Here is a 57,671-nt window from a genome sequence, read left to right on the forward strand (position 1 = left end):
TAATCTTTATAAACCGAATATAGAAAGGTTGATATACCTTTTTTATTTGCTATCTTTGATAGCTTTGGAGAAGTTAATCGAATAACTTCTCTCTTCTCTGAAAGGAGGTGATCCAACCGCAGGTTCTCCTACGGTTACCTTGTTACGACTTCACCCCAGTCGCTGAATCCACTGTGGAGGGTAGCTACCTTAGCATCCCCGCTTCGAATGAGTTCAACTCCCATGGTGTGACGGGCGGTGAGTACAAGACCCGGGAACGTATTCACCGTAGCATTGCTGATCTACGATTACTAGCGATTCCAACTTCATGTAGTCGAGTTGCAGACTACAATCCGAACTGGGAGATATTTTTGAGATTTGCTCCACCTCACGGTATCGCGGCTCTTTGTATACCCCATTGTAGCACGTGTGTAGCCCTGGACGTAAGGGCCATGATGACTTGACGTCGTCCTCACCTTCCTCCTACTTGCGTAGGCAGTCTCGTTAGAGTTCTCAGCCGAACTGTTAGCAACTAACGACGAGGGTTGCGCTCGTTGCGGGACTTAACCCAACATCTCACGACACGAGCTGACGACAGCCGTGCAGCACCTGTATATAAGTTTCTGCAAGCAGACACCAATCTATCTCTAGAAAGTTCTTACTATGTCAAGTCCAGGTAAGGTTCTTCGCGTATCGTCGAATTAAACCACATGCTCCACCGCTTGTGCGGGTCCCCGTCTATTCCTTTGAGTTTTAATCTTGCGACCGTACTCCCCAGGCGGTACACTTAATGTGTTTACTGCATTACTGCAAGGTCTAGCCTCACAACAACTAGTGTACATCGTTTAGGGCGTGGACTACCAGGGTATCTAATCCTGTTTGCTCCCCACGCTTTCGCGTCTCAGCGTCAATAATGTTCCAGTAGATCGCCTTCGCAATCGGTATTCCTTCTGATCTCTACGGATTTTACCCCTACACCAGAAATTCCATCTACCTCTCCCATATTCTAGGTAATCAGTTTCAAGAGCAGTTCTATGGTTGAGCCATAGGATTTCACTCCTGACTTAATTACCCGCCTACACGCTCTTTACGCCCAGTGATTCCGAGTAACGCTTGCGCCCTCCGTATTACCGCGGCTGCTGGCACGGAGTTAGCCGGCGCTTATTCATATAGTACCGTCATTATCTTCCTATATAAAAGGAGTTTACGCACCGAAATGTGTCATCCTCCACGCGGCGTTGCTGCATCAGGGTTTCCCCCATTGTGCAATATTCCCCACTGCTGCCTCCCGTAGGAGTCTGGACCGTGTCTCAGTTCCAGTGTGACTGATCATCCTCTCAAACCAGTTAGGCGTCATAGCCTTGGTGAGCCATTACCTCACCAACAAGCTGATACCGTACAGGCCGATCCTAGAGCTATAAATATTTCCCTTGCAAACTTATGTTTTAAAGGCATATGGGGTGTTAGCAGTCGTTTCCAACTGTTATCCCCCTCTCTAGGGCACATTACCTATATATTACTCACCCGTGCGCCACTTAGCTGACAGTTATAGCAAGCTATAACCCGTTCTCGTTCGACTTGCATGTGTTAAGCACGCCGCCAGCGTTCACTCTGAGCCAGGATCAAACTCTCCATAATAAAGTGTTTGAAACTGACAATTTTTGTTTCCATTAAACAAAATTATCACTCAAGTGTTTTTACATAAATGTAAAAAGCTTAAATAGACAAGAATTATTTTTCTTGTTTTTTTATCGTTTTTTCTATATTCGGTTTATAAAAATTACTTCTTATTAACCTTCGTTTTTAAAGATCATATCTCTTTAGAACTTTGTGTCGTTCCTCTGAAATTGGACGGGAATTATAGACAAATTATCCCCCTTTGTCAAGAGAAAACTCTTAATAAAAGCTTAAATTTTAAAAGTTTCTTATTTCTTGTCTACTTTCTCTATATTTTATTACTTTTTTCTAATATTCTTTTGATGTTATCTTATTTCGTCCATTCTTTTTCTAAACTATATATGAAATATACATTTAATAAATTGATTAATGTTATATTTCACTTATATTATTTAAATAAATAAAAAGTTTTTCTTTTAGTATCAATATGATTTTGTTTACTATTTACATAATGGGTTTAAATCTTAAAATTTGTATTGATAAATAGTATAGAGAATTTTTAGGCAAAAAAAAAGCTTTCAGCTAAAAGAACCTAAGTTCATATAGCTAAAAGCTTATTTAAGTGGTACCCCCTAGACGATTCGAACGTCTGACCTACGCCTTAGAAGGGCGTTGCTCTATCCAGCTGAGCTAAGGAGGCATTTGATATAAAGATAAAAAGCCTTAAATAAAAAGTTAAAAACAATTTATTTAAGGCTTTTAATGGAGCGGGAGACGAGACTCGAACTCGCGACAATCTGCTTGGAAGGCAGAGGCTCTAGCCAACTGAGCTACTCCCGCAATTAAATTAAAAAGTGGTGCGGATGAGAGGACTCGAACCTCCACACCGTGAGGCACCAGATCCTAAGTCTGGCGTGTCTACCAATTTCACCACATCCGCAGTGTTTTTTCACAAAAAAACTAAAAATGATTTACCTTTGTAAATCAGTGGTACCCCCTAGACGATTCGAACGTCTGACCTACGCCTTAGAAGGGCGTTGCTCTATCCAGCTGAGCTAAGGAGGCAATAATATAAAAATGGGGTAAGTAATGGGATTCGAACCCACGACCCTCTGAACCACAACCAGATGCTCTAACCAACTGAGCTATACCTACCACATGAATTTTAAAATGGTCGGGGCGAGAGGATTCGAACCTCCGGCCCCCTGGTCCCAAACCAGGTGCGCTAACCAGACTGCGCTACGCCCCGACATCTTCCTTTTTAAGTTGTTTCTCTCAAAAAGTGGACGGAATTATAATATATTTTTTTTACTTTGTCAAGGGTTTTTAGAAGAAAAATCAAAAAATTTTGATATTTCTTCTGGAAAGCCCTAAAATTGGATTAATCCATCTACTGGAGAACTTGCTGTCGCATAAGGTTTTTTAGGAATTCTACCTGCTTTATAAGACAATCTTCCTGCTATTGTTGCATATTTAAATGCTTCTGCCATAGCCATTGGATCTTGTGCTTGTGCAATTGCTGTATTTGCAAGAATTCCATCTGCACCTAATTCCATTGCATAAGATGCATCACTTGCACATCCTAATCCTGCATCAACAAGTACAGGAACTTTTACTGCATCTTTAATAAATGCAATATTATATGGATTTTGAATTCCAAGTCCTGAACCAATTGGAGCTGCTAATGGCATAATTGCATCTGCACCTGCATTTTCTAATTGTTTTGCAATAATTGGATCATCAGATGTATAGGCCATAATTGTAAAACCATCTTTTTTTAATACTTCACAAGCTTTAATAGTTTCAATAACATCTGGATATAAAGTTTTTTGTGCATCACCAATAACTTCTAATTTGATTATATCAATACCTGTAGCTTCTCTCATAAGTCTAAAAGTAGTAATCGCTTCTTCTGCTGTAAAACATCCAGCTGAATTAGGAAGTAGTTTTACATTTGTATCTTTGAAATAGTCTAATAGATTTTCTTCATTTGGATTTGTAATATTTACTCTTCTAATTGCCACAGTAATTAATTCACTTCCTGAAGCTAATGTAGCATCTTTTGTTGTTTGAAAAGAATCATACTTTCCAGAACCAACTATTAGTCTACTATTGAATTCATAATTACCAACTTTTAAAATATCATCGTTCATTTTTTAATTTCCCCCAATAATGCTTTGTATATATTTGTGAATATTATTAACAACATTCACTTATAAATTTTGTATATTTCTTACTTGAATTTGTTATATCGATTTGGATAATTTCCGGCACATCATAGCTATGTAATTCTTTAATTTTGCTTTTAACTTTTTCAAAGTTTTCTTTTCTTGTTTTTATATTTAGTATTGTTTCAAAATCACAACATAGCTCATCTTCCCATGAGTATATTGATTCTACTTCGTGCAATTGAACACAAGCAGCTAATTTTTCTTCTATTAAAACTTTTGCGATAGCTTTTGCTTCAACTTGTGAAGCACATGTTGTTTGAATTATTACAGCATTCATAATTTTTTCACCTCTTCAACTAAATCTGATGGGATTAAAGAGTAATCATTCTTTTTATATGCTTTTGCAGCTAATGTATGAGCTATACTAGCACTTATTGCCGCATCTATACTCTTATATCCTTGAGCTAGTAATGACGCAATTAATCCACTTAATACATCACCACTTCCACCTTTACTTAAAACTGAACTTCCAAAAGAGTTTACATAAATTTGATTACCCTTTGATATTATTACATTTGCACCTTTTAATAGTAGTGTAACATTTGGATATTTATTTGTAAATAAAGAGGCATAATAAAATCTATTATCTTGAAGCTGTGATATTGTAATATCTTCTATATCACATAATTTCAATAAAGAACAAAACTCTTTTGGATGAGGAGTTAATACAACATCTTTATGTAATACATCTAAAATTAGCTCTTCATGAAATAAATCTGCATCAATTATCATGGGAATATCTTTTGCCAAAATATCTTCTATCTCTTTTTTGTCATATTTACCTAATCCCATACCTATTGCTATTGCTGTACAGTTTTCACTTAAAAAATGAGTTTGCATTATATGATAAGGTAGATCAAGCTCCTCATGGCAAACTACACTTACTAATCCAGTGCCAAACCCAAAAGCAGCTTTTGCAGCAATAATTCCAGCACCTTTTTTACATCCAGCTATTACATTTAGATGTCCAAAAGTTCCTTTATGAGAGTTTTTCTTTTTTGCTCGAATAGGTAAAATCATATCTTCTTTTTCTAAGAGGTATTTATTAGTTTCAATTTCATAAACTTCTCTTTGTACCCCTAAGTTAGCAACAAAGATTTCACCTACATACTCTTTTGCTATATCTGTATAAAGTGATGTTTTTAATGCTCCCATTGTAATAGTAACATCTGCCTCAAAGGCTGTATCTAAAACTTGGCCTTTATTATTTATACCACTTGGTATATCACAAGCAATTTTAATAGACTCAAAACTATTTAATTCATCTATTAGTTTTATGGCGTCATCTTTTAAAGGTTTATTTAAACCACTACCAAAAATACAATCAACAATAATATCAGCTTGATGTAAATTTTCTATGATATTAATTCCTAATGAATTAACTCTTTTAATTTGAAGTTTAGCCATGTTTGATTTAGGCTGCGAGTAAAAGTATAAAGAAACATTATAAGCTTTATAAAGAAGTCTAGCAAGAGCTATTCCATCTGCTCCATTATTTCCTGAACCACAAATAATTAAGATAGATTTTTTTTCTTTGTAGTTTTCTTGAATATAAGAAGCCATTGATGAGGCTGCATGTTCCATTAAAATATCTTCTGTTAAAAAAAACTTTTCATAACACCTTTTATCTAAAGAGTTTACCTCATCAAATAGTTTCTTCATAACTTAATCCTTATTTTCTAAATTTCCAATCATTTGCCTCTAAAACAGTTTTTATTTTCTCTTTAACATCACCTTGCAATTCAATCCATTCATCTTTGATAGCTCCACCACAAGCAAGTTTTTTCTTAAGAAGTTTTAATACTTCCTTTTTATCTTTTTCATCTAAATAAAATCTTCCAACTAAAGTTACAGGTTTTCCTTTTCTTTTTTCATAAGTAAACACTAACTGATGTTGATTTTTTGGAATAATTTCATTATTTGATTTGTTTTTATTTTTTTTATCATTTTTAGAAGTATCAAAACTATCACCCTCTAATTTTGCACCCATTTCAAAAATCATTTACATACCTTTTAGTCTTGTTTGGACATCAATTTCATTTACATTTACAAGATCATTTTGTTTATATTGTTCAACAGCAACTCTTCCAATCATAGCTGCATTATCAGAACAATATTTTAGTTCACTTAAATGTAAATTTGTTTTATGTTTTTTACATAACTCTTCTATTTGAGTTCTTAAATGTATATTTGCACTAGCTCCACCTACTATGGCAAAATCTTTTGGAACTATCTTTTTAAACTGTTTCTTTAGTTTTTGCATGATATGTGCAACTGCTGTTTTTTGGAAAGAAGCGCATACATCATATTTGTCTTGTTCAGTTATTCCACCTTCTTGGTTTTCTAGTTTTTCTATTTGCATTCTTACAGCATTTTTTAAACCACTATAACTAAACTCTATATTTGGACTTTGTCTTAATGGAACAGGAAAATCAAATCTATTTTCATCACCTTTTAATCCATACTCTTGAACTACTGGACCACCTGGATAACCTAAGCCCATCATTTTTGCTACTTTATCAAAGCTCTCACCAAAGCTATCATCAATTGTTGAAGCGATGATATTCATCTCATTTAAAGATTTTGCTTCTATTATTTGAGTATGTCCACCTGATACTAAAAGTATAGTCATAGGTAAAACTTCTTTTTTTTCTATAAATAGTGAATAAATATGACCTTTTAAGTGGTTTACAGCTATTAATGGAAGATTTAAACTAATACTTAAAGCTTTAGCCATAGTAACTCCCTCCATTAGTGTTACAGATAAACCAGGAGCATTTGTAACTGCAATTGCTTTTAATAAAGGAAAAAACTCTTTACACTCTTCAAGTATTTTAGGTAATGCTTCCACATGAAGCCTAGCAGCAAGTTCTGGAACCACTCCACCATACATGCTATGTTGTAGTTCCTGAGATATTTTTTTATGATATACTAGTTCTAAACTATCTATATCTGTAATTGCTATTGAACTGTCATCACAACTTGATTCAATACTTAAAATTAATTGTTTTGACATACTAGAAGTAACCCTTATCATTTTTATCTTTTGTTAACCAGTCCAATGCAAAGTCATGACTTCCAAATCCAGAATCAGCGTTTATATGACCTGCATCTTTCATTACATTTACTTCTACTTGTAAATCTTCTTTTAATTGCATTGCTTCATCTTCTGTCATATATGGGTCATTTGTTGAAGCTAACATAATTACTTTTTTAGCTTTCAAGTTTTTAGGTGGATTATATGGATAGAATGTTTTAGCAGCTTCCACAACTCTTGTTCTTGATACAGGAGCTACTAACATTAGTTTCTCTAAACTTATATCTAGTTCATCACAAGTTTGAAACCATAATACATTTGCTAAAGAGTGACATATTACTGTATCTGGTTTAAAATGTTCAATCTCTTTTTTTAAAAACTCTTGCCACTCTTCTAGTTGGGGATTATCTCTTTTTGGAAAAGCAGGAAAAGAAACAATATAATTTTGTTTAATTAAATCTGCTGCTAAAACAGCTTGCCAATGAGGATAATCACTTCCACCTAATCCATGTAATATTAAAATTCTTTGCATATTTTCTCCTATTTACATGCTTCTAACACATCTAATATATTTTGTTTTATGTCTACTGTCATAATATGGTGTACCACTTACAAAATGCATATAATCTGCATAAAACCATAAAGTTCGCCAGTGAGCTTTTAAAGCCCAATATCCATCTGGCACATTATATTTAAATCTATAATTAATATAGTTTTTATAATTCTTTTTATTTACTATTGTTTTAAACTCATCTATTGTAGGTATTCTCCAATTAGAATATCCAGCAAAAACAAGATTTTCACAATATTCAATTGAATCTTCATGATTTTTTTTGATTTTTATTACATCAAGATTATCAATCCACATAAGTTTAGTATTTGTATCAATTACCACTTCTAAATTGTTTTTTCTTACCATTTGCGCTTGCAATAAAGAACAAAATAAAACTAAAAAAACTATATATTTCATAACTTATCCTTTTAAGTTATCTACTTTAAACTTCCCTTTTTCAAGATTATCTTTTACACTTTCATCAAGAAGTTCTATTTTAAGTTTATAACCTTGCTTATAAACTAAACCAACTAAATGTTTTGGCAACTCTTCTTTTTGATTAATTTCTTTATTTGAAGTTGAACTATTTTTCCACTCTTCAAACTTCTTCTCATATAATTGTACTATATCTTTTTCAAACTTACTTCTTGTGTAGATTAGATAAATAACTAAAATAAGTAAGATTGAAAAAGGAATTAACATATCAAGACTCACAGTATTTTCTCACTTCTTTATCAATTTCAAATATATCTTCAATAGTTTTTGGTTTTACATAATTAAATTTATTAAGTGCATCTAAACTAATTTTTGATACATCTAAAAAGCCTATTTCATTATTTAAGAATTTTGAAACAGCTACTTCATTTGCTGCATTTAAAACTACACCTAAATCTTTATTGTTTAAAATCTCATCTTTAATTTCCCAAATAGGATAACGATCTGTTTCAATTTTTCTAAACTCCAGATTTGCAACTTCTACTAAATCAACTGGTTTTAGAACTTCTTCATCACACTTTCCTAAAATTGCATAGGCAATTGGAAGTTGCATTGAAGCATTTGCTATATGTGCTGTTGTACTACCATCTTTAAAGTTTATTAAGGCATGAATTAATGATTTTGTTTCAATAATTGCATCTAATTTATTTATATCAAATAACCATGCAGCTTCTAATAATTCAAACATTTTATTTGTCATAGTTGCACTATCAATAGTGATTTTATTTCCCATCGACCAGTTTGGATGATTTAATGCTTCTTTTATAGATACATTTGCAAGCGAGTCAAGGGGATAATCCCTAAAAGAACCTCCACTTGCTGTAACAAGCATTGAATCGATTTTTTTATCTTGAAGTAAATACCAAAGTCCAAAATGCTCACTATCGATAGGACTTAAAGCACTTTTATCAATAAACTTTCCAGCAACAACTAATGACTCTTTATTTGCTAGTGCAACTTTTTTACCACACGCTATAGCTTTTAATGTTGGTTTTAAACCTAAAAATCCAACCAAGGCATTTACTACTGTTTTTGAACTACTATTTTCAATAGCATCTAAAATAGCCTCTTCTCCAAAAGAAACATTCTCATGGTTTACTTTATGAATATCTTCCTTTGAACCAATAACAACTCTTTTAGGTTTAAACTCTTCAATTTGTTTATTTAATACCTCAATATTTCTTCCTGCAACTAAAGCCTCAACATTTAAATCAAACTTTCTTGCAATATTTAAAGTATTAACACCAATAGAACCTGTACTACCTAATACAATCACATTACTACCCTAAGAAGAACTAACATTACAATTGCACCAAATAAGTATCCATCTGTTCTATCTAATATTCCACCATGTCCAGGAAGAATATTTCCACTATCTTTAACACCAGCTTCTCTTTTTAAGTATGACTCAAATAAATCTCCAAATACAGATGCAAAAGCTACAATTACAGAAATTGCTATAGCCATTACCATACTTAAATTTTCATGAGCAAAAATAGTCCCTAAGATACCAGCAGTAATAACTCCACCTAAAACACCTTCTATAGTCTTATTTGGACTTGTTTCACTAAATGGAGTTTTTCCTATGCTTTTACCAACAAAGTATGCACCAGTATCAGCCCCTGCTACAATAACAAGTAACCATAAAAGTGTCATTACTCCATATTCTGCATATAACGATAACAAAAATAAAAATGATGCTGTTGGATAAAGAAGAGGTAAGAACATTTTTTTGTCAATTGATTTTTTATATGCTAATTGTGAAGCATAACCAATTGCAACAATAAAAATTAAATCCTCTGGATTTGGATGGAAGTATGCAGCAAACCATAATAGTGCTGTGTAAACATAAATACTATCACTTTTTAATTCAAAAAGCTTCTTAGCTTCACTAATTGATATCATTAGCATAGTACCAAATAGAAGCCACATTATAAAAAATGAGTCAATATATCCAACTATTACCATTGCAATAATTAGAACTAAACCTGTTTTAATTCTAGTAGAACTTTCTTTGATTATGTTAGCCATAAAGTAAACCTTGTGTTAATAAAATTAACTAGATTATACTAAAGTTTGGCTTTTGATTAAATTTTTAAAAGTTATTTATAGTTAATCAAATTAACTACAAATAACTAATATATTATAAAACTCCAGATAAAGATTTAGTTAAACCTTTAGTTAAAACAGGTTTTGCTTCATCAAATTCTAAATTTACTTTATTTGCTGTACTCACAATTCTAGTTCTATAAATTTTCCATTGTGCATTTGCATATTTTATAGTTTGGTTTAAAGAAGCACTCATCCCTTGCTTAGAAGAACCATTAGAACTTTGTTCAATTACTTCTCCTTTAGCTGCTCTTTGTCTAATTTCAACATCAGTAATCATAGTAAAATATACATCTTTAATTAAAGAGTTTGCAACTGTTCCTACTAATGCTCCTACAAGCCCTGCTGTACCATATGATCTTGCACTAGATGCACCAGATGCCGCTGCAACACCAGCTCCAAGTACTGCACCTCCAAATCCTGACTGAAGTGCACTTCTTGCATTATTAGCATTAGATTTACCTACTTGTAATAAGTTAGCCTGAATCATAAACTCTGCTTTTTTAGGATTCTTAGTAACTACAAATCCATTTGAAACAAATGCTTTTTTAATTTCATTTTCGATATCAATATCTTTATCTGTAGTATTTCTTACTCTTACATAAACAACTTGTTTTGATGGTTCAACTGGTTCTAAAAATATAGAATCACTCATCTTTGTTTGTACTTCTAAGTTTCTCTTTTCTATTGCAGTAGATACTGCACAACCACTAAATAATGACACAACTAAAATAGTACTTAATGAAAGTAATATTAGCTTTACATAATTCTTCATGTTTTCTCCTGTGTTAGTAATAACGAAATTTTATATTATTTTTTCTTAAACTAAAATTATTTTTTAATGATAAAAACATATAATACAACACTAAATACACTAGAAAGACAACATATTTATAAACTATTAACTACATATATAAATTATAACTACTTTTAGTTTATTATATTTTAATTACTTTTGTAATGTATGGATTATATAATACATTTGAACCTGATTGAATTTTCACATTTCGTCTTTGTGTAAAATCAACTTCGAATACTCCTGATGTATCCATTGAAAATTTTGCACATAGTATTGCAGCTTGTTCTATTACTGAGTCTGGAATTGTTTTTTTAGAGTTTTGAACTATCACATGAGCAGATGTTCTATCTTTTAAATGAAACCAAAAATCACTTGCTTTGGAATTTTTTAGTAAATAAATATTTTCTCGTTCACTAGTTCCAAGCATTATTTTATAGCCTTCAAAAAAGAAACTTTCATAAGGTTGTGCCTTTTTAACCTTTGCTTGGTTTCTCTCTTTTTTTGGATATAAAAATTCACACTCTTGAATTGATGTTGCATTTAATAAATTTTGTTTCATTCTTTGTAAGAAAGCTAACTTTTCATCTAAATTATCTTTTTCAAGAGAAATATTTTCTGCTTTTTGCTTAGCTCTTTTAGCTTTTTTAAATAAATCATTTGAGTATTTTGAAGCAGAAGCATTCTCTTCTAAATCAATTTCAACTTCCTCGCCATTATAATTATATGTTTTAAGAGTTTTTTGATATGGCTTTATTGTATGTAAATTACCTAAAATCAAATTTGCTTTCTCATATAAACTATTTGATTCATTTTCAAGTTCTTTTTTTTTAGGAAGAGAGTTAATTGTTTTTTGAAGTTTTTTAATTTTTTTATCAATTTGTGTAATCTTTTGTGATTTTAAATTCTCTAGGCTTTTTTCTTCTTTTTTTATAAAAACATCATAAAGATACTCTTCGATATTATCAACACTATCTACTTTTGGTATAAAATCTTGTTTTGGGATTTCATCTAATTTATGCCCTACTTTTACAATTCTACTTGATGAAAATTCATCAATATGCCTTAAAGCTTCTAAAACAACTCTATTTTCATCTAAAAGAATTATATTTGTATGTTTTCCTGTAAACTCTAATTGTAAAATAGTTGTTAGTTTTTTATATGATGAGGAAGAGTTAACTTTTATATTTATTACTTTATCATCTTGGTATAAACAAACATCTTCAACTTTTGAATTATTTAATCTTTTTTGTAAAACAACATCAAAAGGAGCATTAAAATCTTTTTTAGATTTCAATATCTCTTTTGCTTTAAAAATTGAGCTATTTCCTTTAGTTAAATCAAAATATATTATATTCATATTATTAAATTCAATTATAATTGTATTATTGTCAATTCTCTTACAAAGTCTTATTTTATGGATATTCTCTTTTAAATATTCAACAACTTGTTTCAATAAAAAATGTTTCATATAGTATTCGCTTTTATAATATTTTCTAAGATAGTATTTATCTGTATTAGATATAATTATATCTAAATAATTATTAGGAGAATTAAATGAAGTTATTAAAGTTACTATTAGCTGCTACTTTAGTATTAGGTGTATCTGCTACAACATTAAGTGCAAGTTCTGTAAAAGGTCAAAAGCTATTTATTAAAAAGTTTAAAAAACCTTGTGGAATGAATGGTGCAAAGTTTGCTGCTAAGCACTCTCAAGACGAATGGCAAAATATTATGGATAATGGAAACTTCAAAAAAGAGTTTGTAAAAATCTGTCCTAATGTAAAAGAAGAAGATATTAAAGATAGTTGGGTTGAGCATATCTTTGAATTTTCTTATGAATATGCAAATGATTCAGGAAATGTTCCTTCTTGTTAATTAAAATAAAAGCTTAGCTTCAAGCTAGGCTTTTTCATACAAATATCTACCCTATTTTTAAGATAAGGAAATTTTATCAAATTTATAGATAATTTTTTCTGCAAGCTCTAACATATCAATATTTAACTTTTTAAATTCTTGATTTTTTATATTCACAATAAAATCATCATATACATTACCATAAGGATATAATATAAAAAATATATATTCTTTAGATTTTGATTCTTTATTTAATTCTTTAAACCAAAGTGCAAGCATTGCAAAATACAACATTGAAGGATTAAATGATTGATTTTCAGTTAAAAGTTTAGACAATTCTTCATTTATAAAATTATAAGCATTTAATATGGCTTTTATTCTATAATGCTTTCTATTTTGTAAATAGTAGTTTGATGATAAAGTCACACTATTAATTTGATCTAACATTTGTTCACCTATTTTATTGAACTTAATAACTACTTCTTTATCTAGTCCATAGGCATTTATATCTTCCTTATCTTTATAAGAAAGAATCAAATCTTTACAAAATAATAATAGGCTTTCCGTTTTTATCTTTGATAGGTTTAAAATCATACTTAATTGTAACAAAACTTTGTTAAATTACGAAATATCTAATTAACTTTAAGAAGCTTTGCGATAAAATAAGCTAAATTTAATAAAAAAACATAAAAAAAAGGAATTTATTGGAACCTATTGGTGTATTAAAAGATGGTCAAATATATGACCTTCAAACTGCTGATGCTTTAAACATTCAGGGAGAGGATATTAAAGCTGATAACTCTGAAGAATCATTAGAGATTCTTAGACACTCATGTGCTCATATGATGGCACAAGCTATTAAAGAATTATATCCTGAAGCTAAGTTTTTCGTAGGTCCTGTTGTAAAAGAAGGATTTTACTACGATTTTAAAATCGACTCAAAAATCTCAGATGAAGATCTTCCAAAGATAGAGAAGAAAATGAAAGAGATTGCAAATAGAAAACTTCCTATTGAAAGATACGAAACAACAAGAGAAGAAATATTAACAAAATTTGCAAATGACGAGTTAAAACAAGCTGTACTGCAAAATATCACTGATGATACATTAACCCTATATAAGCAAGGTGATTTCGAAGACTTATGTAGAGGTCCACATTTACCTAACACTAGAATGATCAGAGCATTTAAACTAACAAGAGTTGCTGGAGCATACCTTGGTGGTGATGAAGAAAATGAAATGATTACTAGAATCTATGGAATTGCATTCTTTGATAAGAAAGAATTAAATGATTACGTAAGAATGCTTGAAGAAGCTAAAAAAAGAGATCATAGAAAACTTGGAACAGAATTAGGACTATTCACATTCAATGAGGATGTAGGAGCTGGGTTACCATTATGGTTACCAAATGGTGCAAGATTAAGATCTAAACTAGAGCACTTATTATACAAAGCTCACAGAGTTAGAGGATATGAACCAGTTAGAGGTCCAGAGATGTTAAAATCTGATATGTGGAAGATTTCTGGTCACTACCAAAACTATAAAGAGAACATGTACTTTACTACAATTGATGAGCAAGAGTACGGTATTAAACCAATGAACTGTGTTGGTCATATTCAAATTTTTAAAAATGATTTGGTTTCATATAAAGATTTACCTCTTAAACTTTTTGAATATGGTGTTGTTCACAGACATGAAATGTCAGGTGCAATGCATGGATTATTTAGAGTTAGAGAATTTACACAAGATGATGCACACATTTTCTGTATGCAAAATCAAGTAAAAGATGTAATTATTGATGTATTAGAGTTTGTTGACTCACTAATGAAATTATTTGATTTCAAATATGAGATTGAAGTATCAACTAAACCTAAAAAAGCAATTGGATCAGATGAATTCTGGGAAAAAACTACAAAAGGTATTATGGATGCCTTAGATGAGAATAAAATTGCATACGGTATAGATGAAGGTGGTGGAGCATTCTACGGACCTAAAATTGATATAAAAATCTTAGATGCTATTGGAAGAAAATGGCAATGTGGTACAGTTCAAGTTGATATGAACTTACCTGATAGATTTAATGTTGAGTTTATCGATAACGAAGGACAAAAAGATCAACCTGTAATGATTCACAGAGCTATTCTTGGTTCTTTTGAAAGATTTATTGGTATCTTAACTGAGCACTGCGCTGGGGAATTCCCATTTGTAATTGCTCCAACTCAAGTAATTTTTGTACCAATTGCAGATACTCATGTAGAGTATGCAAAAGAGTTACAAAAAGAGCTATTATACAATGAAATGGATTCTAAGATTTTCGACATGAATGAATCTTTAAATAAAAGAATTAGAATGGCAGAAAAACAAAGAGTACCAATGATTGTTGTAATTGGTGATGAGGAAGTAGAGAACAAAACTGTTGCATTAAGAGATAGAAGAAAAAGGGAGCAGTCGAATATGACTAAAGATGAATTTATCTCTATGTTAAATGAAATTAAAAATGGGAGTAGAATTTGAGTAGTATGAGAAAAGGTAAAAAAAACGAAGCAATAATGAATGAGGAAATTACTGCTAAAGAAGTAAGATGTATGGGAGATGATGGTACTAATTATGGTATCATCTCTACTAGAGATGCACAATCAACAGCAGATGATTTAGGATTAGATTTAGTTCTTATTGCTCCAGATGCAAAGCCACCTGTTGCAAAAATCATGGATTATGGTAAATTTAAATACCAACAAGAAAAAAAGAAAAAAGAAGCTAAGAAAAAACAAAAAGTTATTGTTGTTAAAGAAGTTAAATTTTCTGTTAAAATTGCAGAAAATGACATTAACTACAAAGTTAAACATGCGGTTGAATTTTTAGAAAAAGGTTACCATGTTAAATGTAGAGTATTCTTAAAAGGTAGAGAAATGGCTCACCCTGAAGCAGGAGCTGATGTACTTGAAAGAGTATGGCCAATGTTAGAAGAATATGGAACAAGAGACGGTGTTCCTAAACAAGAAGGAAGATTTGTAAATATGATGGTTCTTCCTAAAAAAGACGATAAGCACTAACAAAATAAATAGAAGAGATACTACTCTCTTCTACTTCCAAAATCTTTCTTTAAACATTTTTTAAGTAATTTTTAAGTAAAATCACGAACTTTTTCAGTTATTTGAAAATGCAAATTTAAAAGGAGGATTCTTCCATGCCAAAGATGAAAACTAACAGTGGCGCTTTAAAAAGATTTAAAGTGAAAAAAAATGGTTCTATCAAAAGAGGATCAGCTTATAGAAGCCACATCTTAACTAAAATGACTCAAAAGAGAAAAAGAAATCTTAGAGGTCCTAAAACAGTTGCAGCAGTTGACGCAACTAGAATTAAAAGAATGTTAAACAAAGCGTAATTATTTATTTAATAAATAATTATTAGTCCCTCCACATATGTGGACAAGTTCAACTTTAAAGTTGACACCTAATATTAACAATATAATATACGGTAAAGGAAAAAAATGCCTAGAGTAAAAACTGGTGTAGTTAGAAGAAGAAGACACAAAAAAGTATTAAAGCAAGCTAGAGGTTTCTTTAGTGGTAGAAGAAAACACTTTAGAAAAGCGAAAGAGCAATTAGAGCACTCTTTAGTATATGCTTACAGAGATAGAAAACAAAAGAAAAGAGATATCAAAAGACTTTGGATTATCAGAATCAATGCAGCTTGTAGATTAAATGATATCAACTACTCAAGATTCATGAACGGTTTAAAATTAGCTGGAATTGAATTAGATAGAAAAATCTTAGCTGATATGGCTATGAATGATTCTGCTGCATTTGCTTCATTAGTAGTAAAAGCTAAAGAAGCACTTAACTAATAAATTTGCAAATCATAATTTAAAGGGATTAAGACTTTGCCTTAGTCCCTTTTTTTATTTATACACCTAAAGGTTCATTAACCTCAATTTTACAATTATCACCTTTACAATCTATATTTGCATCAAAATAGTAGATTTCACTCATATCAATTTTTGCATCTTTTAGTTTTACCCAAGCATCCATTGATCTTCCACCTGCTGTACAATTAAATACTATTGTTTTACCTTTAGGAAGTTTTGAGAAGAACTCATTTGCTTTTAGTTTTTCAGCCTCTATATTTATTGCACCTTTTAGATGACCTTTTTTATACTCATCTGGTGAAGTTACATCAACTATTTGTATATATGAAGGAACTTTGTTATTCTTAATTAAATTATAGAACCACTCTCCATCTACACTACCTTCATCTAAACCTTTTTTTAAGCCATTTTTACTGAATTGTGTTTTTGATGAACTTTCAACTTTTTTTACTACACTAGCACTTTTAGTTGTAGCTAAGCCTGCTTTTTTCCACTCAGGTACACCACCTGCAAAAACAGAAACATCTTTATATCCTAAATCTAAAAGTCTATTAGCAACAATATGTGATTTTGCACAAACGTAACCACCACAGAATGTGATAATCTTTTCATTCTTATTTGTAGGGAATCTTCCTTCTAAAGTTTTTAACTTTGTATCTGGAATAGAAATAGCTCCAGGAATTGTTTCTTGTAAATATTTAGTATATGGTCTAGCATCAACTAATAAAGCACTATTCTTTTCTTGAGCAGCTTTTGCAACTACTAAATCAACATCTAAATAACTCTTTTTTGACCATTGTGGTTCACCTGCTTGATATAGTTTTACATTTGTAAAGCCTTTTTTCTTAAGCATTGAAGCTACCTTTGGACTCTTACCACATTTCCATCCTCCACAGTAAACAATTAACTCTTTATCTTTTTTAACATCTTTTAACTGCGAATAAAACTCTTCAAACTTTGTATCTGGAATATTTATACTTGATGGAATAGCACCTTTTTTAAATTTTGCTTCTGGTCTTGCATCTATTAAAATTGCTTTTGCACTTTTTCTTGAACCTTTTGCTACTTTTTCTTTAACATAATCAAAATCAACAACTTCTAAATTGTTTTTTTCAATTAACATTTTAACTGTTGGACTTGCATTATCCAATGATGTTTGACTTGTTGCACAGCCTGTAAATAAAAGTGTTGCTGTTAAAACTGAACCTAAAAATAAATTTGTTTTCATAAAATCCCCCTATTTTAATAAATTATGCTTTTCCAGAAAGCATTCCATATTGTGTCATTGGTTTTAAAATATATGCTTTTAGTAACCACCAAATATATCTCTCTTGTGTTGGATCAAGAGGAAATGATGGTTTTGGTTTCATAGACCAATCAAATTCTGCAAGCATTACTTTTCCTATATCTGTAATAATTGGACATACTGTATATCCATCATACTTAGCTTTTAACTCTTTTCCTTCCATAAGTGAGATTATATTATCTACTACAACTTTATATTGTTTTCTTACACTTCCTCCAGTTTTTCCCAATGGAACAGCTGCAATATCTCCTAAAGAAAAAATATTATCAAATTTCACATGCTGTAATGTTTCTTTATTTACAGGAACCCAACCTTTTGCTGAACCTATTTCTGAATTAGCTATTTCAGGAGCAGCTTTCATTGGAGGAGCGATATGTAAAAAGTCATAAGGAATTTCTACATTCATATGTTTTGTAAGTACTTCATACTCTTCTAAATCTTCATCCCATTTTCCTTTTTCTTGCCAAAACTTATCAAATGTAGCAAGTTTATTTTTTAAATCAACTTTTGTTAGATTATGATTTAAATTATAATTCATATCTCTTACTTTATATTGTTCTTTAATAGCATCTTCATACTCTTTTACGCTAAACATCTTGCTACTATTTTTATAAAGTGTCATATCAACATTTGCTCTTGTTTGTGCACTATGTTCATTTAATCTAGCGTTCATTAAATACATCATTTTCATTGGAGCTCCACCACATTTAATTGCAGTGTTAGGATGAGTAAAAATAGCTTTTTGTTTTTTACCCTTTTTTGCTTCTTCTATAAGTGATTGCATATTCTTCCATGTTTGCACTGCCCCATCAACATTATAGATTGTGCTAGCATTTGAATTTTTAAATAAATCATTCATTTTTTTAGAATCTTGTACAGTATAGATTTCACCAAGCTCTTCTAATCCTTCAATTTTTTCAAAATCTAAAACTAACCCTGCAGCTATAACTAAAAAGTCATATTCAATTGTTTCACCTTTTGAAACTCTTAATTTATTATTTTTAGGGTCAAATTCTACAGCTTTATCTTTTATAAGCTTTACATCACTTGGAAGGAAATCTTTTGTTTGATATATGACATCATTCTTTTCATATAATCCTGCACCTATAAAAGTATTTCCTGGTTGATATGAAACTGATCTTTCATTTGGTTCAATAATAGTAATATCTGGTGAGTTTAAACTATTTGCAAGTCTAGCAGCAGTTGAAATACCTGCAAGACCTCCTCCTACAATAACAATTCTAGCTTTTACATCACTAGCACTTGCTGTATTAGCATTAGCTTCTTCATTCATAAGTAAAAGAGCCCCTGAAGCACCTAATAACTTCAAGGCTTCTCTTCTTGAAATACCACTTTTATCTAATTGTTTTTCAAACTCATTTATTAAATCTCTATTCATATCATATCTCCTCTAATACAAGTTATCTATAATAATTATACTACTTTATTTGTGAATTACTATTCATTTATCTAATATAATTTAATATTTTATATGATTGTATATAATTTTAACTTAGAATTATTACAAAGGATTTACAATGTATTATTTTTTCTAATAATAGAAATTAATTATATTTATAACTATCCATAAAATTGTTATTTTGAAAACTTATTATCAAAAATATGTTTTATAAATTTTTATAATTATGCTCTACCTGATAACATTCCATACATTGTCATTGGTTTTAACATATAAACTTTCATTAACCACCAAATATATCTTTCTTGTGTAGGATCAAGTGGAAATGATGGAGTTGGTTTTTTAGACCAATCAAACTCTGCTAACATTACTTTTCCTATATCAGTAATTAAAGGACATACTGTATAACCTTGATATTTTGATTTTAACTCTTTTCCTTCCATTGCTGAAATTAAATTATCAACTAAAACTTTATACTGCTTTCTTACACTTCCACCAGTTTTTCCCATTGGAACAGCAGCAATATCACCAATTGCAAAAATATTGTCATATTTAACATGCTGAAGTGTCTCTTTATTTACAGGAATCCATCCTTTTGCTGAACCTATTGCAGATTTTCCTATTTCATCTGGTGCTTTCATAGGTGGAGTTATATGTAAAAAATCAAAAGGAACTTCAACATTTTGATGTTTTGTAATCATCTCATACTCTTCTAAATCTTCATCCCATTTTCCTTTTTCATTCCACCTTTTATCAAACGTTGCAATTTTTTTATCTAAATCAACAGCTGTTAGATTATGATTATAGTGCCATTTGAAATCTCTTTTTTTAAATTGCTCAATAATTGCATCATGGTACTCTTTTACTCCAAACATAGTGCTTCCATTTGGATAAAAAGTTAATTCTACATTATTTTTTACTCCTGTTTCTTCAAGTCTAGAGTTTGTAAGATACATTATCTTTTTTGGAGCACCACCACATTTTATTGATGTATTTGGATGAGTAAAAACTGCTTTTACTTTCTTGCCACTTTTGGCTTCTTCTATAAGTTTTTGCATTTGACTCCAAGTAGCAACTGCTGAATCAGTATTATAAATAGAACAAACACCACTATTTGAAAATTTATCTGTTAAAACTTTTCCATTATCTAAAGAGAGTATATTTCCAATCTCTTCAAGTCCTTTAATAGAAGCAAAATCTAAAGTTAAACCAGCAGCTATAACTAAAAAATCATAATCTAATTTTTCACCTGATTGTAAAACTACACTATTATTTTGAGGGTTGAATTCTACAGCTTTATCTTTTAATAAAGTACATCCATCAGGAAGGTAATCTTTTGTATCATACATAACATCAGACTTTTCATATATTCCTGCTGCTATTAAGGTATTACCTGGCTGATATGAAACTGATTTAGGATTTGGCTCAACTATTGTAATATCAGGATTACTTAGTGTATTAGATAGTCTTGCTGCAGTTGAAATACCAGCTAGTCCTCCACCTATAATTAATATTTTACCTTTAACATCACTTGCATTAGCATTAGTTGTGGCTTCTACTTCTGAAGGATTTAATAAAAAAGTTGCAGTACCTAAACCTGCTAGTTTAAATGCATCTCTCCTACTTAGTCCAGATTTTTTTATCTCATCATCAATTATCTCTAAAGCATTATCAAATTCTTTTTTTGACATAAGTTTTCCTTTTAATATAATTATTAGTATATCTTATTATTCTAACTTAAGAATATCAAAAAAGAAATAAATAAAGACTTATAGTATAAGAAAAAGTTTAATATTAATTATAAGTTATTTTTATAATGAAAGTGATTTAAGGTAATCTTCTCTATGATTAAGATTAATAAATTCATCATCATTTGGAAGAGTGATTATATTTGTTTTATTTTCATTAAGAAGAAAACCTACTTTATGAAAATCTTCTGATAGCATTTTATTAGTTGTAGATAAGATATTTGAAGAAAAAACTCCACATAAATTATGAGTTTTAATAGTTTTTGCTACAGTAATATCAAAATCACTTGAAGCTTCAATAATCTTATTTATTGAATCAATTGAAACCAATGGAGTATCAACTGTTATTATAAATACCTTATTATCTTCAAGTTTATTAAATATTGAATCTATAGCAGCAATTGGAGAGTAAACACTACTTTCATCTAAAAGAAGTGATTTATTTTCTAAAAAATCAAACTTATCCTCTTTTGAAGAAATATAAATAGATTTAAAAAAAGGCTTTAATCTGTCATACTGATATTGAGCTAAGGTTGGTGAGTTTTTGAAAGGAAGAAGAGATTTATCTTCTCCCATTCGTGAGCTTTTACCTCCACATAAAATTACGCATGGTATTTCAAATGAAGGTTTCATTATTATAAGCTTCTTGGGTCTGTAATGTATCCAGAAATAGCACTTGCTGCTGCAACTGCTGAGTTTGCTAAATAAATTTTAGAAGATCTAGAACCCATTCTTCCTACAAAGTTTCTATTTGTAGTAGAGATACATACTTCATTGTCTCCTAAGATTCCCATATATCCACCTAAACATGCTCCACATGTTGGGTTTGATACAACAGCACCTGCATCAACTAAATCATCAATGTATCCAGCTTTAGTTGCATCTCTTAAGATTTTTTGAGTACCAGGAGTTAAGATAAGTCTTACATGTCTTGCTACTTTTTTACCTTTTAAGATTTCAGCAGCAACTTTAAAGTCAGATAATCTACCATTAGTACATGAACCAATAAATACTTGGTCAACTCTAATTTCATCAGCAACAGCTTGAGAAACTGAGTGTCCATTATCTGGCAAGAAAGGATAAGCAATAACTGGCTCTAATTTTTCTACATCAATTTCAATTACTTTTGTGTAGTTCGCATCTTCATCAGAGTAATGAATCTTTGGTTCAGCTCTTAAACCACCGTTTAATTCTGCTGTTTTCTTTAAAAACTCTTCTGTAATTTCATCATAAGCAAAGATACCATTTTTAGCACCTGCTTCAATAGCCATATTACAAATAGAGAATCTATCATCCATTGATAAGTGTTGTACAGTATCACCTGTAAACTCTAATGCTTGATATAAAGCACCATCAACACCTAAGATTCTAATTACTTCAAGAATAATATCTTTTCCAGATACAAATTCAGAAGGCTTTCCAGTCATTACAACTTTAATAGTTTCTGGAACTTTAAACCAGTTACCACCTGTAATCATACCAAATGAAATATCAGTTGATCCCATACCAGTTGAGAATGCACCTAATCCACCATGAGTACATGTATGTGAATCAGCTCCAATAATAACATCACCAGGTAATACTAAACCTTTCTCTGGTAATAAAGCATGTTCAATACCCATATCTTTTTCATCAAAGAAATGTTTTAAATCATGTTTCATTGCAAAATCTCTAGAGATTTTTGCTTGATTTGCTGATGCAATATCTTTTGCAGGAATAAAGTGGTCTAATACAATTGCAAATCCATCTGGATTAGCTAATTTTTCTCTTCCACTTTCTTCAAATGCTCTAATAGAAATAGGAGTTGTAATATCATTACCAATTACCATATCAATTGGACTTCTTACAATCTCTCCAGCTCTTACTTCTCTTCCTACGTGTTCACTAAAAATTTTTTCTGTAATCGTTTGACCCATCTTCTACTCTTCCTATACTTTATTTATATAATTTTTTGCGATTATATCTAAATTTATTTTAAGCTCCCAAATGACTAAGAACTTAACTCTTTTTGTTTTTTCTCTTCTCTTGCTTTTTTAATTTGTATCCAAATTACAATTGCTACACCTAGATTTATGATAACATCTGCAAAATTGAAAATTGCAAATTCAAATCCATAATGCCAATAAAAATAGTCTACAACAGCACCATAAGTAAATCTATCTAAGATATTTGATAATCCACCTGCATAAATTAAAGCAACTGCAATATAATAGTCACTAAATACATCTTTATTTTTGAAAAGATACACAGTTGCTGCTGCTAAAATTAGTAGTTGAATATATTTTAAATATTCATCTAAAAAAGCAAACATCGAAAATGCAACTCCATAATTATAAGCAAGTTGCAAAGACATCACAGGACCTTTTACATCCCATTCATAGTTTGCAAAACCATACTTTACAACTTGGTCAATTATAAAAATTAATACAAAAATCAATAAAGCTATATTAAACTTTTTTCTCATAATGCCTTTTTGAAGAATGCAACTAATTCTTCCATTTCCTCTTCAACTACTTTTCTATCTTTTCCTTCTAAAAGTAATCTAATCTTATTTTCTGTACCAGAATATCTAACAACTTCTCTTAAACCTTTAGCTCTGATTTTAGTTATTAGTTCTTCATAACCTTCAAGTTCTTCTAAAGGTATTTTTTCATCAACTTTCATATTGTGTTGTGCTTGTGGATATAAATCAAATGGATTTAAAGCTTCACTTGCTTTTTTACCAGATTTTAAAATAAGAGCTAGTACTTGTAGTGCTGAAGCTAGACCATCACCTGTTTTTGCAGCATCTGCAAAAATAATATGGCCACTTTGTTCTCCACCAAAATTACTCTTCTGTTCATTCATAGTTTCAAGAACATATTTGTCCCCTACTTTTGATCTATGAAGTTCAATATTATCTTCTAAAAGGTAATCTTCTAAAGCCTTGTTTGACATAATTGTTGCAACACAAGCTTGACCTTTTAATAATTTCTCATCATTTAGATACCTACATAAAGCACCAATTAACTTATCACCATCAACAACATCACCATTTTCATCAATTACAACAAGTCTGTCTGCATCACCATCAAGTGCTAATCCAATATCAGCTCTATATTCTCTAACTAATTTTCCTACATGTTCAGGATGCATTGCTCCACAATTTTCATTGATGTTATAACCATTTGGTTTATCGTTTATAGTAATTACATCTGCACCTAACTCTTCTAAAATTGTTGGACCAACTTTATAAGCAGCTCCATTAGCACAATCTAAAATAATTCTAAGTCCACTTAATGTTAAATTATTTGGAAATGAACTTTTAATAGAAACAATATATCTTCCAATAACATCATCAATTCTTTTTGAAGAACCAATTTGTCTTCCTGTAACTTGTTCACTAATCATTAGTTCATTATCATTGAAAATCTCTTCAATTTTCTTTTCACAAGATACACTTAATTTATTACCATGATTATCAAAAAACTTGATTCCATTATCTTCATATGGATTGTGTGAAGCTGAAATCATAATACCAGCATCACATCTCATTGATTCAGTTAAATATGCTATTGCAGGAGTTGGCATTGGTCCGATTTGAATAACATCGTAACCAACAGCAGTTAACCCTGATACTAAAGCATTTTCAATCATATATCCACTTCTTCTTGTATCTTTACCAACAAGAATTTTTTTAGTTGTTGAATGCTTTCTAAAATAGATACCTGCAGCTTTTGCTAATTTAAGTACAGTAATCGCATCTAAAAACTCACCAGCCTTACCTCTAACACCATCAGTTCCAAATAGCTTCATTAAATCTTCCTAAAATTAAACTAAGTTTAAGTTATTTTAGATAACATTCTACCCTTAAATTTTTTACAAAGAGGTTAAATAAAATGGCAAATCATAAATCTGCTGAGAAAAGAGCTAGACAAACTAAGGTTAGAACTGAAAGAAACAGATTCTACAAAACAAGAATTAAAAACGTAACTAAAGCTGTATTATCTGCTGTAGAAGCTGCTGACAAAGAAGCTGCAACAACTGCAATGACTGCTGCAAACAAATACATCCACCACTGTGTATCTAAAGGTATCCTTAAAAAAGGTAATGCTTCTAGAAAAGTTTCAAGATTACAAACTAAAGTTAACGCTATATAATTCTATTTATTATAGTTTATAGTTAAGAATATAGGTAAATATGACTCAAGAAAAATTACAACCCTTTATTAATAGGTATAATGAGATTAATGAACTTTTAATCTCTCCTGATATTACTAGTGATATTAAAAAAATGACTGAACTTTCAAAAGAACAGTCTAACATCGAACCAATAGTTAAAAAAGCTCAAGAATATATTCAAGTTTTAGAAGATATTGATGAGAATAAAATGCTTTTAGATGATGATGAATTAGGTGAACTTGCAAAAGAAGAACTTAAAGAACTTGAATCAAAAAAACCTGTACTTGAGGAAGAAATTAAATTCTTAATGATTCCAAAAGACCCTAATGATGATAAAAATATCTATTTAGAGTTAAGAGCTGGTACTGGTGGTGATGAAGCTGCTATTTTTGTTGGTGATTTATTTAGAGCTTACTTAAGATATGCAGAAGGTAACAATTGGAAAGTCGAGATCATGAACTCTTCTGAGAGTGAATCAGGTGGTTATAAAGAGATTGTAATTTTAGTTAAGGGTGACCACGTATATTCAAAACTTAAATTTGAGGGTGGTACACACAGAGTTCAAAGAGTACCTGCAACAGAATCTCAAGGCCGTGTCCATACATCTGCTATTACAGTAGCTGTAATGCCTGAAGTTGATGATGTTGATATTCAAATTGATCCAAATGATTTGAAAATTGATGTAATGAGAGCAAGTGGAAATGGTGGTCAATCTGTAAATACTACAGACTCGGCTGTAAGAATCACACATATTCCAACTGGTATCGTTGTAACAAACCAAGATCAAAAGTCTCAGCATAAAAATAAAGATAAAGCTATGAAAGTTTTAAAAGCTAGACTTTACGAAATGCAAATGCAAGAGAAAATGGAAGCTGAAGGTGCTAACAGAAAAGAACAAGTTGGTACTGGAGATAGAAGTGGAAGAATTAGAACTTATAATTATCCACAAGGAAGAATTAGCGACCATAGAATTAATCTTACATTATATAGACTGGATGCAATAATGAATGATGGATTGTTTGATGAAGTAATTGATCCTCTTATTGCTGATCATCAGGCAAAACTTATAGAAGCAAATGGATTATAATCCATTTGCTTTTTTCTTTTAAATAAATGACTATTTCAAAAAACAAAATTTATAAACACTACAAAAATAATCACACATATGAAGTTTTGAACTTCTGTAAAATTCAAGAGAATGACCTTTGGGTTGAAGCAGTAATCTACAAGCCAACTGATTGTGATGAACTATTTGTTAGAACTTTAGCTGAATTCAAAGATAAATTCACTTTAGTAAAATAACTCTATATTTAAACCATCCATATTTTTATTAGTATAATCACTATTTTTAAATAGTAACCAAAATGTAACCTACAAATATTATACTTTCACCATAAATTTTTTAACGGAGAATTAAAATATGAAAAAAACACTTTTAGCTTTAGGGGCAAGTGCATTATTAGTTACTAGTTTAAGTGCTAGAGATCAAATCAAAATCGTAGGTTCATCAACAGTATATCCATTCGCTTCATCTGTTGCTGAAGAATTAGGTGCTACAACAAAATACCCAACTCCAGTAGTAGAGTCAACTGGTTCAGGTGGTGGTATGAAACTATTTTGTGCTGGTAATGGATTAAACACTCCAGATATTACAAATGCTTCAAGAAGAATGAAAGCAAAAGAGTTTACTATGTGTCAAGAAAATGGTGTAACTGATATTACTGAGGCAGTTATCGGTTATGATGGTATTGCATTCGCACAATCAAAAGCAAATGCTCCATTTAACATTTCTAAAGAGCACTTAGCATTAGCAGTTGCTAAAGAAGTACCTTCAAAAGATGGTAAATCTTTAATTGCAAACCCATACAAAAAATGGTCTGATATTGACGCTTCTTTACCAAACAGAGAAATTATTGTTTATGGACCACCAAAATCATCTGGAACAAGAGATGCATTTGAAGAGTTAGTAATGCAATCAATATTCAAAAAAATGTCTGTATATACTGACCTTTACAAAGCTGATAAAAAAGCAAACAAAAAATACAAAAAATACTCTGTTGTAAGAACTGATGGTGCTTACGTTGAGTCTGGTGAAAATGATAACTTAATCGTTCAAAAATTAAACAAGAATAAAAATGCATTTGGTGTATTTGGATTCTCTTTCTTAGTTGAAAATGATGATATGATTCAAGGTGCTACAATCAACAATGTTGCTCCAACTCCAGATACAATCTCTTCAGGAGATTACCCAGTATCTAGATCATTATTCTTCTATGTGAAAAACTCTCACTCTAAAGAAGTTCCTGCAATGAACAAATATGTTGATTTATTCATGAGTGAAAAAATGATTGGTAAAGATGGAATCTTAGGTGAAATCGGATTAATCGCTTTACCAGATGCAACTAGAAATGCAATTAGAGCATCTGTTGCAAAAAGAGCTAAATTAACTTTAGACGACTTAAAGAAAAAACACTAATTAATTAGACAAACTTTCCCACCTTTCTATAAAGAGGAGATAGCTTCCCCTCCTCTTTATAACCTTACTCATAGGCTTTTATCTGTTTCACGCGAACGAAGAGATAAAAGCCTATAAGTAAGGTTATAGCTCTCTTTGGATTAATAAATGACAAAAAAATGGAATACTATTTTAAGAAGGCTTGACTATGCCTTCCAGCCAATTGTACATGCTCATACAGGTAAACTTTTTGCAGTTGAAGCACTACTTAGAAATGTAAATGACACAGAATATATAAACTCTATTCAAGAACTATTTGATTTAGCTTTTCAAGAAGACATTATCTATGAAATAGATTTAATGTTAAGAGAAAAAGCAATAAAAAAGTTTTCAACAATTGAAGTAGAAAATATAAGACTGTTTTACAACTTAGATAACAGAATCATATATAATAAATCATATAGATCGGGTAATACTTCAAAAATACTTGAAAAATACAATCTAACAAAAAGCACAATCTGTTTTGAACTAAGTGAAAAAGGTACCACTATTGAACAAGGTGCTTTATCAAGCATGCTTCAAACATATAAACAAAGTGGTTATCAACTAGCCATTGATGATTTTGGTATTGGAGTATCAGGTCTTAAACTTTTATATTTTTCAGAAGCTGATATCATAAAATTAGATAGATTTTTTGTAACAAATATAGATACAGATTCAAAAAAGAAACTATTTTGTAGTTCTATTGTAGAAATGGCTCATGTCATGGGTATGAAAGTTATAGCAGAGGGTGTTGAAACTAAAAATGAGTTTCTTACATGTAAAGATATGGGTGTTGATTTTATTCAAGGCTATTTGATACAAAAACCAACTGTCAATACAAAAGAGATTAAACCTGTCTATCAAAAAATACTAGATTTAATTCATAATGATAAAAGAAGTGATGATTTACATATTATTGATAAAAAGTATATTCAAAAAATCGAACCTTTAAATATAAATAGTTCATTACATGATTTATTTGTTTATTTTAAAGATAGAACTCATGATGTATTTGTACCTATTATTGATGACCACAAGAACTTACTTGGTGTAATTTATGAAGTTGATATAAAAAAGATTTCATATTCACAATATGGTTTATCTCTAGCAAAAAATAAAAATATTTCTTCTACATTAAAAAAATATATTAAAAAAGTAATATCAGTTGAATCATCTTGGGGTATTGATAAAACTCTTGATAGATTTAACCATAATGCAAAAAATTCAATGGGAATATTTATCACTAGTGCAAATAAATATAAAGGATTTATTGGGCTAAATTCCTTATTAGAATTATCCCATCAAAGAAATATTGAAATTGCATCAAACCAAAATCCTTTGACAAAACTTCCTGGAAATCAACAAATAGAAAACTTTATATATGATGCTTCACAAAATAAAGATTCAGCAATATGGCATATGCTATATTTTGACTTTAATGACTTTAAACCTTTTAATGACTACTACGGTTTTAGACAAGGTGATAGGGCTATACTGATTTTTTCAGAACTTCTTCAAAAGAAGTATACAAATGACTTTTTTATTGCTCATATTGGTGGAGATGATTTCTTTGTTGGTGCTAAAAATAAAAACTTTGAAGAACTATTTGAGCTTACAAACAATGTACTAACTGAATTTAAAGATAGTGTCAAAAATCTATATAATAACACTGACAAAAAAAATGGCTATATTATTACAAAAGATAGGTTTGAACAAAAAAGAAAATTTAACCTTCTATCAACTTCATGCGCAATAATTGAAGTCTCAAATAAAGCTAAAATTGAAAACTTTGACCACACAATTAGTATCCTAAAAAAACACTCTAAAAAGTACCAATTCCCCCTTTGCGCCTCTATTTAAACCTTGTAACCATTGTGTAACCATATTTAAATATAATCTGATTAAATTTTATACAAAAAGGCAGTTGTTTGAGCACTTTTGAATCTAAGAACAAGAAGAGAGAACTGATAGAACGGTTAATTAAATTAGCTTTAGTTACTGCTTCAGTTATCGCAATTTTAACAACATTTGGTATTCTATTTTCAATTCTTTTTGAAGCAATAGAGTTTTTCCAAATGAGAAGTTTCTGGTACTTTATTACAGGTAGTGAATGGTCTCCAGGTGTAGTAGGAAGTAAATTTGGTGCAGTACCAATTTTCGCAGGAACATTTGTAATTACAATTATTGCTTTATTAGTAGCAATTCCTATTGGATTAGGTAGTGCTGTTTATATGAGTGAATATGCAAGTCCTAGATTAAGAGATTATTTAAAACCAATTTTAGAAGTTTTAGCTGGTATTCCTACAGTTGTTTATGGTTTCTTTGCTGCAATTACTGTTGCTCCTTTTATTGTAAAAGCTGCAAATAGTGTTGGATTAGAAGCTACATTTAACTCAGCATTAGCTTCAGGAATTGTAATGGGTATTATGATTATTCCTGTTATCTCATCACTATCTGATGATGTAATTAGATCAGTTCCTGATTCTCAAAGAAAAGCTGCTTATGGTTTAGGGATGACTCATGGAGAAGTTATTAAAAATATTGTTCTTCCATCTGCAATGCCAGGTATTATCTCAGCTTCACTTCTTGGTTTATCTAAAGCCTTAGGTGAAACAATGATTGTTGTTATGGCTGCTGGTTTAAGACCAAACTTATCATGGAATCCATTAGAAGATATGACAACTGTAACAGTTACTATTGTAAATTCATTAGTTGGTGACTTTGAGTTTAATTCACCAGAAACACTATCAGCATTTGCTTTAGGTTTAATGTTATTTGTTGTTACATTAATTTTAAACATGATTTCATTGTCATTAATTAGAAAATTCAAAGAAAAGTATAAAGTGAACACATTATGATTAGAAAAAAAGATAAGAAAAAACAAGAAAACAATCCTTTTTACGACCCAACATTAAAAAGTAGACATGCAAGTGCAGGAAGATTTAAAAAGTTTACATTAACTTCATTAATCTTCTCAATAGCATTTTTAGCATTCTTCTTATTTGATATTATAGGAAAAGGTGTACCAGCTTTTAATGTTACTTACTTAAAAGTTGAAGTTAACTATAGTGAAGCAGCTGTAAAAGATTATAGAAAAGCTGTTGATAGAAAATATAGAAATGTAATTTCTAGAGCTTGGATTAGAGAACTTCCATTAATGATAAAAGAAGACCCAAGCTTATTAAATACAAAAAAGACTCAATGGGTTTTAGCAGACGATCAAGTTGACCAATATATTAAAGGTCACCATTATAGATTAAAGAAAAAAGATAGAGCTTTAATTGATGATATGAAAGCTGAAGGATTAATTGAACTTAAATTTAACTCGATTTTCTTCACAAGAGGAGATTCAAAAACTCCTGAGTATGCAGGTTTATACTCAGCTATGGTTGGTTCTGTTTTAACACTATTAATTACAATGCTTGTTGCTTTCCCTATTGGTGTAATGACAGCAATCTATTTAGAAGAGTTTGCAGAAGATAATAAGTTTACTAGATTTATTGAAGTAAATATCAATAACCTAGCAGCAATTCCATCAATCTTATTTGGTTTACTTGGACTTGCGATTTTTATTAACCTTTTTGGAATGCCAAGAAGTTCACCTTTAGTTGGTGGTTTAACACTTGCACTTATGACATTACCAATTATTATCGTAAGTTCAAGAGCAGCATTAAGAGCAGTTCCAGATAGTATTAGACAAGCTGGTTATGGATTAGGATTAACAAAAATTGAAGTAACAAGAGACCACGTTTTACCACTTGCATTCCCAGGTGTTTTAACAGGTTCAATTATTGGTTTAGCTCAAGCAATGGGTGAAACTGCTCCTTTAATTATTATTGGTATGATTGCATTTATTCCAGATGCACCAGGTATGGTTACAGAAGCAGCAACAGTTATGCCAGCACAGTTATTTACATGGGCAGGTATGCCAGAGAAAATGTATATAGAAAAAACAGCAGCAGGTATTATGGTACTACTATCAGTACTTATTTCATTAAATGCATTAGCAATTTATTTAAGAAAAAAATTCGAAGTTAAATGGTAAAAGAGGAAAAAATGTCAAAAGATAACAAAGTAAAAATTAAAGTAGATGAGTTAAACCTTTGGTATGGAGATAACCATGCCTTACATAATATTACTGCTGATTTATATGAAAATAAAATCACGGCATTAATTGGACCTTCTGGATGTGGTAAATCTACATTCTTAAGATGTTTAAATAGAATGAATGACCTAATTAACATCGTAAAAATTGATGGTGAAGTTGTTATTGATAAAAAGAATATCTATGACAAAGACGTTGATGAAGTAAGTGTAAGAAAAAAAATTGGTATGGTATTTCAACAACCAAATCCATTCCCTAAATCTATTTATGACAATGTTGCTTATGCACCATTAAAACATGGTATCGTAAGAAAAGGTAAAGAGTGTGATGAATTAGTTGAAACATCACTTAGAAAATCTGGACTTTGGGATGAAGTAAAAGATAAATTAAATGACCCAGGAACTTCTTTATCTGGTGGACAACAACAAAGATTATGTATTGCAAGAACTATTGCTGTTAAACCTGAAGTTATTTTAATGGATGAACCAACATCAGCTCTTGACCCTATTTCAACTGAAAAAATTGAAGCATTAATGTTAGAGCTTAAAAAAGATTATACAATTATTACTGTTACACATAATATGCAACAAGCAGCAAGAGTTGCTGATTATACTGCATTCTTCCACTTAGGGAAACTTATTGAGTATGATGAAACAGAAACTATTTTTGTTAATCCTAACAATAAAAAAACAGAAGATTATATTACAGGAAGGTTTGGATAATGTTAAAAACTTATGAAGAGAAAAAATCTAAAATCCAAGATGAAATTTTAGATATTGGTAATGGTGTTATAGAAGCTTTAGAATTAACACTTGTTGCGTTAAAAAATGATGATTTATCAAAACTAAAAGACATTGATTTATCAGTTAAAAAGATTTCAAATAAATCAAATGAGATTGATAACTTAATCGTTACAACTTTAGCATTATACTCACCAGAGGCAAAAGACTTAAGAGAGTTAGTTTCGTATTTAAAAATAACTAATGAATTAGTAAGAGCTGGTGCTAATGCAAAAGCTTTTGCTAAAATTTTTAGAAAATCTTTTACAGAAGATTTAAATACTAAAACAATTTTAGAGTATGCTATTCCTTTACAAAAAGCTACGATTCTTGCACTTCAAACATCTATGAGTATGTTAAAAGAATCAACTTCTAATCATGTTGAAGAGAAGTATCAAAGAGTTATTGTAGAAGAGAGTAAAACAGATGATTTATATGCAATGATTGAAAAAAACATCTTAAAACTTATTTCTAAAAACTTAGAATTATCAAAAGAGTATTTTGAAGTTTTAAGTGCTTTAAGAAAACTAGAAAAAACTGCTGATAGAGCTGCGTCTATTGGTAATTTACTTCTTTTTGCTGAAAAGGGAGGAGATATAGAGCAATCTTAAAGATTGTTCTTATTTCATGAAAAAAGCAATTTTGAAAATTAAAGCGTACTTTCGTTCAAACTTTGAAGTACTTGCTGCGATAATTATTTTTGTAGCTATATTTGCTACTGGCTTAGAGTTTTACAAAGCTATAATCTTAATGCTTGAATTCATTGTTGTAATGGAAGTAGTTAAGATGATTTCTGACTTTGTAAAAAAACAGAAACTGCGACTTAGATTTGTTATTGATATTTTTATCATTTTTTTAATTCGTGATGTTATAATACTATCTACAAATGTCAACAAAGACTATTTTGACATAAGCTTTTTACTTGCTGTAATTTTTGTATTCTTCATATTTAGAATTTTAGCAATAAAATTCTCTCCTGGAATAAATAAAAACGATAAGTAAAGCCTATCTAATTTAAAAAGAGATACCCACAATGGAAGATAAAGTAATTTTAATAGTAGAAGATGAAGAAGATATACTAGAACTTTTAGAGTATACACTGCAAAAAGAAGGTTTTGAAACAATTGGTTTTTTAAATGTTGATAAAAATCTTGAGAAAATCTTTGAAGAAGAAAAAATAGATTTAATTTTAATGGATAGAAACCTTCCTGGTTGTGAAGGAACTACATTTATTGATGATATAAGAAAAAAAGGTTACAACAATCCTGTAATTTATGTAACAGCAAAAGATAAAGATGAAGATATTCTTGAAGGTTTTGAATCACATGCTGATGATTATATTACTAAACCTTTTAATGTAAAAGAATTGGTTGCTAGAATCAAAGCTGTAATAAAAAGATCTACTAAAGATGTAGATGTTTTAAAAATCAGAGATATTGTATATAAAGCTTCTAATAAAAAGTTTTTTATTGATGAACAAGAGTTAGAACTTACTCATTTAGAGCATGATTTACTTTTAGAGTTTATGAAAAATAAAGACATACTAATGACAAGAGAACATCTTTTAAATTCAGTATGGGAAGATTCATTAGATAAAAAAATGAAAACAGTTAATGTTGCTGTAAAAAGACTAAAAGCTAAGATTGATCCAGATGGAGAAAAAAACTACATCAAATCAATTAGAGGGGAAGGTTACATTTTTTGCTAAAGATACATCAACTTTTTCTTCGAACTTTTATTTTAATATTTGTTGCCATACTAATTAGTTTAAGTATTGTTACTTACTTTTGGTCAAAAAATATATATTTAGACCAAATTGAAAAAAACCTAATCCAAAATATTGATACTTTATCAATTGTATTAAATGATTTAAGTGATGTTGATAATATTATCAAAGACCTACACTCTCAAATTGAACTTAGAATTACAATAGTTGATGAAAGAGGTAATGTAATAGCAGAGAGTGATAAAAACAAAATTCTTCTTGAAAATCATGCAAATAGAGAAGAGATTCTTGAGGCAAAAGATTTTGGTATAGGTAAAAGTATAAGATACTCCACAACTATGCATAAAGAATTACTTTATATTGCAAAAAAAATTACAATAGACAAAAAAATATATTTTATTAGAATGTCTGATTATACAGATAATATTACAGACAACTTTATGAAATTAGCAATTCAAATTTTTGCTTTCATTACGTTTTTTATAGTAGTAGCTTTTTTAGCTTCTTATTTTATTAGTTTAAAAATAAAAGATGAAACAGAATCAATTCTGAATTTCTTAACCCAATTAACTTCAAAGAAGGCAACACCAGAACTTGAATCAAACTTTACACTAGAATTTCATAAGATTACAAAAATACTAAATAAAGTTGCAATAAAATTAAGAAAAAAAGAGAAACAAAAAGCTAAACAAAATGCAAAGTTAAAACTTGCAAATAGACAAAAAGATGAGATTATCTCTGCTCTTTCACATGAGTTTAAAAATCCTATTGCAATTATTTCTGGATATACCGAAACTATTTTAAATGATAAAGAAATGCCAGAAAGCATAAAAGAGAAGTTTTTAAAAAAAATACATTCAAACTCTCTTAAAATGTCAAATATTATTGATAAGTTAAGACTTACTTTAAAACTTGAAGAAGGTAAACAAGAGATTATTTTGATACCCACATCAATGAAATCTCTAATAGAAGAGATTATTTCTGATTTAAAAGATAATTATAAAAACAGAGAAATTGAACTAATAGGTGAAGATGTAGAGTTAAAAGTTGATTCAACTCTTATTAGTATGGCAATCTCAAATTTAATTGAAAATGCTTTAAAGTACTCAGAAGATGTTGTTACTGTTGAAATTACACAACATAGTATAAAAATCATTGATAGAGGTATAGGTATTGAAGAAATTGATTTAGAAAGGATTAAACAAAAGTTTTACAGAGTATCAAAAAATGGTTGGAATAACTCATTAGGACTTGGTTTATTTATTGTTCAATCTATCTTAAATCTGCACTCTTTTGAGCTAGAAATAGACTCAATTCACAATAAAGGTTCTGAATTTTCAATAAAATTTTAAATTTTACTTAATTTAAGTTATAATTAAGTATAACTACACTACTATTCCACCTCATTAATAAAAGCGGAGAAAATAAATGAAATTTACTCAAATGGCAAAAGCTAACGAAATCGAAAGAGATTGGATAGTAGTAGACGCAGAAGGTAAGGTTTTCGGTAGAATCATTACTGAAGTTGCAACTATCTTAAGAGGTAAAAACAAACCTTTATTTACACCACACGTTGACTGTGGAGATTACGTTGTAATCATTAATGCATCTAAAGCAAAATTTACAGGTGCTAAATTAGAAGATAAAAACTACTTTACTCACTCAGGATACTTTGGTTCGACTAAAACTCACAAAATGTCTGACATGTTAAATAACAACCCAGAGAAGCTATACAAATTAGCTACAAGAGGTATGTTACCAAAAACAAAACTTGGTAAAGAAATGTTAAAAAAATTAAAAGTATACGCAGGTTCAGAACACCCTCACACTGCGCAAATTAAAGGATAAGACTAATGGCAAAAGTTTACGCAACAGGAAGAAGAAAAACAGCTGTAGCTAAAGTATGGCTAGAGAACGGTAACGGTCAACTTACTATCAACGGTCAATCTTTAGACGCATGGTTAGGTGGACACGAAGCAACTAAAAAAAGAGTTATGCAACCATTAGAAGTATCTAAACAAGAAACTTCTGTAAACATCGTTGTTAAAACTTTAGGTGGTGGTTACTCTGCACAAGCTGATGCTATTAGACACGGAATCTCAAGAGCTTTAGTTGCTTATGATGAGCAATTCAGAACTATCTTAAAGCCTTACGGATTATTAACAAGAGATGCAAGAGCAGTAGAAAGAAAGAAATACGGAAGAAGAAAAGCAAGAAAAAGCGGTCAATTCTCAAAAAGATAATCGATATTTTATCTTTATATACTTTGTTTTTACAAAATACAAAAGGAAGCAAGAAATTGCTTCCTTTTTTTTTATCACAATTTAAATACAATATCGTATGAAAAAATTTAACTTACTATTCAAAACCATTATTACAAGTTTTATATTCATAAGCTTCGTATATTCTAGTACACTAAATATGTCAATTAGTTCAAGTCCAAGTAGACTTAACCCTATTTTATCAAATGATAGTGCTAGTTCTCAAGTATCAGGATGGCTTTTTAATGGATTATTTAAATATGACAAAGATGGTAATCCTACTGTTGATTTAGCTAAATCATATAAATTTGAAACACCAACAAAACTAATTATAAAACTAAGAGAAAATGTTCTTTGGCATGATAAAGAAAAATTCACTTCAAAAGATGTAATCTTTACTTATGAGCAGATTATCTCTCCAAAAGTTTTCACTTCAATTAAATCAAATTTTAAACTTGTTGATAGTGTAAAAGCTTTAGATAAATACACAATAGAAGTTATTTATAAAAAACCATATTTTAAAGCATTAGAAACATGGATGGTTGGAGTTCTACCATATCATTTACTAAAAGATGAAAAAGATTTAATGACTAGCAATTTTAATAAAAAGCCAATTGGTACTGGTCCATATAAAATAGATAGCTTTAAAACAGGTTCTGATATAAAACTATATGCAAATGATGATTATTTTGAAGGAAGACCAAAAATTGATGAAATCTCTTTTAAATTTTTACCTGATACAAATACTTCATTTCTGTTCTTAAAACAAAAAAAATTAGATATCGCAGGACTTACTCCTATTCAAGTTGATAGACAAATAAATGATGACTTTAAAAACAATTTCAAAATTATTGAGAGTCAAAGTTTTTCATACTCATATTTAGGGTTTAATTTAAATCATGAAAAGTTTAAAAACAAAAAAATAAGAGAAGCTATATCTTTAGCTATTGATAAACAAGAGTTAGTAGATATTCTTTTCTTTGGACACGGACAAGTTTGTAATGGACCTTTTCTACCAGGTAGTTTTGCATATAATAATGAAGTTAAAAGTACTACAAATATAAATAAATCAATTGAGATTTTAAAGTCACTTGGTTTTAATAAAAAAAATCCCTTTACTTTTGAAGTAATTACAAATACTGGAAATGATATTAGGATAAATGCAGCTCAAATTCTTCAATACCAACTTGCAAAAGCTGGTATAAAAATGAAGATTAGAGTTATGGAGTGGCAAGCTTTTTTAAATACAGTTGTACATCCAAGAAATTTTGAAGCAGTTTTACTTGGTTGGAGTTTAGCTTTAATGCCTGATGCTTACCCTCTTTGGCATAGTGATTCTACAAAGATAGGAAGATTTAATCTTGTAGGATATAAAAATAAAGAAGTAGACAGTTTAATAGAGCAAGGCTCAATAACTGTAAATAGGGAAGAGTTAGGTAAAATCTATAGAAAAATATTTAAAATTATTGCCAATGATTTGCCTTATATTTTCTTATATATACCAAACTCGATTACTGTTGTAAATAAAGATATTAAAAATGTAGAACCAGCTTTTATTGGTATTACACATAACCAAAAAGATTGGATAAAGGAATAAATATAAATGAATAAAGATACTATCATACTATTTGATTTAGATGGGACATTAATAGATTCAACAGATGCAATTATTGGATGTTTTTATCACTCATTTGAAGAATTAGAATTTGATTTTAAAGGAACAACACAAGATATTAAAGATCTTATTGGTTATCCATTAGATGTAATGTATGTGAACCTTGGTGTACAAGATGATAAAAAATGGGATTTTGTTGATTCTTATAAAAATAAATATAGAGAAATTTCAAAAGAACAAACTTATCTTTTAGAAAATGCTATTGAAGCGGTACAATATGCTGCTTCTTATGCAAGGGTTTCAGTTGTAACAACAAAGACAAGAATGTACACTATTCCATTATTAGAGAACTTAAATATCAATCATCATTTTGAAATAGTAACAGGAAGAGAAAATGTTGAGAATCCAAAACCACATCCTGAGCCTATTAATATTACATTGGAACAGATGAACTATGATAAAAATAGCCATGATGTTTGGATGATTGGAGATACAAAACTTGATTTAATAGCAGCAAATGAAGCAAATATTAAAAGTGTTGGTGTTTTATGTGGATATGGAAAGAAAGAAGAACTCTCTTTATATACAAACTATATACAATCTAATGCTTTTGAAGCTGTAAAATTTATAAAAGAGCAAAAAAATTAATTTTTTTTGCTCAAAAACTACTAATTCTTAAAGAAACCAAACTTATTTTTAACTTAATTTTTTAAACTAATACACTATTTCTACATAAATTTAAGATATAATTCCTATAATTTAGATACGAAATAATAATATTTGCCAACTTATTGTAAAAGACCATAAAATAAGACCTTTAATATTTTATAACTTTTAAAATAACATTTAATTTATTATTTTTAAGTTCTAATTATTAGTAAAATACTAGTGTTTAAAAAATTTAAAAGTGTTTAGATAAGTTACATATTAGCCTTATTCAAACTTAATGAAAGTACATTCTAAGTTAAAAGTATGTATAATACAAAAGACTAATTAAATTTTTTAAGTCAAATTTAATATTTAAGGAGCCACTATGTTAGAAATTAGATGGCATAGCCGAGCAGGTCAAGGTGCTGTTACTGGAGCAAAAGGACTTGGTTCGATTGTTGCACAATCTGGAAAAGAAGTACAAGCTTTTGCCTTTTATGGTTCAGCAAAAAGAGGTGCGTCTATGACTGCCTACAATAGAATTGATGATAAAGTTATTTTAAATCACGAAAAATTTATGAGTCCTGACTATGTATTTATTTTAGATCCAGGATTAGCATTTACTGATGACATTACTGCTAATGGTAAAGATACAACAAAATATATTATTACTACACACCTTAGCAAACAAGAGTTAATTGATTCAGTTCCTGAATTACAAGGAATTGAAGATAGAGTATACATTTTAGACTGTCTACAAATTGCAAGAGATACAATTGGTAGAGCTATTCCAAATACACCAATGTTAGGTGCATTTATGAAAGTTAGCGGAATGTATGAATTAGAGTTCTTTAAAGAAGCAATGAAAGGGGTATTAAAAAAATTACCTCAAAATATTATTGATGCTAATATGATTGCAATCCAAAGAGCTTACGACGAAGTTCACTAAAGGATAAGATATGAGTAAACCAATTAATGAAATGGGATGGGATGAGCTAGTACCAGGTGCTGCTTTATATACATTCGAAGGTGATGTTGATTACAACATTGCTGATATTCAACCAGAAGAAAGAAACTATTCTGAAACAAGTTCAAAAAGCATGTCAGTAGGTGACTGGAGAGTTATTAAGCCAGTATGGAATTCTGAAACATGTATTGACTGTCAAAACTGTTGGGTATTCTGTCCGGATACTTCAATCATCGCTAGAAATAAAGAGATGAAAGGTGTTGATTACGAACACTGTAAGGGATGTGGTTTATGTGTAAGTGTATGTCCTACAAATCCAAAATCTTTATTAATGTTCAACGAATATGAAACAGTTGAAGATGCACTTGCTAAATGGCCAGAGAAGAAAAAAAGAGGTGAAAAGTAATGAATAGTAGAATTATGGAATTAAACGAGGTAGAAGTTTGGGATGGAAACATGGCAAACTCTCAAGCTTTAAGACAAGCTGACGTTGATGTAGTTGCTGCTTATCCTATTACTCCTTCAACTGCAACAGTAGAAAACTATGCAATGTTCCACGCGAACGGATACATTGATGGTGAAGTTATTATGACTGAGTCTGAGCATGCTGCAATGTCAGGATGTATCGGTGCTGGTGCTGCTGGTGGTAGAGTTGCGACTGCAACATCTTCTCAAGGTTTAGCACTTATGATTGAAACTTTATACCAAGCATCAGGTATGAGAATTCCAGTTGTATTATGTCTTGTAAATAGAGCTTTAGCTGCACCTCTTAACGTAAATGGAGACCACTCTGATTTATATTTAACAAGAGATTGTGGATGGGTATCAATTGACGCATTTAACCCACAACAAGCTTACGATATGACTTTAATGTCATTTAAAATTTCTGAGCATCCAGCTGTTAGGTTACCAGTAATTTCTAACCAAGATGGATTCATGACTTCACATACGGCACAAAATGTGACTCCTTTAAAAGATGAAGTAGCTGCGAAATTCGTAGGTGAGTATACTAAAGTTAATGCATTATTAGACTTTGATAAACCTGTAACACATGGTGTACAAACTGAGCAAGATTGGCACTTTGAGCACAAAGCTAAACAACATGCTGCATTAATGGCATCAAAAGATGTTGTTGAAGAAATTTTTGCAGAATTCAAAGAATTAACTGGAAGAGAATACAAATTAGTTGAATCTTATGGTATGGAAGATGCAGAAGTAGCAATCGTATGTTTAGGTTCAACATATGAAACTGCAATGATTGCAATTGATCAATTAAGAGAAGAAGGTATTAAAGCTGGTGTTGTTGCACCTAGATTATTTAGACCTTTCCCACTAGAAGAAGTAGCTGCAAAATTACAAAATGTAAAAGCAGTAGCTTGTATGGATAGATCAGCTCCTGGTGGAACTGTTGGTGCATTATACAATGAAATATCTGGTGCATTATTCAACACACCTGCAAGACCATTATTATCTAACTTAATCTACGGATTAGGTGGTAGAGATATGACTGTTGCAGGATTAAAAGATATCTTTAGAACATTAGATAAAGAAGCAAAAGACGGTAAATTATCAGGTAACATCCAAAGATTAATTGGTGTTAGAGGTCCTGAATTAAGCTTCTACAATGTGGAAGGAAAATAAATATGAGTACACAAAAAGTAATTAAAAACTTAAAAACGTTTTCAACAGCAGCAGAGAGATTTGAAGGTTCACACCTTCTATGTCCTGGTTGTGCTCACTCTATTATCGTAAGAGAAGTTTTAAATGCAACTAATGACAACTTAGTTGTATCTGCTTCAACTGGATGTTTAGAAGTTTGTACAGCAATTTACCCTCATACTTCATGGGACTGTTCATGGATTCATATCGGTTTTGAAAACTCTTCAACTGCAATGGCAGGTGTTGAGACTATGAACAAAGCATTAAGAAACAAAGGTAGAATTTCTGCTGATGAGCCACAACCAAAGTTTGTAACATTTGGTGGAGATGGTTCTACTTATGATATTGGTTTCCAATGGATTTCAGGATGTTTTGAAAGAGGACATGACTTCATGTACGTTTGTTTAGATAACGAAGTATATGCTAATACAGGTGGGCAAAGATCTTCTTCAACTCCTATTGGTTCTTCTACTACAACAGCTCCTGCTGGTTCTCACTCTTATGGTGAGAAAAGACAGAAGAAAGATATCGTATCTATTATGGCAGCTCACGGTGCTCCTTATGTTGCACAAGTTGCTCCAAATAAATGGAAAGATATGGTTAAGAAAATCCAAAGAGGATTTGATACAGAAGGTCCTGTATTTATCAATGCAATGTCTGCTTGTACAACTGAGTGGAAATTCGCACCAAACCAAACTATTGAAGTTTCTGATTTAGCAGTTGATTCATTAGTTTTCCCATTATATGAAATCATTGATGGAAGAGAATTAAACATCACTTATAGACCTAAAAATGTAATTCCAGTAAGAGATTATTTAGGTGCACAACCAAGATTTAAACACTTATTCAAACCTGAAAATGAATACTTAATTGAAGAGTGGCAAAAAAGAATTGATGAGAGATGGGCATTCTTACAAAAAAGAGAAGAAATTAGAATGTAATTTCTCGCTTGCTCTAGAAAGGCTCCTTTTTTCTAGGGCAGCATAATATAAATATTATTACAATATTGACTTAATACTAACATAAACGATATAAACCTACAAATCCATTTTTCGCTTCCTTCTTTGGATTTGAGGTTTATATAATAAATCTTTAAAATTCCCTATTTTTTTATTACAATTTTATTTTTCTTACATTTTTTTCACCTAAACTTAAAATATATAAAACGAAAAGGATAGAAAATGAAAAATATAGCTACGAAATTTTGTAAAAGTTTAACTATCGCAGGAATGCTTGTTGCAGGAAGTGCTACAGCTACACTTGCTTCTACAGTTGACAAGGTTCACTTTTTAATTCCAGGTGGTGCTGGTGGTGGTTGGGATGGAACTGCTAGAGGTGTTGGAGAGGCACTTAAAAACTCAAATTTAGTAAAAGAAACATCATTTGAAAATATGTCAGGTGGTGGAGGTGGTAAAGCCATCGCTTACTTAATTGAGACAGCAGCAAAACAACAAGATACTTTAATGGTAAATTCAACTCCAATTGTAATTAGATCATTACAAGGTGTTTTCCCTCAATCATTTAGAGATTTAACTTTAGTTTCTTCTGTTGTTGCTGATTATGGTGCATTAGTTGTTAAAACTGATTCTAAATACAAAACTTGGGCAGATGTAAAAGCTGAGTTTGATAAAAACCCAAGAAAAGTAAAAATTGCAGGTGGAAGTTCAAGAGGTTCTATGGACCACTTAGTTGCTGCACAAGTATTTAAAGCAGCTGGTGGAAATCCAATTTCTGTAAGATATGTTGCTTATGATGCAGGAGGAAAAGCTCTTGCAGGACTTTTAACTGGTGAAGTAGATGTACTTTCAACTGGACTTGGAGAGGTTCTTGAAAAACATAAAAAAGGTGAAGTAAGAATTATTGGTATTACTGCAAATGAAGATATCGATGGAATCCCAAGCTTTAAAGGTATGGGTGTAGATGCTTACTTTGCTAACTGGAGAGGATTCTTTGCTGCACCAAACTTACCACAAGAAAAAGTTGATGCATTTGCAGCTACTTTAGAAAAAATGTATGACACAAAAGAGTGGGAAGATGTGAGAAAAAGAAATGGATGGACTAACCTTTATCAACCAAAAGAAGAGTTTACTACTTTCTTAGAAAAACAAGAAAAAATCATCTCTTCTTTAATGAAAGAAATGGGGTTTCTATAAGATAAGTAGAGAGTAATCTCTGCTTATATGAAAGGATTTATTATGACGAAAAATTCAATAGGAGCAATATTCTTTTTAGTTTTTTCATGTTTTTATTTCTACAATGTATTTAACATAAAAAAGATGCCAGGTTCACAATTTGAAGTAATGACAGCTTCTACTTTCCCTTTTTATATAGGAGTTGCAGGAATTGTTATCTCAATACTTATTCTAATTTTTTCAATAGTTAAAAAAGATGAAGATGTACTATCACTATCTTATCTTAAAACTTTAGATTTTAAAACAACTGCATTATTTATAGTTGCGATGATTTTCTATGGGTTTACTATTAGAACTTTAGGATTTATTATAGCTACGATTATCTTCTTAGCACTTGGTTTTTTAATATTAAAAGAGAGAAATTTAAAGAGAATATTTTTAATTTCAGTTGGTGTGTCTGTAGGGTTTTATTTAATACTAAACAATCTATTAGGTGTATATATTGACCCAGGAATGATTTTTGATGCCATAGCAGGAGGTGAATCATGATGGATGGTGTATTACAAGGGGTTGGTACTGCCCTTTCAGGTTACAATATATTTATGGTTGCAATTGGTTGTTTTGCTGGTACATTTATTGGTATGCTTCCAGGATTAGGTCCTATTTCAGCTATTGCACTTATGATTCCAATCACTTACGGTATGGATCCAGCTTCTGGACTTATCTTAATTGCTGGTGTTTATTATGGTGCTATTTTTGGTGGTTCAACTTCATCAATTCTAATCAATGCCCCAGGTGTTGCAGGAACGGTTGCAAGTTCATTTGATGGTTACCCAATGGCTAAAAAAGGTCAAGCAGGTAAAGCATTAGCAATTGCTGCTTATGCTTCATTTACAGGTGGAACAATCGCTGCTATTTTCTTATTATTTGCAGCACCAGCACTTGCAAGTGTAAGTTTAAGTTTCCAGTCATCTGATTACTTTGCTTTAATGGTATTAGGTTTAACTGCTGTTGCTGCTTTTGCAGGAAAAGGAAAGTTTTTAAAAGCAGCAATTATGACTGTTTTTGGTCTAATGCTTGCAACTGTTGGAACAGATAGTGACTCAGGAATTGCAAGATTTACTTTTGGAAGATTAGATTTAATTGATGGTATTTCATTTCTACTTTTAGCTATGGCAGCATTTGCCTTATCTGAAGCACTTATGAATGTACTTGAAAATAAAGACCATTCTGATAAAGAAAAAGAAGAGTTAAAGAAGGACATTGGTTCACTTAAACTTACAAAAGAAGAAGTAAAAGAGATGGTTCCAACAGTTGGAAGATCTTCAGTTCTTGGTTTCTTTGTAGGTGTTCTTCCAGGAGCAGGTGCTACAATTGCTTCATTTTTAGCTTATGGAATGGAGAGAAGTTTTGCAAAAGCAAAAGAGAAACTTACATTTGGAAAAGGAAATGTAAAAGGTTTAGCAGCTCCTGAGAGTGCAAATAATGCAGCATGTTCAGGTTCGTTTGTACCACTTTTAACTCTTGGTATTCCAGGAAGTGGAACAACTGCTATTATTTTAGGTGCTTTAATTTCGTATGGAATTCAACCAGGACCTACAATGTATGTTGATAACCCTGCCCTATTTTGGTCAGTAATTATCTCAATGTATATTGGAAATATTGTTCTTTTAATTTTAAATTTACCGTTAATTCCTTATATCGCTAAGTTATTAACATTACCAAGACAGCTGTTGTTACCACTTATTATATTCTTCTCATTAATTGGGGTTTATTTAGTGACATTTAACAACTTTGATATTTACATGATGACTATCTTTGCTGTTGTTGCATTGTTCTTAAGACTTATTGATTATCCTATGGCTCCAATGATTTTAGGATTTATCTTAGGTGGAATGATGGAAGACAATTTAAGAAGAGCACTTACTATTAGTGATGGTTCATTATCATTTTTATGGGAAAGACCTATTACTTTAAGTATCTTAATAATTACTGTTCTTGTTTTATTTATGCCAGTAATTAGTGAGTTTTTCGCTAAAATGAAAGAAAAAAGAAAAGAGGCTTAATAGCTTCTTTTTCTTAACATGGATTTATCATGGAAAAGTTTAAAGAATACACAATACTATATATCGAAGATGATGAAGGTGTAAGAACAGTAAACTCAAGATTTTTAAATCGTATGTTTTATAAACTTTATGAAGCAGGTGATGGAGAAGAAGGCTTTGAGCTTTATAAAAAACACCAACCTGATATAATTCTAACAGATATAAATATGCCAAAACTAAACGGCATAGAACTTGCAAAAAAAATAAGACAATCTGATAAAAGTACAAAAATCATAATCTCAACAGCCTTTAGTGATAAAGACTATTTACTTGAAGCAATTGAACTTAATTTAGAAAAATATATAATCAAACCACTTACAAGTAGAAATCTTCTTCCAGCACTTACAAAAGCTGTAGAAGGCTTAGAGAAAACAAAAGAGAAAAAGATATATCTTGATGAAAACTTTTATTTTGACAATACAACATCACTTTTTTATGTAGATGAAAAAGAGCTTGATTTGACAAAAAAAGAGCTTTTATTTTTAAAGCTTCTAGTTACTAATAAAAATAGAGTTGTAAACTATGAAGAGATTGAACAGTATGTATGGGAAGATGAACCTATGAGTTTAAATTCACTTCGTACAAGTATTGGATTTTTAAGGAAAAAAATTCCTTTTAATTGTGTAAAAAACATATCAAATATGGGGTATAAACTAAATCTTGAAAAGAAACTATGAGGAAAATGTAGAAAAAAGAATAAAGAAAATCACGCTTCTTAGTTCTACTATAATCATACTACTTGTTGCAACTATTATAGGTTCAAACCTTATAAAGACTGAATATGACAACTTTAAAAGTCATATCAAAAACTTCAAAGACACTATAATAGATAGGGAAAAGTTTTACATAAAGACTGCCATAGAAAACCTAAAAAATGATATTGAGTTTGAAAGATTATCTATTTTAAATAGTAAGAAACAAAGAATAAAAAACCAATCAATTATCGCACATAATCTTGCTTATTCCCTTTATGAAAACTCTAAAAATCTATCAAAAGAAGAACAAAAAAAGCTAATCATAAATTCAGTTAGGCAAATAGCCCAAAAACAAAATGACATTCACTATTTTATTTATGATACAAATGGATATTTACTTTTAAATACAGAAAAACCAAGAGATGAAGGAGTGAATTTCTTGGATTTTGAAGATATAAATGGTGTAAAATTCATAAATGAGATGATAGAAGCAAATCAAAACAAACAAAACTATGTGGAATATTTTTGGTATAAACCAAACAAAAGAATCACATACTCAAGACATATAAAAGAGCTTGGTATTATAATAGGTTCTGCTTCATTTTTAGAAAGTAGAAAAGAAGAGCTAAAAGAGAAACTACTTAAAAAAATAGTACTTCAAAACTTTAATGAAGAGGAGTTTTTATTTATATACAAGCTAAATAGTTTAAACAATATCACAACACAAAGCCATCTTCTAATTGAAAAGAATATCCAAACTTCAAAAGATGAGCTTGAAGCAATCGAAAAACTAATGATAAGATCAAACTACAAAGGGAATGACTACCTCATCTACGATAATAATCAAAAAGTTCTTTATGGAACTTTCCTTACAAATCTTAGATACTTTATTGCTGTAGGAGTTGACTTATCACAAATATATAATATTATTGAGAAAGAAAGAGTTATATCTTTGGATAATATGTATAAAAATATCATCAAACTTTTTATCATCATAACTATAATGACAATAATCTTTTTTATCTTTTCAATTTTATTTACAAAGAAAATAGAAAAGCTTTTTGAAAAATACAAAAGAAAAGTAATAAGAAATGAACAAAGATTTAGACTTCTTTTCAACCACACTAACGATGCTTTTATAATCTCAGAATTATCTGAAGATAATGCTAGAGTATCAAGCTTTAATGATACAGCTTTAGAAGTTACAAAATATGAAAAAGATGAACTTGCAAATAAAGAGTTTTTTGAACTATTTATAAACCTTGAGATAAAAGCTCTTGAAGAAAACAACTCACTATTTAAAACAGTAGAACTTAAAACAAAAACTGGTGAAATAAAAACAATAGAGTTAAATATCATCATATATTCATATGATAGTGAAAATCTTCTTTTTGCTTCTCTTAGAGATATAACTGAGAGAACCCAACTAAAAAAAGAGAATGAAAAACAAGAAAACCTTTTAATACAGCGTTCAAAAATGGCTGCTATGGGAGAGATGATAGGAAATATTGCCCATCAATGGAGACAGCCTTTATCTCAAATATCAGGACTTTTCTTTGATATAGAATCTGCTTATGATTTTAAAGAGCTTGATAAAGAGTATCTTACAAAACGAGTTGATGAAGCAAATGACTTACTTGAATATATGTCAAGAACAATTGACGATTTTAGAAACTTCTTTAATCCAAAGTCAATAAAAGAAGAGTTTAGTATAAATGAAGCTGTTACAAATGCTGTAAATATTGTAAACTCAACTTTAAAATACCACAATATACAAATAGATATACAAGTAAATGAGAGTCTTATAATAAACGGCTATAAAAATGAGTATGCTCAAGCTGTCGTAAATATAATCTCAAATGCAAAAGATATTTTAATAGAGAGAAAAATAAAAGAACCACTAATCAAAATCTATCTTGAAAATGAAAATACTTTATGTATCGAAGATAATGCAGGGGGAGTAAACAAAGAGATTATAGATAAGATATTTGACCCTTACTTTACAACTAAGTTTGATTATGGAACTGGTATTGGGCTTTATATGACTAAACTTATCATAGAAGAGAAGATGAATGGAGTTATCAAAGTTAAAAACTCACAAAATGGTGCTATTTTTAGTATAGAAGTTTAAATTTGATTTTTCTTACATTTTATTTTATTACTATTACTTTATGAGTATTATAGAAGAGCAAGTATTTAAGCCTAATACCTCCAAATATACCTATCCTGTGACTAGGAATAAATACTTCAACCCATTTTTTTTGCTTCCTCCTTTTGGGAATTGAAGTTTTTATTTAATACAATTTCTATAATACTTTTATCTACAATAGGAACAGCATGCCAAACTCACAAAATTTATATAAAATGTTATTAGCTTTAGGAATTGGAGTTTGTGGATCAATTCTTTTTATTTTTTTAGGATTGCCTTTGCCTTGGCTTTTAGGAGCTATCTTTGCTTCTTCTGTTGCTATGAGATTTGAAAATCTTCCTATATTAAGCCCTAAGCCTTTCTCAACTCCTGCTAGAATACTAATAGGTCTTACTATTGGAAGTGCTTTTACTCCTGAGATATTGCAGTATATTGATGTATATTTTTATAGTTTACTTCTTGTGATACCTTTTACTATTTTAACTATCCTTTGTGGGATGTATTACTATTATAGATTTCAAGGGTTTGATAAAAAGACTGCTTATCTAAGCTCTATGCCTGGTGGTGTAATAGAGATGGTAATCATAGGTGAAGAGATAAAAGCAAATATCTCAAAAATCACTTTAGTTCAATCATCAAGACTTTTCTTTATAGTTGTAAGTTTACCTTTTATAATACAGTATATCTTCAAAGTTGATATAAGTGGAAACAAACTAATCACACAACCAATCACTTCTATAAATATGCCTGAATTTATAGCTTTGATTTTTATAGGTGTTGCAGGTGGAGTAATAGCTAAAAAAATAAAACTATCAGCTGCATATCTAATAGGCCCTATGATAGCAAGTATAGCTGTTCACTCTACAGGAGTTATCACAACAACAGTACCAGATGAGTTTTTGAAGTTTGTACAAGTGGTATTTGGTACAATCATAGGTTTTACTTTTAGAGGTGTAAAGATGAAGACTATCATCTCAACACTAATAGGAACTTTTGGACACTTTATCATACTAGCTTTAATATCAAGTATCTTTATAAGTATCGCTTACTTTAGTTTTGGTTTTCCTATCATCTCTACAATCCTAGCTTTTAGTCCAGGTGGACAAGCCGAACTAAATCTAATAGCCATACTAGTAGGTGCAAATGTACCATATATAACCCTACACCATATAGTAAGACTTTTTATAGTGATGAATATAGCTCCTATTTTTGCTAAGAGATTGAAGGATTAAATTAAGTCTAATTCTTCACTTATGTCTTTGATTAGTTTTGAAAACGGTTTTTTTGATAGGTCTTCATCTTCATCTATCAAGTTAAATATATCTTTTTTTATTTGTTGATATGGAATACCTGTTAGGTCTTGCAACTCTTTTAGTCTAGTATCTGGGTAAAGTTCTGCTTTTTCTATCATGACATAAACTATATCTTTATGGGCTTTGTATCTTTCGTTTAGTTTGAAAACTTTTATATACTTTTCATACTCTTTTGAGAACTGCTCTTTAAGCTTTATATCTATATCATCTTTATCTTTTATATGTAAATTTTTACAGTTTTTATCTAAGGATAGTTTGAACTTAACTTTTTCATGAAATCTAAAATCTTTACTATTTGGAGCAATAGTATCTATCATACTTTCACTACCTTTTACTTTTTTAGAGTTACAAGTGGAACATGAAGGAATAAGATTATAAAAAGACAATGCTAAATAAGGATAAGTTCCTTTATCATAAAAGTGGTCTAACTGAAAAGTAGAAGTGTATACACCCTTTTGTTTTTCAAAGTTTGTAATAAAATCTTTGTTGCAATAAAAGCAAGTTTTAAAATCAAAGTTGTCTGTGAAAAATGGTGTGATAACATCACCTTGAAACTTACTTTCATATTTAAATAAATCTTTTATTTTTTGATATAAATTCTTTTTTTTCTTTTCTGTTAGTTTAGAAATCTTATACTCTATATCAGCTACTATATCTTTTAAGCTATCAGTCTTTACTAATATAATATATTCTAAACTATAAGCTTTAAAAACATCTCTAAAAGGACCAGTAGTCTTTATATATCTTTTATATCTATCTTCTAAAGACTCACCATTTTTAGTATCAAATTTACTTTTGTTTAAAGATATGAAATACTCTTTTTTTATATCAAAGTCTTTTTCTTTTAAATAGTTATTATAATTTAAACTTGTCATTACTTTAAATACTCTCTCAAAGTATCTTCTCCAAACTCTTCAACTAACTTTTTTAATCTTTTTTGTTTATAGTTTTCTTTATCGAATATCTCTTCAAGTTCATCTAAATAGTTTTTTATAACCTTTTGTAAAAATGGTTCACCTATGATAGAAGAGATATGTTCAAATTCTTTTTTATTTGATTTATAATATTTCTCAATTCTTAAATATACTTTCTCTTTTGAAAAAATCCTATCTTTATATTTAGTTGTAAAATCATAAAACCTTTTTATTCTCTCAATCTTACTTTTTGCGAACTCACCCATAAGTCCATCTTTCATAAAAAACCCATGAGAAAGTAAAGTATGGATATTTGCTCCAAAAGTTTTAAAATCTTTCATTTTGTCAGTTGCATTTATACAATTTCCAGTTTGTTCATCTTTTTCTAAAAATATTACATTTTCTTTTGGTAAGTCTGATAATAGAAATGCTGAATGACTAGAAAAAAGAAAATGATATTTTCTATCTAATCTCTCTAATAATATTATAACTTCTTCAATATATTTCTTTTGCCAATCAGAATGTAAAGAAGTTTCAGGCTCATCAAACAAGAATAATAAATCATCATTAGATTTACTATAAAAGTAAATATTTAATAGTTGTCCAAAAATCATTTGTTCCCCATGACTTAAATCATTATAACGTCTATTCTTTTCATCAATAAAATCAAAATAAAAAAAGTCCCAAAATCCATTCTTTCTTAAATAAATATCTTTTTCTTCTTCTTTTAAACTTGCTATATAAAAAACTTTTTTTGATTTCAATTTTAAAAAATATTTGTTAAAATCTGTTTCATCAAGAACATCTGGTAATTCATCTTTTAATTTGTCTCTATTATCTAATATCTCTAATTTACAATCAATACCACTTTTTCTTAAATAATTTATAAATAAATAATGATAGTAATAATCTGATTTTTTTAGAGACTCAAATTTCTTACGTACTAAATCTTTGTCTTTTGAAATGAAATTTATATTTTGAATTATTAAATCTTGAGAATCTTTTAATTCTATTTCGATTTTTATTGGAAAATACATAAATGTAGTTAAATTAAATGAAGTATTACCTTCTCCTGTCTCAACAGATAGTATATTAGAAACTTCATATTTATTCGATTCAATAAAATTCAAATTTGCAGAACAATAATAATGTGTTTGATATATTTCCCCGTTATCAATATCTTTTTTATAAACTCCTGTACATATATTATTATATAAATTTTCTTTCTTTATACTACACTCTAAATCTATATTCGAAATGTATTTAAGTTCACCTATTTTATAGACTAATAAATACTTAAAATCAATATGTGTTTCTTCTTTTATAGATTCAACTATAGATTCAATAATTGTAGTCTTCCCACTCCCATTCTCCCCAACAATAGCAGTTATATTAATATTTTCAGGAAAGATACTCACATAGTCTTCATTTTCTTCTATTATAAGTTCACAATCATCTTTTAAAACTTCATTTCCATCTTTATCTTTTTTATATTCATCTTTAAACTCACATCTAAACCTAGGAGAGAAATTAAACCCTTGTTTTTTTATATTTTTATACTCTTCTACCCACAGATATACTAGTTCCATATTTTACTTTCATTATTTTATATTATTTATATGGTAGTAAAAGTGTTATTTAGTTTTGCTTTATTTTTACGCTTTCATATTTTATACAGCTGTATATTTTATGTTCAGTTTTTTTGAACTCTTACTATCTTGTTTTGCTATACTAAAAATAAAACAAGGCTATTTATGGGACTATTTGATATAAGTATAAAAAAAGAGTTACCCTCTACACTTTCAAAACAAGAGTTTTTAGAAGAGCTAAAGACTTCACTTATTCAAGACAAAGAGTATGAAACAAAACTAGATAAAAACTCACTGGAAATACAGAAACTTCATCTTGATACACTTTTGAAGTACAACTGTAAAATCACTTTAGAAAAACAAAAAAAAGCTACTTCATTTCATCTTGAAGGAGAGCTATATGATACTTTGATACTTACTATTTTGATTATCTTAGCTATTTTAATTACTTATGGGATAGGGGTTGTTCTTGTAGTTTTATATACTTACCTACAAAAGAAAAAAGCAACTAAACTTATAAATGACATTTTAGATAAGTATTCATCAAAAGAATAAATACTTGTCATAATCCTTTTAAAAATGATACAATATCTTATCAATAAAAAGGTTATAAATGTCTATAAATCAAAACACTCAAAAAGAACTGATGGATTTAAATCCAATAGATAAAATAAAACTAATAGATGAACTTTTATTAAGTTTAGATATACCTGATAAAACACTTGATAAAGAGTGGGCAAAAGAAGTAGAAGACAGAATAGACGCATATGAAAAAAATGAGATAGAGACAGTATCTCATCAAGATGTTTTTTCAAAATATGAATAATCTTCCTATAGAATTTTTAAAAATAGCTCAAATAGAGTTAGATGAAACATTTGTTTACTATGAAAATATTCAAAATGATTTAGGTTATAGATTTATAAATGAAGTAAAAGAGTCTATTTCTTTAATTCAAAACTATCCTAATGCTTGGCACAATTTATCAACTAGAACAAAAAGATGTTTAGTAAAAAACTTTCCTTATGGTGTTATTTATCAAATAAGGCAAAATAGAATTTTAATAGTTGCCATAGCAAACTTACATAGAAAACCAAACTACTGGAAAAATCGAATATAATATATTACTTACAAAACTTTAGATACAATCACTCTTTAGAAAATCGAATAATTTATAATTACAAAAAGGAAAAAATATGCCATTATTAGATAGTTTTAGAGTTGACCATACGATTATGCCAGCACCTGCTGTTAGAGTTGCAAAGACTATGAAGTCACCATCTGGTGATATTATCACTGTATTTGATTTAAGATTCTGTGTTCCAAATGAAAAGATGTTAGGAGAAAAAGGTATTCACACTTTAGAGCACCTTTTTGCTGGATTTATTAGAGAACATTTAAACTCTGATACAGTTGAGATTATTGATGTATCTCCTATGGGTTGTAGAACTGGTTTTTATATGAGTTTATTAGGTTCTCCATCAGAAGAGCAAGTTGCTAAAGCTTGGAGAGAAGCTATGGAAGATGTATTAAAAGTTGAAACTCAAAATGACATTCCAGAACTAAACGAATACCAATGTGGTACATACAAAATGCACTCACTTGAAGAAGCAAAACAAATCGCACAAGATATTTTAAATAGCGAAATTGGTGTTATGTCAAACAAAGAGTTATTTTTATCAGAAGAGAAACTAAACTCACTAGGAAACTAAGTTTTGAGTAAAAAGCTAGAGCTTTTCAAAGAGTTATTTGCGGATTATCCAAATATCGCTATTTTACACGTGGATAACTCTTTGGATTTAGTAACAAATACCCTAGAGCAAGTAAGAGAAAAAAACGATGGTAACATCAAATACATCAAGTTTGAAGATGAAACCTCAGCAAGACTTAGAGCAACAGCTAGAGAGTATGAGTATGTAATCTTAGGAGATATTTTATCTTACTGTCCAAACAAAGATAAAATCTTAAAACTTATGTATAAGGCTATTGAAAACTCAGGAAATATCATCATCTTAGAGAAAAAGACAAATGACAATCTTTATGAGCTTTTAGAGCTTATAGAAAATACTGGTTTTCAAGCTGTAAATAACATCGATTTATTTGATGAATACAACACAATCACAGCAAAAAAAATGCACCATTGGGACAACGGACTATAAATTTGCAAGAAATAGTAAGCACAATAGATGGGTCAAATACCCTATTCTCAAAGAAATATAATCAGCACTATCACAATATAGATGATGGTGCTGTAAATGAAGCTTTATCAAAACATATCATACCAACTTTACAGTTTCAAAAAAACAAAAAAGAGTTAAATATCTTAGATATTTGTTTTGGTTTAGGCTACAACACTTTTACTACTTTGTACTATATAAAAAAGAATAAACTTTCACATAAAGTAAATATCTACTCACCTGAATTAGATGGGGATTTAGTAAAGTCTTTGGAAAACTTTGAGTTTCCACAAGAGTTTGAGGAAATAAAACACATCATCAAGGAAGTGAGCCTTAACAACTTTTATGAAGACAAAGATATAAAAATAGAGGTTTTTATAGGTGATGCAAGAGAGTATATCAAAAGCTTTGAAGACAAGTTTTTTGATATAGTCTACCAAGATGCTTTTTCAAGTGAAGTAAATATGGAGCTTTGGACAAAAGAGTATTTTGATGATATTTTTAGAATCTCAAAACAAGACTCTATTTTATCTACCTATGCAATAGCAACTCCTATAAGACTATCACTTTATGAAGCTGGTTACCTTATCTATCAACATATTCCAGTAAAAAGAAAGATTACTTTAGCTTTTAAACAAAGTCAAGATGATATTGGAAAGTACATAGATATGGAACTAAAAAAACAAAGAAACAAAGAAGCAAAAGCTATTTACGATAAATAGCTTTTGTTTTTAGTCTTAATCCACTTTTATTACAGCAGCGCCACGTCTGCTGTCACATCCACCATTTAGGTTTCCATCCACAGCTTGAACTCCACCAAAGAATACATTTAAGTCATCGAAGTATTGAAGTTTATAGTGTTTTTCTAACTCGTCTCTTATAGCTTGTGAACAATCAGGCTCCATACAAACACTTCCTTTTTCAAAGTGAATTCTAGGACTGTTTATACTCTCATGTAAACTCTTACCATAATCAAGATTGTTTACCATAGTTTGAGTAATGGCTGAACGTATTCTATTACTTCCTGCACTTCCTAGTATAAGTTCTGGCTTTCCATCTTTTAGTACTGCTGTTGGTGCCATCATAGATGGAAGTCTAAGACCTTCTTCCCATGCAAACCAACCATGAGGGTTTAAGTCTTCTTCTCCCATCATATTATTTAGCATGATTCCAGAACTTGGTATTACATGACCTGAGCCCTCGCCATTTGTAGTAGTAACTGATACGGCATTTCCTAGCTCATCTATTACAGATAAGTGCGTTGTATTTCCCCATAGATTAAGTCTACTATGCATAGTTGTACAATAGTTTTTAATAAGTCTATCGTTTTGTAAAATATCTTTTAGTTTTTCATCATGTAAAAACTCATCAACATGTTCACGTCTAAAATCACTTGTAGTATTAAAAGCTTCAATCATTCCTTTTACATACTCAAAACTTCTAAAATCTTTTAGGTCATACTTCTCTAATATTTTCATAGTAAAAGCTATTAGTATTCCTCCGCCACTTGGTGGTGGGTTTGTAACTATTTCATAGCCTTTGTAGTTAAAATCAATAGGCTCTCTTTTAATACATTGATAGTTTTTTAAATCTTCTTTTAAAATAAGCCCATCATTTTCTTTCATGATTTTCTCTATTTCATCAGCTACAATACCCTCATAGAAAACTTTACTCCCCTCTTTTGCAAAAGCTTCTAAAAAATCAGCATATGCAGGGTTCTTAAATAGATGTGTTTCATCTATAAGATTTTTATCATCTATTCCGTATACATCCATAGAGGATTTAGTAGATGTGAAAATTGGCTCTAAAAGTTTCACAAAACTTGCTTGCATAGAAGATAGATATACACCCTCTCTAGCGTATTTAACTGCTGGTTTGATTATCTCAGATAAAGGAAGTGTTCCTTTATCTTTATGTACTTGATAAATTCCTTCCACAAGTCCTGGAATAGCTACACTTCCTGCACCTATATGAAACTCTTGAACAGCTGCTCCAAAATCCACATATATTGGATAAAACTCTGGTTCTTCTACTCTTTTTTTAGGAACTTGTACGAAAAAATCATAAAGTTCAGGCTTTTTGCCTTTTTCAAGTCCAAGAAGAAATCCCCCTCCTCCAAGACTTGTAAATAAAGGTTCTGTTAATGGTGCGGCAAGCATTACAGCTAGTGCAGCATCATAAGCATTTCCCCCTTGTTTTAAGATATCAGCTCCTGCTTGTGCTGAATTTGTATCTCCTGCTGAGACTACACCTTTCATTTAATCACTCCTAACTTTTCTACTTCATTTAAATCTTTTGTTTTTTCATATGTTTCTATCATATCTTGGGCAATTGAATTTGAGTCTACAATTGCTCTTGCTTTATCCATAAACTCATCACTTATAATATGCTTTTCATAAAGTTCATCTATTAGTTTATGAATAACTTCTCTAATACATCTTTTTTGACTTTTATAAATAAAATTTGCATTCATTGAATATCTTGAAGCTTTCCACATATTCTGTTTTAAAACCTGCATAGGCTCATAAGAAACCTCTTTTGTTTGAGATAATTTACAAATACCCCTAAACAGCCCAATAATTACTTCTAACCTATCAAAATCATTTATAGCATCACAAACTCTAAACTCTATTGTTTTAAAGGTTGGTTGAATTCTAACATCCCACCAAACATCCTTTTCACTTTGAATTACCTCAGAATCATAAAGTATATTGTAAACACTTTTCATTTGTTCATAAGACTCAAAATATTCAGGAATAGAAGCTTTTGGCAATCTATCAAAAACCTTTGTTCTATAAGAATGAATACCAGTATCTTGACCATTTGAATAAACGGAAGAAGCTGATAAAGCTACAAACATTGGCATATATAAAAGTGAAAAATTATAAGCTTTTAAAGCCTTTTCAAAATTTTTAAACCCCACATGTACATGCAAACCACAGATTGAAAAATCATCTAAAAGTATTTTATGTTCATTTGAAAGTTCTTGATATCGTTTGTTGCTTGAAAGTTCTAAATGGTCTTGTTTTAAAGCACTTGAACCACTAGATTGAAGAAGTAATCCTCTTTTTTTAGCAAGTGTATTAAGTTCAGATGTTATCTCTTTGAAATATGTGATTAAATCTGATAGATTATTAAATACAGGTGTATTTATCTCAATCATACAT

General features: G+C 29.9%; 61 protein-coding genes, 6 tRNA genes and 1 rRNA gene (1 of these 68 running past the window's edge). 37 read left to right on the forward strand and 31 right to left on the reverse strand.

All coding sequences use genetic code 11. The features are described 5' to 3' along the window. Positions 1–100: 100 nt before the first annotated feature. The 19 genes from ACH5BF_RS02480 to ACH5BF_RS02570 form a co-directional block, all read right to left on the reverse strand. A 16S ribosomal RNA gene (locus tag ACH5BF_RS02480) occupies positions 101–1,617 on the reverse strand. Between the two features lie 602 nt (positions 1,618–2,219). Further along, positions 2,220–2,296: transfer RNA gene (locus ACH5BF_RS02485), tRNA-Arg, on the reverse strand. Positions 2,297–2,359: 63 nt separating this feature from the next. Further along, a tRNA-Gly gene (locus tag ACH5BF_RS02490) sits at positions 2,360–2,436 on the reverse strand. 15 nt (positions 2,437–2,451) lie between these two features. Then, positions 2,452–2,536 (reverse strand) — tRNA-Leu (locus ACH5BF_RS02495). Between the two features lie 48 nt (positions 2,537–2,584). Further along, positions 2,585–2,661: transfer RNA gene (locus ACH5BF_RS02500), tRNA-Arg, on the reverse strand. A gap of 13 nt (positions 2,662–2,674) precedes the next feature. After that, a tRNA-His gene (locus ACH5BF_RS02505) sits at positions 2,675–2,751 on the reverse strand. Between the two features lie 16 nt (positions 2,752–2,767). Further along, a tRNA-Pro gene (locus ACH5BF_RS02510) sits at positions 2,768–2,845 on the reverse strand. Positions 2,846–2,966: 121 nt separating this feature from the next. Continuing rightward, the gene (locus tag ACH5BF_RS02515; protein ID WP_423272452.1) at positions 2,967–3,749 is read right to left on the reverse strand and encodes a thiazole synthase; all 783 of its coding nucleotides are present in this window, start codon (positions 3,747–3,749) and stop codon (positions 2,967–2,969) included. Between the two features lie 46 nt (positions 3,750–3,795). Further along, complete coding sequence (gene cutA, locus ACH5BF_RS02520) at positions 3,796–4,104, reverse strand: divalent-cation tolerance protein CutA (protein ID WP_423272453.1); 309 nt, start codon at positions 4,102–4,104, stop codon at positions 3,796–3,798. Next, positions 4,101–5,489, reverse strand: coding sequence for an NAD(P)H-hydrate dehydratase (locus ACH5BF_RS02525; protein ID WP_423272454.1), 1,389 nt, complete (start codon positions 5,487–5,489; stop codon positions 4,101–4,103). Before ACH5BF_RS02525 ends, cutA begins: the two co-directional genes overlap by 4 nt. 10 nt (positions 5,490–5,499) lie before the next feature. Further along, complete coding sequence (locus ACH5BF_RS02530) at positions 5,500–5,829, reverse strand: translation initiation factor SUI1 (protein WP_423272455.1); 330 nt, start codon at positions 5,827–5,829, stop codon at positions 5,500–5,502. Further along, a complete protein-coding gene (gene tsaD, locus ACH5BF_RS02535; RefSeq protein WP_423272456.1) occupies positions 5,830–6,843 on the reverse strand; it encodes a tRNA (adenosine(37)-N6)-threonylcarbamoyltransferase complex transferase subunit TsaD in 1,014 nt (337 codons plus the stop codon). It abuts the gene before it with no gap. Position 6,844: 1 nt separating this feature from the next. Further along, a complete protein-coding gene (locus ACH5BF_RS02540) occupies positions 6,845–7,396 on the reverse strand; it encodes an RBBP9/YdeN family alpha/beta hydrolase (RefSeq protein ID WP_423272457.1) in 552 nt (183 codons plus the stop codon). A gap of 12 nt (positions 7,397–7,408) precedes the next feature. Continuing rightward, on the reverse strand, positions 7,409–7,834 hold the full coding sequence (locus tag ACH5BF_RS02545; RefSeq protein ID WP_423272458.1) for an Lcl C-terminal domain-containing protein: 426 nt from the start codon (positions 7,832–7,834) through the stop codon (positions 7,409–7,411). A 3-nt stretch (positions 7,835–7,837) separates the two neighbouring features. Next, a complete protein-coding gene (locus ACH5BF_RS02550; protein ID WP_423272460.1) occupies positions 7,838–8,131 on the reverse strand; it encodes a hypothetical protein in 294 nt (97 codons plus the stop codon). Further along, positions 8,121–9,188, reverse strand: a complete 1,068-nt coding sequence (gene dxr / locus ACH5BF_RS02555) for a 1-deoxy-D-xylulose-5-phosphate reductoisomerase (RefSeq protein WP_423272461.1) — start codon at positions 9,186–9,188, stop codon at positions 8,121–8,123. The genes ACH5BF_RS02550 and dxr overlap by 11 nt, the downstream gene beginning before the upstream one ends. Then, the gene (locus ACH5BF_RS02560) at positions 9,185–9,943 is read right to left on the reverse strand and encodes a phosphatidate cytidylyltransferase (RefSeq protein ID WP_423272463.1); all 759 of its coding nucleotides are present in this window, start codon (positions 9,941–9,943) and stop codon (positions 9,185–9,187) included. The genes dxr and ACH5BF_RS02560 overlap by 4 nt, the downstream gene beginning before the upstream one ends. A 112-nt stretch (positions 9,944–10,055) precedes the next feature. Beyond that, positions 10,056–10,796 (reverse strand): complement resistance protein TraT, encoded by a 741-nt coding sequence (locus ACH5BF_RS02565; protein ID WP_423272465.1) that lies wholly within the window; start codon positions 10,794–10,796, stop codon positions 10,056–10,058. A 163-nt stretch (positions 10,797–10,959) separates the two neighbouring features. Then, positions 10,960–12,288 (reverse strand): NFACT RNA binding domain-containing protein, encoded by a 1,329-nt coding sequence (locus ACH5BF_RS02570; RefSeq protein ID WP_423272467.1) that lies wholly within the window; start codon positions 12,286–12,288, stop codon positions 10,960–10,962. 86 nt (positions 12,289–12,374) lie between these two features. Here ACH5BF_RS02570 and ACH5BF_RS02575 point away from each other — a divergent pair, with 86 nt between their 5' ends. After that, positions 12,375–12,695: a cytochrome C gene (locus ACH5BF_RS02575; protein WP_423272468.1), complete on the forward strand. Its 321-nt coding sequence runs from the start codon at positions 12,375–12,377 to the stop codon at positions 12,693–12,695. Between the two features lie 57 nt (positions 12,696–12,752). On the opposite strand, the gene ACH5BF_RS02580 is transcribed toward ACH5BF_RS02575, so the two are convergent. Beyond that, complete coding sequence (locus ACH5BF_RS02580; RefSeq protein ID WP_423272469.1) at positions 12,753–13,121, reverse strand: hypothetical protein; 369 nt, start codon at positions 13,119–13,121, stop codon at positions 12,753–12,755. Positions 13,122–13,378: 257 nt separating this feature from the next. Here ACH5BF_RS02580 and thrS point away from each other — a divergent pair, with 257 nt between their 5' ends. From thrS to rplT, 4 genes are all read left to right on the forward strand, one after another. Continuing rightward, a complete protein-coding gene (gene thrS / locus ACH5BF_RS02585) occupies positions 13,379–15,187 on the forward strand; it encodes a threonine--tRNA ligase (protein ID WP_423272470.1) in 1,809 nt (602 codons plus the stop codon). Positions 15,188–15,192: 5 nt separating this feature from the next. Then, positions 15,193–15,726, forward strand: coding sequence for a translation initiation factor IF-3 (infC, locus tag ACH5BF_RS02590; protein ID WP_423272901.1), 534 nt, complete (start codon positions 15,193–15,195; stop codon positions 15,724–15,726). 134 nt (positions 15,727–15,860) lie between these two features. Further along, complete coding sequence (gene rpmI, locus ACH5BF_RS02595; RefSeq protein ID WP_254576932.1) at positions 15,861–16,058, forward strand: 50S ribosomal protein L35; 198 nt, start codon at positions 15,861–15,863, stop codon at positions 16,056–16,058. Between the two features lie 105 nt (positions 16,059–16,163). Beyond that, complete coding sequence (gene rplT, locus ACH5BF_RS02600; RefSeq protein ID WP_404304704.1) at positions 16,164–16,520, forward strand: 50S ribosomal protein L20; 357 nt, start codon at positions 16,164–16,166, stop codon at positions 16,518–16,520. Between the two features lie 58 nt (positions 16,521–16,578). Here rplT and ACH5BF_RS02605 read toward each other — a convergent pair whose 3' ends face one another. The 7 genes from ACH5BF_RS02605 to glmM all read right to left on the reverse strand — a co-directional run bounded on the left by ACH5BF_RS02605 (position 16,579) and on the right by glmM (position 24,810). Next, on the reverse strand, positions 16,579–17,769 hold the full coding sequence (locus tag ACH5BF_RS02605) for a rhodanese-like domain-containing protein (RefSeq protein ID WP_423272471.1): 1,191 nt from the start codon (positions 17,767–17,769) through the stop codon (positions 16,579–16,581). 22 nt (positions 17,770–17,791) lie between these two features. Further along, positions 17,792–19,246: an NAD(P)/FAD-dependent oxidoreductase gene (locus ACH5BF_RS02610; RefSeq protein WP_423272472.1), complete on the reverse strand. Its 1,455-nt coding sequence runs from the start codon at positions 19,244–19,246 to the stop codon at positions 17,792–17,794. 245 nt (positions 19,247–19,491) lie between these two features. Further along, complete coding sequence (locus ACH5BF_RS02615; RefSeq protein ID WP_423272473.1) at positions 19,492–20,958, reverse strand: NAD(P)/FAD-dependent oxidoreductase; 1,467 nt, start codon at positions 20,956–20,958, stop codon at positions 19,492–19,494. Positions 20,959–21,078: 120 nt separating this feature from the next. After that, positions 21,079–21,648 carry a molybdenum cofactor guanylyltransferase MobA gene (gene mobA / locus ACH5BF_RS02620; protein ID WP_423272474.1) on the reverse strand — a complete coding sequence of 190 codons (570 nt, stop codon included), beginning with the start codon at positions 21,646–21,648 and terminating at the stop codon, positions 21,079–21,081. A gap of 2 nt (positions 21,649–21,650) precedes the next feature. Next, the gene (gene leuC, locus ACH5BF_RS02625; RefSeq protein ID WP_423272475.1) at positions 21,651–22,931 is read right to left on the reverse strand and encodes a 3-isopropylmalate dehydratase large subunit; all 1,281 of its coding nucleotides are present in this window, start codon (positions 22,929–22,931) and stop codon (positions 21,651–21,653) included. Positions 22,932–23,005: 74 nt separating this feature from the next. Next, on the reverse strand, positions 23,006–23,479 hold the full coding sequence (lspA, locus tag ACH5BF_RS02630) for a signal peptidase II (protein WP_423272476.1): 474 nt from the start codon (positions 23,477–23,479) through the stop codon (positions 23,006–23,008). Beyond that, positions 23,476–24,810 (reverse strand): phosphoglucosamine mutase, encoded by a 1,335-nt coding sequence (gene glmM / locus ACH5BF_RS02635; RefSeq protein WP_423272478.1) that lies wholly within the window; start codon positions 24,808–24,810, stop codon positions 23,476–23,478. The genes lspA and glmM overlap by 4 nt, the downstream gene beginning before the upstream one ends. A gap of 83 nt (positions 24,811–24,893) precedes the next feature. Between glmM and rpsT the strand changes: the two genes are divergently transcribed. The 26 genes from rpsT (at position 24,894) to ACH5BF_RS02765 (ending at position 49,745) form a co-directional block, all read left to right on the forward strand. Continuing rightward, entirely contained in the window at positions 24,894–25,154 is a 261-nt protein-coding gene (rpsT, locus tag ACH5BF_RS02640; RefSeq protein ID WP_423272479.1) for a 30S ribosomal protein S20, read from the forward strand. Between the two features lie 40 nt (positions 25,155–25,194). After that, on the forward strand, positions 25,195–26,262 hold the full coding sequence (gene prfA / locus ACH5BF_RS02645) for a peptide chain release factor 1 (RefSeq protein ID WP_423272480.1): 1,068 nt from the start codon (positions 25,195–25,197) through the stop codon (positions 26,260–26,262). Positions 26,263–26,288: 26 nt separating this feature from the next. Further along, on the forward strand, positions 26,289–26,477 hold the full coding sequence (locus tag ACH5BF_RS02650; RefSeq protein ID WP_423272481.1) for a DUF1653 domain-containing protein: 189 nt from the start codon (positions 26,289–26,291) through the stop codon (positions 26,475–26,477). Positions 26,478–26,595: 118 nt separating this feature from the next. Beyond that, positions 26,596–27,651: a PstS family phosphate ABC transporter substrate-binding protein gene (locus tag ACH5BF_RS02655; protein WP_423272482.1), complete on the forward strand. Its 1,056-nt coding sequence runs from the start codon at positions 26,596–26,598 to the stop codon at positions 27,649–27,651. A gap of 147 nt (positions 27,652–27,798) precedes the next feature. Continuing rightward, positions 27,799–29,532: an EAL domain-containing protein gene (locus ACH5BF_RS02660; protein ID WP_423272484.1), complete on the forward strand. Its 1,734-nt coding sequence runs from the start codon at positions 27,799–27,801 to the stop codon at positions 29,530–29,532. 68 nt (positions 29,533–29,600) lie between these two features. Then, entirely contained in the window at positions 29,601–30,530 is a 930-nt protein-coding gene (pstC, locus tag ACH5BF_RS02665; RefSeq protein ID WP_423272485.1) for a phosphate ABC transporter permease subunit PstC, read from the forward strand. Further along, positions 30,527–31,717 (forward strand): phosphate ABC transporter permease PstA, encoded by a 1,191-nt coding sequence (gene pstA, locus ACH5BF_RS02670; RefSeq protein ID WP_423272486.1) that lies wholly within the window; start codon positions 30,527–30,529, stop codon positions 31,715–31,717. The genes pstC and pstA overlap by 4 nt, the downstream gene beginning before the upstream one ends. A gap of 11 nt (positions 31,718–31,728) precedes the next feature. Next, entirely contained in the window at positions 31,729–32,499 is a 771-nt protein-coding gene (pstB, locus tag ACH5BF_RS02675) for a phosphate ABC transporter ATP-binding protein PstB (RefSeq protein WP_423272488.1), read from the forward strand. Next, on the forward strand, positions 32,499–33,167 hold the full coding sequence (locus ACH5BF_RS02680) for a phosphate signaling complex PhoU family protein (RefSeq protein ID WP_423272489.1): 669 nt from the start codon (positions 32,499–32,501) through the stop codon (positions 33,165–33,167). The genes pstB and ACH5BF_RS02680 overlap by 1 nt, the downstream gene beginning before the upstream one ends. A 16-nt stretch (positions 33,168–33,183) precedes the next feature. Next, the gene (locus ACH5BF_RS02685) at positions 33,184–33,558 is read left to right on the forward strand and encodes a phosphate-starvation-inducible PsiE family protein (protein ID WP_423272490.1); all 375 of its coding nucleotides are present in this window, start codon (positions 33,184–33,186) and stop codon (positions 33,556–33,558) included. 31 nt (positions 33,559–33,589) lie between these two features. Continuing rightward, a complete protein-coding gene (locus ACH5BF_RS02690; RefSeq protein WP_423272491.1) occupies positions 33,590–34,264 on the forward strand; it encodes a response regulator transcription factor in 675 nt (224 codons plus the stop codon). After that, the gene (locus ACH5BF_RS02695; protein WP_423272492.1) at positions 34,258–35,634 is read left to right on the forward strand and encodes a sensor histidine kinase; all 1,377 of its coding nucleotides are present in this window, start codon (positions 34,258–34,260) and stop codon (positions 35,632–35,634) included. The genes ACH5BF_RS02690 and ACH5BF_RS02695 overlap by 7 nt, the downstream gene beginning before the upstream one ends. 76 nt (positions 35,635–35,710) lie before the next feature. Further along, entirely contained in the window at positions 35,711–36,130 is a 420-nt protein-coding gene (gene rplM / locus ACH5BF_RS02700; protein WP_423272494.1) for a 50S ribosomal protein L13, read from the forward strand. Between the two features lie 5 nt (positions 36,131–36,135). Further along, positions 36,136–36,525, forward strand: a complete 390-nt coding sequence (gene rpsI, locus ACH5BF_RS02705) for a 30S ribosomal protein S9 (protein ID WP_423272495.1) — start codon at positions 36,136–36,138, stop codon at positions 36,523–36,525. Between the two features lie 178 nt (positions 36,526–36,703). Further along, complete coding sequence (locus ACH5BF_RS02710; protein WP_423272496.1) at positions 36,704–38,140, forward strand: peptide-binding protein; 1,437 nt, start codon at positions 36,704–36,706, stop codon at positions 38,138–38,140. Between the two features lie 6 nt (positions 38,141–38,146). Continuing rightward, positions 38,147–38,806 carry an HAD family hydrolase gene (locus ACH5BF_RS02715; protein ID WP_423272497.1) on the forward strand — a complete coding sequence of 220 codons (660 nt, stop codon included), beginning with the start codon at positions 38,147–38,149 and terminating at the stop codon, positions 38,804–38,806. 385 nt (positions 38,807–39,191) lie between these two features. Next, positions 39,192–39,755, forward strand: coding sequence for a pyruvate flavodoxin oxidoreductase subunit gamma (locus ACH5BF_RS02720; protein ID WP_423272499.1), 564 nt, complete (start codon positions 39,192–39,194; stop codon positions 39,753–39,755). A 10-nt stretch (positions 39,756–39,765) separates the two neighbouring features. Beyond that, positions 39,766–40,179: a 4Fe-4S dicluster-binding protein gene (locus ACH5BF_RS02725; protein ID WP_423272500.1), complete on the forward strand. Its 414-nt coding sequence runs from the start codon at positions 39,766–39,768 to the stop codon at positions 40,177–40,179. Beyond that, the gene (locus tag ACH5BF_RS02730; RefSeq protein WP_423272501.1) at positions 40,179–41,414 is read left to right on the forward strand and encodes a 2-oxoacid:ferredoxin oxidoreductase subunit alpha; all 1,236 of its coding nucleotides are present in this window, start codon (positions 40,179–40,181) and stop codon (positions 41,412–41,414) included. Before ACH5BF_RS02725 ends, ACH5BF_RS02730 begins: the two co-directional genes overlap by 1 nt. A 2-nt stretch (positions 41,415–41,416) precedes the next feature. Then, positions 41,417–42,373 carry a thiamine pyrophosphate-dependent enzyme gene (locus ACH5BF_RS02735; protein ID WP_423272502.1) on the forward strand — a complete coding sequence of 319 codons (957 nt, stop codon included), beginning with the start codon at positions 41,417–41,419 and terminating at the stop codon, positions 42,371–42,373. A 240-nt stretch (positions 42,374–42,613) separates the two neighbouring features. Next, positions 42,614–43,585 carry a tripartite tricarboxylate transporter substrate binding protein gene (locus ACH5BF_RS02740; RefSeq protein ID WP_423272503.1) on the forward strand — a complete coding sequence of 324 codons (972 nt, stop codon included), beginning with the start codon at positions 42,614–42,616 and terminating at the stop codon, positions 43,583–43,585. 42 nt (positions 43,586–43,627) lie between these two features. Then, a complete protein-coding gene (locus ACH5BF_RS02745; protein WP_423272504.1) occupies positions 43,628–44,113 on the forward strand; it encodes a tripartite tricarboxylate transporter TctB family protein in 486 nt (161 codons plus the stop codon). Then, on the forward strand, positions 44,110–45,630 hold the full coding sequence (locus ACH5BF_RS02750) for a tripartite tricarboxylate transporter permease (protein WP_423272505.1): 1,521 nt from the start codon (positions 44,110–44,112) through the stop codon (positions 45,628–45,630). The genes ACH5BF_RS02745 and ACH5BF_RS02750 overlap by 4 nt, the downstream gene beginning before the upstream one ends. 29 nt (positions 45,631–45,659) lie before the next feature. Further along, positions 45,660–46,346, forward strand: coding sequence for a response regulator transcription factor (locus ACH5BF_RS02755; RefSeq protein WP_423272506.1), 687 nt, complete (start codon positions 45,660–45,662; stop codon positions 46,344–46,346). After that, on the forward strand, positions 46,330–48,495 hold the full coding sequence (locus tag ACH5BF_RS02760; RefSeq protein ID WP_423272507.1) for a cache domain-containing protein: 2,166 nt from the start codon (positions 46,330–46,332) through the stop codon (positions 48,493–48,495). Before ACH5BF_RS02755 ends, ACH5BF_RS02760 begins: the two co-directional genes overlap by 17 nt. 206 nt (positions 48,496–48,701) lie before the next feature. Next, positions 48,702–49,745, forward strand: coding sequence for an AbrB family transcriptional regulator (locus ACH5BF_RS02765; RefSeq protein WP_423272508.1), 1,044 nt, complete (start codon positions 48,702–48,704; stop codon positions 49,743–49,745). Here the strand turns inward: ACH5BF_RS02765 and ACH5BF_RS02770 are convergent. Together ACH5BF_RS02770 and ACH5BF_RS02775 are read right to left on the reverse strand one after the other, a co-directional pair. Then, positions 49,742–50,701 carry a hypothetical protein gene (locus ACH5BF_RS02770; protein WP_423272509.1) on the reverse strand — a complete coding sequence of 320 codons (960 nt, stop codon included), beginning with the start codon at positions 50,699–50,701 and terminating at the stop codon, positions 49,742–49,744. The genes ACH5BF_RS02765 and ACH5BF_RS02770 overlap by 4 nt on opposite strands. Further along, positions 50,701–52,329 (reverse strand): AAA family ATPase, encoded by a 1,629-nt coding sequence (locus ACH5BF_RS02775; RefSeq protein WP_423272510.1) that lies wholly within the window; start codon positions 52,327–52,329, stop codon positions 50,701–50,703. Before ACH5BF_RS02775 ends, ACH5BF_RS02770 begins: the two co-directional genes overlap by 1 nt. 165 nt (positions 52,330–52,494) lie before the next feature. Between ACH5BF_RS02775 and ACH5BF_RS02780 the strand changes: the two genes are divergently transcribed. From ACH5BF_RS02780 to ACH5BF_RS02805, 6 genes are all read left to right on the forward strand, one after another. Further along, positions 52,495–52,884, forward strand: coding sequence for a hypothetical protein (locus ACH5BF_RS02780; protein WP_423272511.1), 390 nt, complete (start codon positions 52,495–52,497; stop codon positions 52,882–52,884). Between the two features lie 58 nt (positions 52,885–52,942). Next, on the forward strand, positions 52,943–53,155 hold the full coding sequence (locus tag ACH5BF_RS02785; protein ID WP_423272512.1) for an addiction module protein: 213 nt from the start codon (positions 52,943–52,945) through the stop codon (positions 53,153–53,155). After that, positions 53,133–53,447: a type II toxin-antitoxin system RelE/ParE family toxin gene (locus tag ACH5BF_RS02790; RefSeq protein ID WP_423272513.1), complete on the forward strand. Its 315-nt coding sequence runs from the start codon at positions 53,133–53,135 to the stop codon at positions 53,445–53,447. The genes ACH5BF_RS02785 and ACH5BF_RS02790 overlap by 23 nt, the downstream gene beginning before the upstream one ends. Positions 53,448–53,523: 76 nt before the next feature. Then, positions 53,524–54,039 (forward strand): S-ribosylhomocysteine lyase, encoded by a 516-nt coding sequence (gene luxS, locus ACH5BF_RS02795; RefSeq protein WP_423272514.1) that lies wholly within the window; start codon positions 53,524–53,526, stop codon positions 54,037–54,039. A gap of 3 nt (positions 54,040–54,042) precedes the next feature. Continuing rightward, entirely contained in the window at positions 54,043–54,486 is a 444-nt protein-coding gene (locus ACH5BF_RS02800) for a hypothetical protein (protein WP_423272515.1), read from the forward strand. Positions 54,487–54,488: 2 nt separating this feature from the next. Continuing rightward, a complete protein-coding gene (locus tag ACH5BF_RS02805; protein ID WP_423272516.1) occupies positions 54,489–55,226 on the forward strand; it encodes a tRNA (5-methylaminomethyl-2-thiouridine)(34)-methyltransferase MnmD in 738 nt (245 codons plus the stop codon). Positions 55,227–55,241: 15 nt separating this feature from the next. On the opposite strand, the gene ggt is transcribed toward ACH5BF_RS02805, so the two are convergent. Together ggt and ACH5BF_RS02815 are read right to left on the reverse strand one after the other, a co-directional pair. Next, positions 55,242–56,762 (reverse strand): gamma-glutamyltransferase, encoded by a 1,521-nt coding sequence (gene ggt, locus ACH5BF_RS02810; protein ID WP_423272517.1) that lies wholly within the window; start codon positions 56,760–56,762, stop codon positions 55,242–55,244. Then, positions 56,759–57,671 carry the 3' portion of a carboxylate-amine ligase gene (locus tag ACH5BF_RS02815; RefSeq protein ID WP_423272519.1) on the reverse strand. The gene runs 164 nt beyond the window's last position, so the window shows 913 of its 1,077 coding nt (coding positions 165–1,077); the start codon falls outside the window, past its right edge; the stop codon is at positions 56,759–56,761. The genes ggt and ACH5BF_RS02815 overlap by 4 nt, the downstream gene beginning before the upstream one ends.

The organism is Arcobacter pernae, assembly GCF_049472135.1.
In the GTDB taxonomy this organism is placed as follows: Bacteria; Campylobacterota; Campylobacteria; order Campylobacterales; family Arcobacteraceae; genus Arcobacter_B.

Bases quoted from the DNA above. Each gene is read 5' to 3' on its own strand.
- ACH5BF_RS02515 (WP_423272452.1), bottom strand. From the start codon at position 3,749: ATGAACGATGATATTTTAAAAGTTGGTAATTATGAATTCAATAGTAGA.
- cutA (WP_423272453.1), bottom strand. From the start codon at position 4,104: ATGAATGCTGTAATAATTCAAACAACATGTGCTTCACAAGTTGAAGCA.
- ACH5BF_RS02525 (WP_423272454.1), bottom strand. From the start codon at position 5,489: ATGAAGAAACTATTTGATGAGGTAAACTCTTTAGATAAAAGGTGTTAT.
- ACH5BF_RS02530 (WP_423272455.1), bottom strand. From the start codon at position 5,829: ATGATTTTTGAAATGGGTGCAAAATTAGAGGGTGATAGTTTTGATACT.
- tsaD (WP_423272456.1), bottom strand. From the start codon at position 6,843: ATGTCAAAACAATTAATTTTAAGTATTGAATCAAGTTGTGATGACAGT.
- ACH5BF_RS02540 (WP_423272457.1), bottom strand. From the start codon at position 7,396: ATGCAAAGAATTTTAATATTACATGGATTAGGTGGAAGTGATTATCCT.
- ACH5BF_RS02545 (WP_423272458.1), bottom strand. From the start codon at position 7,834: ATGAAATATATAGTTTTTTTAGTTTTATTTTGTTCTTTATTGCAAGCG.
- ACH5BF_RS02560 (WP_423272463.1), bottom strand. From the start codon at position 9,943: ATGGCTAACATAATCAAAGAAAGTTCTACTAGAATTAAAACAGGTTTA.
- ACH5BF_RS02565 (WP_423272465.1), bottom strand. From the start codon at position 10,796: ATGAAGAATTATGTAAAGCTAATATTACTTTCATTAAGTACTATTTTA.
- ACH5BF_RS02570 (WP_423272467.1), bottom strand. From the start codon at position 12,288: ATGAAACATTTTTTATTGAAACAAGTTGTTGAATATTTAAAAGAGAAT.
- ACH5BF_RS02575 (WP_423272468.1), top strand. From the start codon at position 12,375: ATGAAGTTATTAAAGTTACTATTAGCTGCTACTTTAGTATTAGGTGTA.
- ACH5BF_RS02580 (WP_423272469.1), bottom strand. From the start codon at position 13,121: ATGTTAGATCAAATTAATAGTGTGACTTTATCATCAAACTACTATTTA.
- infC (WP_423272901.1), top strand. From the start codon at position 15,193: ATGAGAAAAGGTAAAAAAAACGAAGCAATAATGAATGAGGAAATTACT.
- rpmI (WP_254576932.1), top strand. From the start codon at position 15,861: ATGCCAAAGATGAAAACTAACAGTGGCGCTTTAAAAAGATTTAAAGTG.
- rplT (WP_404304704.1), top strand. From the start codon at position 16,164: ATGCCTAGAGTAAAAACTGGTGTAGTTAGAAGAAGAAGACACAAAAAA.
- ACH5BF_RS02605 (WP_423272471.1), bottom strand. From the start codon at position 17,769: ATGAAAACAAATTTATTTTTAGGTTCAGTTTTAACAGCAACACTTTTA.
- ACH5BF_RS02610 (WP_423272472.1), bottom strand. From the start codon at position 19,246: ATGAATAGAGATTTAATAAATGAGTTTGAAAAACAATTAGATAAAAGT.
- ACH5BF_RS02615 (WP_423272473.1), bottom strand. From the start codon at position 20,958: ATGTCAAAAAAAGAATTTGATAATGCTTTAGAGATAATTGATGATGAG.
- mobA (WP_423272474.1), bottom strand. From the start codon at position 21,648: ATGAAACCTTCATTTGAAATACCATGCGTAATTTTATGTGGAGGTAAA.
- leuC (WP_423272475.1), bottom strand. From the start codon at position 22,931: ATGGGTCAAACGATTACAGAAAAAATTTTTAGTGAACACGTAGGAAGA.
- lspA (WP_423272476.1), bottom strand. From the start codon at position 23,479: ATGAGAAAAAAGTTTAATATAGCTTTATTGATTTTTGTATTAATTTTT.
- glmM (WP_423272478.1), bottom strand. From the start codon at position 24,810: ATGAAGCTATTTGGAACTGATGGTGTTAGAGGTAAGGCTGGTGAGTTT.
- rpsT (WP_423272479.1), top strand. From the start codon at position 24,894: ATGGCAAATCATAAATCTGCTGAGAAAAGAGCTAGACAAACTAAGGTT.
- prfA (WP_423272480.1), top strand. From the start codon at position 25,195: ATGACTCAAGAAAAATTACAACCCTTTATTAATAGGTATAATGAGATT.
- ACH5BF_RS02650 (WP_423272481.1), top strand. From the start codon at position 26,289: ATGACTATTTCAAAAAACAAAATTTATAAACACTACAAAAATAATCAC.
- ACH5BF_RS02655 (WP_423272482.1), top strand. From the start codon at position 26,596: ATGAAAAAAACACTTTTAGCTTTAGGGGCAAGTGCATTATTAGTTACT.
- ACH5BF_RS02660 (WP_423272484.1), top strand. From the start codon at position 27,799: ATGACAAAAAAATGGAATACTATTTTAAGAAGGCTTGACTATGCCTTC.
- pstA (WP_423272486.1), top strand. From the start codon at position 30,527: ATGATTAGAAAAAAAGATAAGAAAAAACAAGAAAACAATCCTTTTTAC.
- pstB (WP_423272488.1), top strand. From the start codon at position 31,729: ATGTCAAAAGATAACAAAGTAAAAATTAAAGTAGATGAGTTAAACCTT.
- ACH5BF_RS02680 (WP_423272489.1), top strand. From the start codon at position 32,499: ATGTTAAAAACTTATGAAGAGAAAAAATCTAAAATCCAAGATGAAATT.
- ACH5BF_RS02685 (WP_423272490.1), top strand. From the start codon at position 33,184: ATGAAAAAAGCAATTTTGAAAATTAAAGCGTACTTTCGTTCAAACTTT.
- ACH5BF_RS02690 (WP_423272491.1), top strand. From the start codon at position 33,590: ATGGAAGATAAAGTAATTTTAATAGTAGAAGATGAAGAAGATATACTA.
- rplM (WP_423272494.1), top strand. From the start codon at position 35,711: ATGAAATTTACTCAAATGGCAAAAGCTAACGAAATCGAAAGAGATTGG.
- rpsI (WP_423272495.1), top strand. From the start codon at position 36,136: ATGGCAAAAGTTTACGCAACAGGAAGAAGAAAAACAGCTGTAGCTAAA.
- ACH5BF_RS02710 (WP_423272496.1), top strand. From the start codon at position 36,704: ATGTCAATTAGTTCAAGTCCAAGTAGACTTAACCCTATTTTATCAAAT.
- ACH5BF_RS02715 (WP_423272497.1), top strand. From the start codon at position 38,147: ATGAATAAAGATACTATCATACTATTTGATTTAGATGGGACATTAATA.
- ACH5BF_RS02720 (WP_423272499.1), top strand. From the start codon at position 39,192: ATGTTAGAAATTAGATGGCATAGCCGAGCAGGTCAAGGTGCTGTTACT.
- ACH5BF_RS02725 (WP_423272500.1), top strand. From the start codon at position 39,766: ATGAGTAAACCAATTAATGAAATGGGATGGGATGAGCTAGTACCAGGT.
- ACH5BF_RS02730 (WP_423272501.1), top strand. From the start codon at position 40,179: ATGAATAGTAGAATTATGGAATTAAACGAGGTAGAAGTTTGGGATGGA.
- ACH5BF_RS02735 (WP_423272502.1), top strand. From the start codon at position 41,417: ATGAGTACACAAAAAGTAATTAAAAACTTAAAAACGTTTTCAACAGCA.
- ACH5BF_RS02740 (WP_423272503.1), top strand. From the start codon at position 42,614: ATGAAAAATATAGCTACGAAATTTTGTAAAAGTTTAACTATCGCAGGA.
- ACH5BF_RS02745 (WP_423272504.1), top strand. From the start codon at position 43,628: ATGACGAAAAATTCAATAGGAGCAATATTCTTTTTAGTTTTTTCATGT.
- ACH5BF_RS02750 (WP_423272505.1), top strand. From the start codon at position 44,110: ATGATGGATGGTGTATTACAAGGGGTTGGTACTGCCCTTTCAGGTTAC.
- ACH5BF_RS02755 (WP_423272506.1), top strand. From the start codon at position 45,660: ATGGAAAAGTTTAAAGAATACACAATACTATATATCGAAGATGATGAA.
- ACH5BF_RS02765 (WP_423272508.1), top strand. From the start codon at position 48,702: ATGCCAAACTCACAAAATTTATATAAAATGTTATTAGCTTTAGGAATT.
- ACH5BF_RS02770 (WP_423272509.1), bottom strand. From the start codon at position 50,701: ATGACAAGTTTAAATTATAATAACTATTTAAAAGAAAAAGACTTTGAT.
- ACH5BF_RS02775 (WP_423272510.1), bottom strand. From the start codon at position 52,329: ATGGAACTAGTATATCTGTGGGTAGAAGAGTATAAAAATATAAAAAAA.
- ACH5BF_RS02780 (WP_423272511.1), top strand. From the start codon at position 52,495: ATGGGACTATTTGATATAAGTATAAAAAAAGAGTTACCCTCTACACTT.
- ACH5BF_RS02785 (WP_423272512.1), top strand. From the start codon at position 52,943: ATGTCTATAAATCAAAACACTCAAAAAGAACTGATGGATTTAAATCCA.
- ACH5BF_RS02790 (WP_423272513.1), top strand. From the start codon at position 53,133: ATGTTTTTTCAAAATATGAATAATCTTCCTATAGAATTTTTAAAAATA.
- luxS (WP_423272514.1), top strand. From the start codon at position 53,524: ATGCCATTATTAGATAGTTTTAGAGTTGACCATACGATTATGCCAGCA.
- ggt (WP_423272517.1), bottom strand. From the start codon at position 56,762: ATGAAAGGTGTAGTCTCAGCAGGAGATACAAATTCAGCACAAGCAGGA.